Annotated in this window: 54 protein-coding genes, 1 tRNA gene, 1 pseudogene and 1 riboswitch (1 of these 57 only partly in view); of the genes and pseudogenes, 31 read left to right on the forward strand and 25 right to left on the reverse strand. The window is 68.9% G+C overall.

From position 1 onward, the window contains the following. The 5 genes from HWY45_RS06295 to HWY45_RS06315 form a co-directional block, all read left to right on the forward strand. Positions 1-81, forward strand: partial view of a zinc-finger domain-containing protein gene (locus tag HWY45_RS06295; protein ID WP_017334071.1) — the 3' end only. Its footprint begins 114 nt before the window's first position; 81 of the gene's 195 nt are visible here — the last part of the coding sequence; the start codon falls outside the window, past its left edge; it ends in the stop codon at positions 79-81. 150 nt (positions 82-231) lie between these two features. Beyond that, a complete protein-coding gene (gene waaF, locus HWY45_RS06300) occupies positions 232-1,272 on the forward strand; it encodes a lipopolysaccharide heptosyltransferase II (protein ID WP_059557159.1) in 1,041 nt (346 codons plus the stop codon). A gap of 114 nt (positions 1,273-1,386) precedes the next feature. Further along, positions 1,387-1,833: a nuclear transport factor 2 family protein gene (locus HWY45_RS06305; RefSeq protein ID WP_059557157.1), complete on the forward strand. Its 447-nt coding sequence runs from the start codon at positions 1,387-1,389 to the stop codon at positions 1,831-1,833. A 27-nt stretch (positions 1,834-1,860) separates the two neighbouring features. After that, the gene (locus HWY45_RS06310) at positions 1,861-2,895 is read left to right on the forward strand and encodes a hydrolase (RefSeq protein ID WP_059557154.1); all 1,035 of its coding nucleotides are present in this window, start codon (positions 1,861-1,863) and stop codon (positions 2,893-2,895) included. Further along, a complete protein-coding gene (locus tag HWY45_RS06315) occupies positions 2,888-3,469 on the forward strand; it encodes a DUF2946 family protein (protein WP_059879772.1) in 582 nt (193 codons plus the stop codon). The genes HWY45_RS06310 and HWY45_RS06315 overlap by 8 nt, the downstream gene beginning before the upstream one ends. Here HWY45_RS06315 and HWY45_RS06320 read toward each other — a convergent pair. After that, positions 3,466-5,160, reverse strand: a complete 1,695-nt coding sequence (locus HWY45_RS06320; protein ID WP_059802147.1) for a M48 family metalloprotease — start codon at positions 5,158-5,160, stop codon at positions 3,466-3,468. The two genes, HWY45_RS06315 and HWY45_RS06320, sit on opposite strands and share 4 nt — an antisense overlap. A gap of 175 nt (positions 5,161-5,335) precedes the next feature. Between HWY45_RS06320 and moaC the strand changes: the two genes are divergently transcribed. Further along, positions 5,336-5,815 carry a cyclic pyranopterin monophosphate synthase MoaC gene (gene moaC, locus HWY45_RS06325; protein WP_059557143.1) on the forward strand — a complete coding sequence of 160 codons (480 nt, stop codon included), beginning with the start codon at positions 5,336-5,338 and terminating at the stop codon, positions 5,813-5,815. A gap of 36 nt (positions 5,816-5,851) precedes the next feature. On the opposite strand, the gene HWY45_RS06330 is transcribed toward moaC, so the two are convergent. Next, the gene (locus HWY45_RS06330) at positions 5,852-6,418 is read right to left on the reverse strand and encodes a DUF2939 domain-containing protein (RefSeq protein WP_059879775.1); all 567 of its coding nucleotides are present in this window, start codon (positions 6,416-6,418) and stop codon (positions 5,852-5,854) included. A 276-nt stretch (positions 6,419-6,694) separates the two neighbouring features. Here HWY45_RS06330 and HWY45_RS06335 point away from each other — a divergent pair, with 276 nt between their 5' ends. Then, positions 6,695-7,894, forward strand: coding sequence for a hypothetical protein (locus HWY45_RS06335; protein WP_059879778.1), 1,200 nt, complete (start codon positions 6,695-6,697; stop codon positions 7,892-7,894). Positions 7,895-7,896: 2 nt separating this feature from the next. On the opposite strand, the gene HWY45_RS06340 is transcribed toward HWY45_RS06335, so the two are convergent. The 9 genes from HWY45_RS06340 to recA form a co-directional block, all read right to left on the reverse strand. Further along, positions 7,897-8,244: a TonB family protein gene (locus HWY45_RS06340; protein WP_059879779.1), complete on the reverse strand. Its 348-nt coding sequence runs from the start codon at positions 8,242-8,244 to the stop codon at positions 7,897-7,899. Between the two features lie 266 nt (positions 8,245-8,510). Then, positions 8,511-10,304, reverse strand: coding sequence for a PglL family O-oligosaccharyltransferase (locus HWY45_RS06345; protein WP_059879971.1), 1,794 nt, complete (start codon positions 10,302-10,304; stop codon positions 8,511-8,513). Positions 10,305-10,383: 79 nt separating this feature from the next. After that, positions 10,384-10,965, reverse strand: coding sequence for a pilin (locus tag HWY45_RS06350; RefSeq protein ID WP_059557127.1), 582 nt, complete (start codon positions 10,963-10,965; stop codon positions 10,384-10,386). A 99-nt stretch (positions 10,966-11,064) separates the two neighbouring features. Next, positions 11,065-11,775, reverse strand: a complete 711-nt coding sequence (locus HWY45_RS06355) for a TerC family protein (RefSeq protein WP_059879782.1) — start codon at positions 11,773-11,775, stop codon at positions 11,065-11,067. A gap of 125 nt (positions 11,776-11,900) precedes the next feature. Further along, positions 11,901-12,782, reverse strand: a complete 882-nt coding sequence (sucD, locus tag HWY45_RS06360) for a succinate--CoA ligase subunit alpha (RefSeq protein ID WP_042586225.1) — start codon at positions 12,780-12,782, stop codon at positions 11,901-11,903. Positions 12,783-12,849: 67 nt separating this feature from the next. Continuing rightward, entirely contained in the window at positions 12,850-14,016 is a 1,167-nt protein-coding gene (gene sucC, locus HWY45_RS06365) for an ADP-forming succinate--CoA ligase subunit beta (protein ID WP_017334083.1), read from the reverse strand. A 69-nt stretch (positions 14,017-14,085) separates the two neighbouring features. Further along, positions 14,086-14,703, reverse strand: a complete 618-nt coding sequence (locus HWY45_RS06370) for a DUF2889 domain-containing protein (RefSeq protein WP_081059660.1) — start codon at positions 14,701-14,703, stop codon at positions 14,086-14,088. A 144-nt stretch (positions 14,704-14,847) separates the two neighbouring features. Continuing rightward, complete coding sequence (gene recX, locus HWY45_RS06375; RefSeq protein ID WP_059879785.1) at positions 14,848-15,717, reverse strand: recombination regulator RecX; 870 nt, start codon at positions 15,715-15,717, stop codon at positions 14,848-14,850. Beyond that, positions 15,717-16,787 carry a recombinase RecA gene (gene recA, locus HWY45_RS06380; protein WP_059879788.1) on the reverse strand — a complete coding sequence of 357 codons (1,071 nt, stop codon included), beginning with the start codon at positions 16,785-16,787 and terminating at the stop codon, positions 15,717-15,719. Before recA ends, recX begins: the two co-directional genes overlap by 1 nt. Positions 16,788-16,978: 191 nt before the next feature. Here recA and HWY45_RS06385 point away from each other — a divergent pair, with 191 nt between their 5' ends. From HWY45_RS06385 to HWY45_RS06420, 8 genes are all read left to right on the forward strand, one after another. Continuing rightward, positions 16,979-17,704 carry a response regulator transcription factor gene (locus tag HWY45_RS06385; RefSeq protein WP_059566050.1) on the forward strand — a complete coding sequence of 242 codons (726 nt, stop codon included), beginning with the start codon at positions 16,979-16,981 and terminating at the stop codon, positions 17,702-17,704. 18 nt (positions 17,705-17,722) lie between these two features. Next, entirely contained in the window at positions 17,723-19,279 is a 1,557-nt protein-coding gene (locus tag HWY45_RS06390) for a sensor histidine kinase (RefSeq protein ID WP_059879791.1), read from the forward strand. A gap of 225 nt (positions 19,280-19,504) precedes the next feature. Continuing rightward, the gene (locus HWY45_RS06395; RefSeq protein ID WP_059879793.1) at positions 19,505-21,163 is read left to right on the forward strand and encodes an MFS transporter; all 1,659 of its coding nucleotides are present in this window, start codon (positions 19,505-19,507) and stop codon (positions 21,161-21,163) included. Between the two features lie 93 nt (positions 21,164-21,256). After that, positions 21,257-21,333: transfer RNA gene (locus HWY45_RS06400), tRNA-Met, on the forward strand. A gap of 328 nt (positions 21,334-21,661) precedes the next feature. After that, entirely contained in the window at positions 21,662-22,150 is a 489-nt protein-coding gene (locus HWY45_RS06405) for a winged helix-turn-helix transcriptional regulator (RefSeq protein ID WP_059879797.1), read from the forward strand. Positions 22,151-22,390: 240 nt separating this feature from the next. After that, positions 22,391-23,788: a pyridoxal phosphate-dependent decarboxylase family protein gene (locus HWY45_RS06410; RefSeq protein WP_059879800.1), complete on the forward strand. Its 1,398-nt coding sequence runs from the start codon at positions 22,391-22,393 to the stop codon at positions 23,786-23,788. Positions 23,789-23,991: 203 nt separating this feature from the next. Then, complete coding sequence (locus HWY45_RS06415; RefSeq protein ID WP_060149663.1) at positions 23,992-24,567, forward strand: MFS transporter; 576 nt, start codon at positions 23,992-23,994, stop codon at positions 24,565-24,567. 53 nt (positions 24,568-24,620) lie between these two features. Next, on the forward strand, positions 24,621-25,361 hold the full coding sequence (locus HWY45_RS06420; protein ID WP_059879806.1) for an SDR family NAD(P)-dependent oxidoreductase: 741 nt from the start codon (positions 24,621-24,623) through the stop codon (positions 25,359-25,361). Positions 25,362-25,375: 14 nt separating this feature from the next. On the opposite strand, the gene HWY45_RS06425 is transcribed toward HWY45_RS06420, so the two are convergent. Both HWY45_RS06425 and HWY45_RS06430 read right to left on the reverse strand, forming a co-directional pair. Then, on the reverse strand, positions 25,376-26,350 hold the full coding sequence (locus HWY45_RS06425) for a LysR family transcriptional regulator (RefSeq protein WP_059879808.1): 975 nt from the start codon (positions 26,348-26,350) through the stop codon (positions 25,376-25,378). A gap of 145 nt (positions 26,351-26,495) precedes the next feature. Further along, entirely contained in the window at positions 26,496-27,515 is a 1,020-nt protein-coding gene (locus HWY45_RS06430; protein WP_059879810.1) for a GlxA family transcriptional regulator, read from the reverse strand. 126 nt (positions 27,516-27,641) lie between these two features. Here HWY45_RS06430 and HWY45_RS06435 point away from each other — a divergent pair, with 126 nt between their 5' ends. The 3 genes from HWY45_RS06435 (at position 27,642) to HWY45_RS06445 (ending at position 29,075) form a co-directional block, all read left to right on the forward strand. Continuing rightward, on the forward strand, positions 27,642-28,325 hold the full coding sequence (locus tag HWY45_RS06435) for a DJ-1/PfpI family protein (protein ID WP_059879813.1): 684 nt from the start codon (positions 27,642-27,644) through the stop codon (positions 28,323-28,325). A 72-nt stretch (positions 28,326-28,397) separates the two neighbouring features. Beyond that, positions 28,398-28,709 (forward strand): cupin domain-containing protein, encoded by a 312-nt coding sequence (locus HWY45_RS06440; protein ID WP_059566060.1) that lies wholly within the window; start codon positions 28,398-28,400, stop codon positions 28,707-28,709. A 90-nt stretch (positions 28,710-28,799) separates the two neighbouring features. Further along, positions 28,800-29,075, forward strand: coding sequence for a hypothetical protein (locus HWY45_RS06445; protein ID WP_059879816.1), 276 nt, complete (start codon positions 28,800-28,802; stop codon positions 29,073-29,075). Between the two features lie 81 nt (positions 29,076-29,156). Here HWY45_RS06445 and HWY45_RS06450 read toward each other — a convergent pair whose 3' ends face one another. From HWY45_RS06450 to HWY45_RS06460, 3 genes are all read right to left on the reverse strand, one after another. Continuing rightward, positions 29,157-29,441 carry a PAAR domain-containing protein gene (locus HWY45_RS06450; protein WP_059879820.1) on the reverse strand — a complete coding sequence of 95 codons (285 nt, stop codon included), beginning with the start codon at positions 29,439-29,441 and terminating at the stop codon, positions 29,157-29,159. Positions 29,442-29,578: 137 nt separating this feature from the next. Then, complete coding sequence (locus HWY45_RS06455; protein ID WP_059566160.1) at positions 29,579-29,965, reverse strand: MAPEG family protein; 387 nt, start codon at positions 29,963-29,965, stop codon at positions 29,579-29,581. A gap of 201 nt (positions 29,966-30,166) precedes the next feature. Next, positions 30,167-31,486, reverse strand: a complete 1,320-nt coding sequence (locus tag HWY45_RS06460; RefSeq protein WP_059879823.1) for a dicarboxylate/amino acid:cation symporter — start codon at positions 31,484-31,486, stop codon at positions 30,167-30,169. 423 nt (positions 31,487-31,909) lie between these two features. On the opposite strand from HWY45_RS06460, the gene HWY45_RS06465 reads away from it, so the two are divergent. Then, positions 31,910-34,996 carry a transglycosylase domain-containing protein gene (locus tag HWY45_RS06465; RefSeq protein WP_059879826.1) on the forward strand — a complete coding sequence of 1,029 codons (3,087 nt, stop codon included), beginning with the start codon at positions 31,910-31,912 and terminating at the stop codon, positions 34,994-34,996. A 12-nt stretch (positions 34,997-35,008) separates the two neighbouring features. On the opposite strand, the gene HWY45_RS06470 is transcribed toward HWY45_RS06465, so the two are convergent. Next, entirely contained in the window at positions 35,009-35,356 is a 348-nt protein-coding gene (locus tag HWY45_RS06470; RefSeq protein WP_059879830.1) for a GFA family protein, read from the reverse strand. A gap of 125 nt (positions 35,357-35,481) precedes the next feature. On the opposite strand from HWY45_RS06470, the gene HWY45_RS06475 reads away from it, so the two are divergent. Further along, positions 35,482-35,727, forward strand: coding sequence for a DUF1272 domain-containing protein (locus tag HWY45_RS06475; RefSeq protein WP_059879832.1), 246 nt, complete (start codon positions 35,482-35,484; stop codon positions 35,725-35,727). Between the two features lie 124 nt (positions 35,728-35,851). On the opposite strand, the gene HWY45_RS06480 is transcribed toward HWY45_RS06475, so the two are convergent. Continuing rightward, positions 35,852-36,568, reverse strand: coding sequence for a FadR/GntR family transcriptional regulator (locus tag HWY45_RS06480; RefSeq protein ID WP_059879836.1), 717 nt, complete (start codon positions 36,566-36,568; stop codon positions 35,852-35,854). A gap of 99 nt (positions 36,569-36,667) precedes the next feature. Between HWY45_RS06480 and dgoD the strand changes: the two genes are divergently transcribed. Beyond that, a complete protein-coding gene (dgoD, locus tag HWY45_RS06485; protein ID WP_059566068.1) occupies positions 36,668-37,816 on the forward strand; it encodes a galactonate dehydratase in 1,149 nt (382 codons plus the stop codon). 49 nt (positions 37,817-37,865) lie between these two features. Here dgoD and HWY45_RS06490 read toward each other — a convergent pair whose 3' ends face one another. Beyond that, entirely contained in the window at positions 37,866-38,798 is a 933-nt protein-coding gene (locus HWY45_RS06490) for a CopD family protein (RefSeq protein WP_059879839.1), read from the reverse strand. 385 nt (positions 38,799-39,183) lie between these two features. Between HWY45_RS06490 and HWY45_RS06495 the strand changes: the two genes are divergently transcribed. The 3 genes from HWY45_RS06495 to HWY45_RS06505 all read left to right on the forward strand — a co-directional run bounded on the left by HWY45_RS06495 (position 39,184) and on the right by HWY45_RS06505 (position 42,854). After that, entirely contained in the window at positions 39,184-39,948 is a 765-nt protein-coding gene (locus tag HWY45_RS06495) for a c-type cytochrome (protein ID WP_059802179.1), read from the forward strand. Positions 39,949-39,967: 19 nt separating this feature from the next. Continuing rightward, the gene (locus tag HWY45_RS06500; protein ID WP_059566071.1) at positions 39,968-41,266 is read left to right on the forward strand and encodes a c-type cytochrome; all 1,299 of its coding nucleotides are present in this window, start codon (positions 39,968-39,970) and stop codon (positions 41,264-41,266) included. A 130-nt stretch (positions 41,267-41,396) separates the two neighbouring features. Beyond that, positions 41,397-42,854, forward strand: coding sequence for a DEAD/DEAH box helicase (locus HWY45_RS06505; protein ID WP_059879842.1), 1,458 nt, complete (start codon positions 41,397-41,399; stop codon positions 42,852-42,854). On the opposite strand, the gene HWY45_RS06510 is transcribed toward HWY45_RS06505, so the two are convergent. From HWY45_RS06510 to HWY45_RS06520, 3 genes are all read right to left on the reverse strand, one after another. Further along, the gene (locus HWY45_RS06510; RefSeq protein WP_059879845.1) at positions 42,848-43,354 is read right to left on the reverse strand and encodes a hypothetical protein; all 507 of its coding nucleotides are present in this window, start codon (positions 43,352-43,354) and stop codon (positions 42,848-42,850) included. The two genes, HWY45_RS06505 and HWY45_RS06510, sit on opposite strands and share 7 nt — an antisense overlap. Positions 43,355-43,423: 69 nt before the next feature. Then, positions 43,424-44,251: a ferritin-like domain-containing protein gene (locus tag HWY45_RS06515; RefSeq protein ID WP_059566074.1), complete on the reverse strand. Its 828-nt coding sequence runs from the start codon at positions 44,249-44,251 to the stop codon at positions 43,424-43,426. Between the two features lie 304 nt (positions 44,252-44,555). Beyond that, positions 44,556-46,196, reverse strand: a complete 1,641-nt coding sequence (locus HWY45_RS06520; protein WP_059879848.1) for a gamma-glutamyltransferase family protein — start codon at positions 46,194-46,196, stop codon at positions 44,556-44,558. 216 nt (positions 46,197-46,412) lie between these two features. Between HWY45_RS06520 and HWY45_RS06525 the strand changes: the two genes are divergently transcribed. Next, a complete protein-coding gene (locus HWY45_RS06525) occupies positions 46,413-47,192 on the forward strand; it encodes a DeoR/GlpR family DNA-binding transcription regulator (protein WP_017334115.1) in 780 nt (259 codons plus the stop codon). A gap of 304 nt (positions 47,193-47,496) precedes the next feature. Further along, positions 47,497-47,694 (forward strand): phage tail assembly chaperone, encoded by a 198-nt coding sequence (locus HWY45_RS06530; protein WP_026045169.1) that lies wholly within the window; start codon positions 47,497-47,499, stop codon positions 47,692-47,694. Between the two features lie 65 nt (positions 47,695-47,759). On the opposite strand, the gene HWY45_RS06535 is transcribed toward HWY45_RS06530, so the two are convergent. Then, complete coding sequence (locus tag HWY45_RS06535; RefSeq protein WP_059566076.1) at positions 47,760-48,113, reverse strand: hypothetical protein; 354 nt, start codon at positions 48,111-48,113, stop codon at positions 47,760-47,762. A gap of 375 nt (positions 48,114-48,488) precedes the next feature. On the opposite strand from HWY45_RS06535, the gene glpD reads away from it, so the two are divergent. The 5 genes and pseudogenes from glpD to HWY45_RS06560 all read left to right on the forward strand — a co-directional run bounded on the left by glpD (position 48,489) and on the right by HWY45_RS06560 (position 53,818). Beyond that, positions 48,489-50,012, forward strand: a complete 1,524-nt coding sequence (glpD, locus tag HWY45_RS06540; protein ID WP_059879851.1) for a glycerol-3-phosphate dehydrogenase — start codon at positions 48,489-48,491, stop codon at positions 50,010-50,012. A gap of 81 nt (positions 50,013-50,093) precedes the next feature. Next, positions 50,094-51,596 (forward strand): glycerol kinase GlpK, encoded by a 1,503-nt coding sequence (gene glpK, locus HWY45_RS06545; RefSeq protein WP_059566078.1) that lies wholly within the window; start codon positions 50,094-50,096, stop codon positions 51,594-51,596. A gap of 80 nt (positions 51,597-51,676) precedes the next feature. Continuing rightward, on the forward strand, positions 51,677-52,393 hold the full coding sequence (locus HWY45_RS06550; protein ID WP_059802193.1) for an MIP/aquaporin family protein: 717 nt from the start codon (positions 51,677-51,679) through the stop codon (positions 52,391-52,393). A 153-nt stretch (positions 52,394-52,546) separates the two neighbouring features. Beyond that, positions 52,547-53,035, forward strand: a pseudogene (locus HWY45_RS06555) (EamA family transporter); the annotation flags it as partial. A 96-nt stretch (positions 53,036-53,131) separates the two neighbouring features. Then, positions 53,132-53,818 (forward strand): HAD family hydrolase, encoded by a 687-nt coding sequence (locus tag HWY45_RS06560; RefSeq protein WP_059802195.1) that lies wholly within the window; start codon positions 53,132-53,134, stop codon positions 53,816-53,818. Between the two features lie 165 nt (positions 53,819-53,983). Here HWY45_RS06560 and ribB read toward each other — a convergent pair whose 3' ends face one another. Beyond that, positions 53,984-54,706, reverse strand: coding sequence for a 3,4-dihydroxy-2-butanone-4-phosphate synthase (gene ribB, locus HWY45_RS06565; protein WP_059566080.1), 723 nt, complete (start codon positions 54,704-54,706; stop codon positions 53,984-53,986). A 117-nt stretch (positions 54,707-54,823) separates the two neighbouring features. Continuing rightward, positions 54,824-54,973: riboswitch (FMN riboswitch) on the reverse strand. Positions 54,974-55,149: 176 nt separating this feature from the next. Next, positions 55,150-55,833 (reverse strand): helix-turn-helix domain-containing protein, encoded by a 684-nt coding sequence (locus HWY45_RS06570; RefSeq protein ID WP_059566081.1) that lies wholly within the window; start codon positions 55,831-55,833, stop codon positions 55,150-55,152. Positions 55,834-55,875: the final 42 nt, after the last annotated feature.

Here is a 55,875-nt window from a genome sequence, read left to right on the forward strand (position 1 = left end):
GTGTCGCACGGCGAAACGCGCTGCCCGTACTGCGGCACGCGCTACAAGCTGCGCGACGGCGAGGTCGTCAAGGGCCATTGAGCCCGGCCGCCCGGCCTGCGCGCCCCGCGCGCGGCCCGGCGTCCCGCGCGGCGGCGCGGCCGGAGCACGGCGCGCCGCCCTTTCCCATTCTGGCAACCCGAACGCGGCGCCCGAGCGCCGTGTTTCATTACGACATCGGAAATCGACCTGATGCGTCGAGCGCTGGTTATCGCACCGAATTGGATCGGTGACGCATTGATGGCGCAGCCGCTCTTTGCGCTGCTGAAGAAACTCCATCCCCGCATCGCGATCGATGCCGTCGCGCCCTCGTGGGTCGCGCCGGTGCTGGAGCGGATGCCCGAGATCCACGATGTCTACGCGACCGACCTCGCGCACGGCAAGCTGCAGCTGCTGCGCCGCTGGCAGCTCGCGAGCGACCTGCGCGACAACGGCTACGACGCGGCCTACGTGCTGCCGAATTCGCTGAAGTCGGCGGTGATCCCGTGGCTCGCGAACATCCCGCTGCGGATCGGCTATACGGGCGAGCACCGGTACGGGCTGTTGAACGTCCGGCATGCGAACCCCGACAAGGCGCACGGCGAGCGGCCGCCGATGACCGGCCACTACGCGGCGCTCGCGTACGCGCCGGGCGCGAAGCTGCCCGAGTCGATGAAAACCCTGCCCGCGCCGCGCCTCGAGGCCGACCTGAATGAAACGGCGCGCGTGTCGGCACGTTTCAATCTCGATACACGGATGCCGCTCGTCGTGTTCTGCCCCGGCGCGGAATACGGCCCGGCCAAGCGCTGGCCGCCCGAGCACTTCGCGTCGCTCGCGAAGATCGTCCACCAGTCGTTCCCGTATACGCAGATCGTCGCGCTCGGCTCGCAGAAGGACGCGGCGGCCGCGCAGGCGATCGCCGAGCAGGCACCGAACGTGCGCAACCTGTGCGGGCAGACGTCGCTGTCCGAGGCGTGCGCGCTGATCGCGCGCGCGAACGCGGTGGTCACCAACGATTCCGGGCTGATGCACGTCGCGGCGGCGCTGCGCCGGCCGCTGGTCGCGCTGTACGGGTCGACGGATCCGCGTCATACCCCACCGCTGTCGGAGCTGGCGAAGGTACAATGGCTGCATCTCGAATGCAGTCCCTGCTTCGAGCGCGAGTGTCCGCTCGGCCACCTGAAGTGCCTGCGCGAACTCGGCCCGGAGCAGGTATTCGGCGATCTGCGCGGCATGCTCGTCGGGCAGCGCTGACCTTCACCGGCAGCGTCGCCAGGCGCGCGCCGGGCAATCCGATTCACCGGTGTGCGGCGGCCGCAGGGCCGCCGTGCTGAATACGGCGCGCGAAGCGCGCGAGAGATAACCCCGATGCCACGTTTTGCCCGCCTCTTCGAAGCCGCCGCCGATACGCTCAACGCCTACTACCAGGCCGTCGCCGATGCCAATCTCGACGCCCTGATGGCCTTGTGGATCGACGAGGATTTCGCCAGCTGCATCTGGGCGGACGGCGCGCATCTGCATGGCCTCGAGCAGATCCGCAGCGGGTTCGGCGCACGACTGTCCACCCAGCCCGTGACGATCGAGCCGCTCGACATCCGCGTATACGACAGCCTCGGCACCGTCGTCTACACGATTGCCGAAGCGCATCAGCAGGCCGACCTCACTGCCGAGCCCGACATGGTGTTCGCGACGTACGTGATGATCCACGAACGCGGCGAGTGGCGCATCGCGCACATCCATGCGAGCCCGATCCCCGAACAGGCGGCCGGGCAGTTCGCCGCCAAGATCCGCCACGGGCAAGGCCCGCTGCATTGAATGACTTGACGAACACGCGGGGCGATCATGAGTACGGCTTCTCCGCCCACACCGCTTGACGGGGCCCACGGCCCCGACGACGACACACTGCGCTATCGCGCACCGCGCTGGCTGCCCAACAGCCACGCGCAAACCATCGTGCCGGCGCTGTTCGCGCGACGACCGGTCGTCGCGTACCGGCGCGAGCGATGGGAAACGCCCGATCACGACTTCATCGATCTCGACTGGGTCGCGCATCTCGACAGCGCGGCGCCGCGCCCCGACGCGCCGCTGTTCGTGCTGTTCCACGGCCTCGAGGGCAGCTCCGGCTCGCACTACGCGCTCGCGCTGATGGCCACCGCGCGCGCGAAGGGCTGGCACGGCGTGGTCCCCCACTTCCGCAGCTGCAGCGGCGAAATGAACCGCCAGCCGCGCTTCTACCACCTCGCGGACAGCGCCGAGGTCGACTGGATCCTGCGCCGCCTCGCCGCGCAGCATCGCGGGCCGATCGTCGCCGCCGGCGTGTCGCTCGGCGGCAACGTGCTGCTGCGCTGGCTCGGCGAGCACCGCAGCGACACGTCGATCGTGCGCGCCGCCGCCGCGATCTCGACGCCGCTCGACGTGCACGCGGGCGGCCGTGCGCTGTCGCAGGGTTTCGCGATGGTCTACACGCGCAGCTTCCTGAAGACGCTGAAGCGCAAGGCGCTCGTCAAGCTCGAGCAGTTCCCCGGCCTGTTCGACCGCGACGCGATGCTGAAGGCCGTGACGATGCACGACTTCGACGACATCGTCACCGCGCCGCTGCACGGCTTCAGCGACGCGAACGACTACTGGACGAAGGCGACCACCCGCCCGCTGCTGCCCGCGATCGACGTGCCGACGCTGATCCTCAACGCCCGCAACGATCCGTTCCTGCCCGCATCGGCGCTGCCCGGCCCGGCGGACGTGTCGCCCGCCGTCGAGCTCGACCAGCCCGAGGACGGCGGCCATGCGGGTTTCATGACCGGGCCGTTCCCGGGCCGGCTCGACTGGCTGTCGGTGCGGGTGTTCGGCTATTGCGCCCGGTTCGTCGATCATGGATGACATCGTCAGGCAGGCGCTCGCCAAGTGGCCGGACGTGCCGCACTGCACCGGCTGGCTGCTGCTCGACCGGCGCGGCGACTGGCGCCTGCGCGACGATGCGGCGCAGGCGGCCGGCGCGCTCGGCTCGCCGATCCGCCACGCCGCGCTGATCGCGTTCATCGCCCGCAACTACGAAGCCGACGAACACGGCCAGTGGTTCTTCCAGAACGGGCCGCAGCGCGTGTACGTCGAACTCGCGTATACCCCATGGATCGTGCGGCTCGCCGAGCGGGACGGGCAGCTGGCGCTGGCCGACCAGGCCGGCCTGCCATTCGAGCCGCGCGAAGCGTGGCTCGACGATGCGGGCGGCGTGCTGTTCCGCGACGCCGGCACGCCGCCGCGCGTGGCCGCGCTGCACGATCACGACCTCGGGCTGTTCGCCGATCACGCGGATCTCGACGCGACGCCGCCCGTGCTGCGCTGGCGCGACGGCCATGCGCTGCCGCTCGGCGAGATCGCGCGCGACGACGTGCCCGCGCGCTTCGGGTTCGTCGCGAGCCCGGCCGAACGCGCCGGCAGCGCGAACGGGCCCTAGCTCCGGCCGTTCTTCTCGTCCTCGCGCTCTTCCTTGTAGCGCGCCTCGAACTCCAGCAGGCGCGCGTTGATCATCGACTGGTCGTAGAACGACACGTCCTTCGCGTCCCGCGCGTCCTTCAGCTGGCGAATCGCCGACGGCCACGCGCCGTCGAGCGCAAGCTTCTCCGCGAGCGCGCGGCGCCGCGCGAGCACGTCGCCGTGGCCGTCGCTCGCCTTCGCGAGATAGTCCCACCAGTCCGGCTGCTGCGGATCGGCCTGCGCCTGCGTGCGGGCGAGCGCCTGCGCTTCTGCGTAGCGGCGCGCGGCCAGCAGCGCCTGCAGATGCGCGACGATCGCCGCGTGCGACGCCGGCCAGCGCCGCTGCGCGAGCGCCGCGAGCCGAACCGCGTCGTCGGTGCGCCCCGCGCGGCGCGCGAGGTCCGCCGCCAGCACGTCGAGGCTCGGCGAGCTCGCGGCGGGATCGTCGTCGCGGCGCGCGCGCGCGTCGAACGCGGCGCGCGACGCGGCCAGCGCCTGGCCGGCCGCGTCGTACTGGTCGAGCAGCGTGTTCGCGAGCGCCACGCCGTACCAGTTCGCAGCGACGTTCGACGCCGTGTGGTCGTCGATCTCGAGCTGCATCCGGCGCGCCTCGGCCGCGATGTCGGTCGGCGCGCGGTTCTGCAGGATGCGCAGCCGCGCACGCACGAATCCGTACTCGGCCGACTGGTGCGGCTGGCGGTATGGCGCGCGGCGCGCGCGATCCTCCATGTCGGCGATCCGCTCGCCGGTCAGCGGGTGGGTGCGCGCATAGGCCGGCACGCCTGCGTCGCCCATCGACGCGCGGTCGAGCCGCTCGAAGAAGCCCGGCATGCCGTACGGGTCGTAGCCCGCGCCCGCGAGCAGCTGGAAGCCGACGCGGTCGGCCTCGCGTTCCGCCGAGCGCGAGAAGCGCAGCTGGTTGTCGACCGCGTACGCCTGCCCGCCCATCGCGATCGCACTGCCGAGGTCGCCGCTGCGCGCGAGCACGCCGGCCAGCACGCCGAGCAGCATCGACGCGAGCGCCGTGTAGCCGGTCTTCTCGCTCGCGCTGATCATCCGTGCGATATGCCGCTGCAGCACGTGGCCCATCTCGTGGCCGACCACCGACGCGAGCTCCGATTCCGTCTGCGTCGTGACGAACAGCCCGCTGTTGATGCCGATGAAGCCGCCCGGCATCGAGAACGCGTTGATCTGCGGGTCGCGCACCGCGAACAGGTCGAAGTCGGGCGCATAGCCGCCGATGAAGCGGGCGGCCGCCGCGGCCGCGAGCCGCGCCGCCATCGCGTTCAGGTAATCGCGGGCGAGCCAGTCGTCGAGATAGTCAGGGTCGCGCCGCACCTCGCGCATCACGCGCTCGCCGAGCCGGCGCTCGGCCTGCGGGGTCATCGCGCCGCCGGAGCCGTCGCCGAGGTCGGGCAGCTGCAGCGCGCGCAGCGGCCCGCGCAGGCTCGCGGCCGGGCCCGCGGCACGGTCGGTGCCCGAGAACCGGCTTTCGGCGCCGCCGTAGGTGCCGAACACGTCCGGCGCGATGCCGGACGGCACGGTCGAGATCGACGGCACACCGGCAGGCGCCGACTCGAGCGGCAACGCGCCCGTGCGCTGCGCGAAGCCGTCGGGCGGCAGCGTCAGGGCCGCCGACAGCAACACGACGAGCAACTGTTTGACACGCATGGCAGGATGATGGCGACGCCGTCCCGCGCGCAGCGCGCGCTTCGCGGCGATTGGTATGAATATCGTGGCCATTGTACCGGCGGCGCGGCAGCTGTCCCGCTCGGCCGGCGCGCCAACTGCGCGCCGGCGCCGCGCACGCCGCTGCTATGATAGGCGCCCGTTGAAGGAGCACGACATGTCTGGACTCACCCACTTCGATGCCGCCGGCCACGCACATATGGTCGACGTCGGCGACAAGCAGGAAACGCGGCGCATCGCCGTCGCACGCGGCACGATCCGGATGCTGCCGGCCACGTTCGAACTGATCCGCGACGGCAAGGCGAAGAAAGGCGACGTGCTCGGCGTCGCGCGCATCGCGGCGATCCAGGGCGCGAAGCGCACCGCCGACCTGATTCCGCTGTGCCATCCGCTCGCGCTGACCCGCGTGGCCGTCGATTTCGAACTCGACGACGCGCTGCCGGGCGTGCATTGCGTCGCGCAGGTCGAGACGCTCGGGCGCACCGGGGTCGAGATGGAGGCGCTCACCGCGGTACAGGTCGGCCTGCTGACCGTGTACGACATGTGCAAGGCCGTCGATCGCGGAATGGTGATCACCGAGGTGAGCGTGCGCGAGAAGCGCGGCGGGAAGTCGGGGGACTGGAAGGCGCAGGCGTAAGGCCCCCGACCTCGAAGCCGGGCCTTCCCCGGCTGGTCAATTGCCCCCTGTCACGCTGGGCGGAAGCGTGACGCCCGACAGCTTCCACGACCATAACCCCTGGCGTTTGAAGATAAAGTCGATCGGTTCGTCCTGGTCACGCTGCGCCGTCACGGCAACCGTCGACCAGTTTCGATACCTGACCGAATAAGCGACGCGGCTCGCATCCGGCGTCGGCGCCGCAGCGGACGCCGGCGCGGCGGCAGGCCCGCCCGGCTGCCTGGAGCTCGCATCGGCCATCATGTGCATCACGCCGGCCGGCGTCACCATCGTATCGATAAACTGGTTGACGACACTCACGCCGAGCATCAAGCCGATATCGGCGAATGGATTTTGCTTGAGTTGCGGGTCGCTGGACAGCTTGTTTTGCATCACCATCGTGAACTGCGTCCGCAAGCTTTCGCGAAATGCCGGAAAATCGACGTTGGAAGAAAATGCGTCGTAATCCTTTTCGATAATGTCCGATCGCATCGAGTGAAGCGTCATGTATGGGCTGGCATAGCTGGCGACCGCGCCCAGCACCACGATAGCCCCCGCAACCGCCATCAGCGATTTTTTCTTCATGGTCTCTCTCGTCTCTATTGGAGTTTCGGCAGTTTATCGAAATCCGCCGGGCGGCATACGGACGCCCGAACGCCTGTGAACCGGCGGCTTGTCTTCCATTCGCGCGTGTGTAGAATTCGGAAAAAATTGAATTCATGACAACGCTGCGGCGTTTCATGGCTCATTCGAACAATCTGGTGAACCCGGTCGAAGGCCGCTTCGCAAATACCGAAGCGGCCTTTGTTTTGATTTAAACGAACGCAAGCGGCGCCCCTGCCCGAAAGATCCGATCCCGCCATGAACAACACGCTGAAACGCGCCACGCTGACGCTTGGCCTGCTCGCCGCTTCGTCCGTCGCCTTCGCGGCAGGCACCTGCCCCGCCGCCGACACGGCCGCCCGCGCGGCACTCGACGCACAGCGCCGCCTGCAGCAGATCCCCAGCCCGCAGAGCGCCGACGGCGACGCCGGCGTGTTGCCCGCGCAGCGCGACGCGATCCGCGCGTACAAGCAGGCGCTGGTCGGCGCGCTCGACGCACGGCTCGCATGCAGCGACGAGCGCATCGAACCGGCGGCGCTGCAGCGTACGCTCGCCGCCGCGCTCACCGCGCCCGCCGCCAAGCCGCAATCGAAGGGCAACGATTCCCCGTTCGGCGCGGACCTCGCCGTGCATGTCGAACGCGCCGCCGCGCCGCGTCCGGTCATGTTCGTGCGCGCCAGCTTCGGCATCACGTGCGGCGACGACAACCTGCTTGCCGGATACGCGTGGGAAGGCGGCGGCTGGCGGCGCGTGCTGCGCTGGCAGGCCGACGACTACCCGGACATCTCCGGCGCGTACGGCGGCGGCTACCAGTTCGCGCCGCTGCCGGGCGGGCAGATCCTGATCGTGCACGGAACGCCGTGGTGCTCGTCGCGCTGGAGCGTGTTCGGCGCCGACGTCGTCATGCCGGCCGGCGGCACGGCCGCGCAACGCACGCTGTTTCACCTCCGTCAGGGCTACGCGATCGACGACGACGGCGTGCGGGTGAAAGCGCGCCCCGACGGCTTCGAGCTGCGGATGACGGTCGGCTCGCTCGACAGCGACGTGATGACGCGCGCCGGCATCTACCGCTACCGCATCGATGGCGACACCGTGCGCCGCGTCCAGCCCGCCGCCGCGAACGGCCGGGACTTCGTCGACGAATGGCTGAAAGTGGACGACGCGCTCGCGCGCGAATGGAGCGACCCGGCGGCGGCCGCCGCCGCGCTGAAGGCGCGGCAGGCGCTCAACGAACGACGCAAGGCGCCCGATACGTCGTTCGCGTACGGGCCGGTGCGCGGGTGCTCGGCCGCGAAGGACCGCTACCAGGTCGAGATCGCGCTGACCGGCAAGTCAGACAAGCCCGTTGCAGCGCGTTACGCGCTGATCCGGCAGGAAGCCAACGGCTTCACGCTGCTCGGCCTGCAGGACGCGCCGGAGCCGAGTTGCCGCGGCGCGAACCTGATGCCGCGCCGCTGACGTCAATTGCCGCGCCGCGGCTCGAACACGAACGGCTGCGTCAGCGTGAACGGGTTCGCCGCGGGCCCGGTCTGCGTGCAGGTGGCGCGCGACATCGCGTCGGCCGCGGCCCGGTCTGCCGCGGCATTGCGGCTGCTGGTCGTGACCGTCACGTTTTCCGCCACCCCGGAGGTCGTCATCAGCGCCCGCACCAGCACCGTCGCGGGACGCGCGAGCGGCTTCGCCGTGTCCGGATAGACGGCGCGCGGGATAGTGCAGGTCAGCTTGCTGTCTTGCAGCGACGACGCCGCGCAGCCGGCGAGCAGCGCGGCGACGACGGGCAGCGCAAGGTAGGTCGGGCAGTTAGCCATGTTCGAGTTGGAGTCTGTTGTATTGCTTCGGGACGAGCCGCCGCGCGCCTGTGTTCCCCGAGGCTGCGACGACCGGATGCTGCCGCCGGCGATACCCGTCCGGATCGACGGGCATCGCGACGCTTGCGCGCATTGTGCGCGCGCTGCCCGGCCGGCGGCGGCGATTTGACGATACTTGACGCCAATCCGTGCAGACCGCCCGGAATGCGCGATCTGCACGGTAATCGATGCGGCGCCGACCGCGCCGGGCCGATCGGCGGGCGGGCTTAGTCGGCGTCCTCGTCGTCCGAGTCGTCGAGCGCGTCGGCCGGCACTTCGCCGTACTTCGCGACCAGCGTCGCCTTGAACGCCTTCAGCGACGGCTGCTCGTCGCACAGCTTGTACAGCGCCGCGAGCTGCTGCGGCCAGTCCTTCAGCTCCTTCGCGAATACGTGCAGGCGCACGACCGTATCGAGCGCGTCGGCCTCGCGGCCGTCCAGCGCCTGCAGCACCGCATAGCGGCGCAGCACGGTCTCGCCGGGCAGCAGCGCGATTGCGCGTTCATGCGCCGCGAGCTTCGCCGGCAGCGCGTCGCGCGAGATCGTGAGCAGCGTCGCCGCGCCATAGTCGCCCCACGCGCCGAACAGCAGCGACGGCGCATCGCGATACTGCGCGGCCGGGTCGCTGCCGTAATACAGCACTTCCGCGCGCTGGTAGTCGCGCAGCACCGGCACCACCGCCAGCAGGCCGCCGAACGTCAGCACCGCAAACAGCCCGAACGCCGCGCCGCTCGGCACGATGCGCAGCGGCTTCACCTCGAGCAGGCCGATCACGAACATCACCGGCAGCAGGAAAAACATGTACTGCTGCGGATACTCGACGAGCGCATGCATCAGCACGATGCCGACCAGCGCGAAACCGAACACGCGCGCGCTCGACTGCGGCGCGCGGGCCGCACGCACGAACCACAGCACGAGCGTGACGAGCAGCACGCCGAGGCCGATCGCGCCGGACTTCGCGAGCAGGTCGATGAAGATGTCGTGCGAGTTGTTCGCGATCTCGACGCCGCCGAGCGCGCGCGCGAGCGCGAACTGGTGCGACGGGAATTCGCCCCAGCCGACGCCGAGCAGCGGATGCTCGCGGAACATCGTGAGCCCGTACTTCCACAGCGCGAGGCGCGGCGCGATCTGCCCGGCATCGCGCATCCGTTCGGCCGCCGACTCCGCGAGATTCAGGTGGTAGTGCACGTTGGCCCAGCGCACGGCGCCGTTCACCGCGACGAACACGGCAAGCAGCAGCACGGGCATCAGCCATGCGCGTGCGCGCACGTTGGCCGGCACGCCCGGCTTGCCGCGCGATTCGGCCCAGGCCATCCAGAAGCCGGCCACCGCCATCACCGCGACCTGCAGCCACGGCCCGCGCGACACCGTCAGCGCGAGCCCGCCCGACAGCACGACGGACAGCAGGAGCCACGCCCACGCGGCGAGCCGGCGCGTCTGCACGAGATACAGCGCGCCGGCGAGCGCGAACGCGATGTAGGTGGCCAGGTGGTTCGCCTGCGCCATGTTGCCGTACGGCCGGCGGTCGACCGCGATGTTGTACACCACGACGAAGGGCGTCAGCGCCGACTCGAAGCGGAACAACTGCACGACCTGGCAGAACACGGCGAACACGCCGCCGATCAGCAGCGCGCCCGCCATCATCCGCGCGGCCGATTCGGCAAGCTGCTCGCGCGCCAGCACGTAACCGGCCTGCATCGCGACCAGCGCCGCGCCGAGATAGCCGACCGCGAGCCAGTTCATCGACGGCACCCGCAACGGCATCAGCGCGACCTGCGCGACGAGCACGGCCGCGAAGGCGAGCGGCGCGGCGAACGCGGCCGGCGCCGCGAACGGCGCGGCCGGACGGCTCGCGCGCACCAGCAGGATCGCGGTCGCGCCCAGCAGCAGGTACAGCACCAGCGCGGAAAACTCGGAATAGAACGTCGGAATCGGATACGTGTGATTCGTGATCGCGTAAGGCACGATCATGGCAACCGCCAGCGCGACGAGCGGCAACGAGCGGGAAAAAGAAGTGGGCATGAGCAAACCGGAGATCAGCAACCGGCGCACTATACAAAACTTTCCCCGCTCTGTGCGGCGCGGTGGCGCGGAACGCACGCTACGCGCGACACTCCGCCGGCGCGTACCTGGCCGGCAGCGTCGCGCCGTCGGCCGGCAGCGGCCCCGCGCCCGGCGCCGGCAGCGACGACGCCTGCTTGCCGGCGGCGAAGCACTCCCACGTGATCGCGCCGGCCTGCATCGCGCCCTTCTTGAGCGCGACCCGGGCCGTCGGCGCATCGGCCTTGTCGGGCGCCGACGGCACCAGCACGAGCGTGTTCGTGCCGGCGGCCGCCACGCGAGCGGTAAAGACGACCGAAATCTGGCCCGTGTCGTCGTCGATCTGCACCGACTCGACGTTGCGGGTGGCGGCCGGCGGGCTGTAGCCGCCGCCGAGGCCCGCGCCGCTCGCCGCGTTGTCCGCGACCGCGAGCCGCGCGGACGATGCGAGCGCGAGCCCCTCGCCGACGCGCGAGCGCGCAAGGTAATCCTGGTAGGCGGGAATCGCATAGGCGGCAATGACGCCGACGATCGCCAGCACGATCATCAGCTCGATCAGCGTGAAACCGGCGGGACGCCGGCGCGCGCGCTGCAGATCGACGGCGAAACGGCGGAACAGGGAAACGGAAAAGGCTTCGAACATGACAGGCTCCGGAAACGAAAAACGCCTGCCGATCCAGGCAGGCGTTTCGATCGTAGCCAGCGGGCCGTGCGGCCGGCAGTCGGCCGGACGGCCAACGCGTCAGTGCGAACCGGATGCCCCCGACGCGCGGCGCTTCCTCAGCGCGTAGCCGGCCGCGACGACGAGCAGCGCGCCGGCGATGCTCGCGCCATGGATCGCCGCCGGCGTGTCGAGCAGCGGCCAGCGGTCGCCGGCCGGGTCGTTCACCATCAGCCCGCCGGCGATCCAGCCGAGCAGCCCCGCGCCGAGCGTGACGACTACGGGGAAGCGGTCGAGCATCTTCAGCACCAGCGTGCTGCCCCACACGATGATCGGCACGCTGACGACGAGCCCGAAGATCACGAGCGCGAGCCGGTGCTCGGGGTCGGCCCGCTCCGCCGCGCCGGCGATCGCGATCACGTTGTCGAGGCTCATCACCGCGTCGGCGATCACGATCGTCTTCACGGCCGCCCACAGCTTGTCGGCCGGCTTGATGCCGTCGTGCGCGTCGGCGGCCGGCGCCATCAGCTTGATGCCGATCCACAGCAGCAGCACGCCGCCCGCGAATTTCAGGAACGGCACGTCGAGCAGCACGACCGCAAACGCGATCAGCACGACCCGCAGCGCGATCGCGCCGGCAGTGCCCCAGATCACGCCGCGCAACCGCTGGCTCGCCGGCAGGTTGCGGCACGCGAGCGCGATCACGACCGCGTTGTCGCCGCCGAGCAGGATGTCGATGACGACGATCTGGAGCACGGCGCCCCAATGAAGCGTGGACAGGAATTCGAGCATGGGCAAAAGCGGGAAGAAAAGTCGGCCTGGCGGATGCGGCCCGGCCTCAGGACGGCATGCCGCGAGCGTAACAAAAAAAACGCCGGCAAAGCCGGCGTTTTCTGCAGGACGAACCCACGCGGAATTTACAGCGCCTTCTTCAGCAGGCGGCCCATTTCCGACGGGTTGCGCGTGACGGTGATGCCGCACGCTTCCATGATTTCCAGCTTCGCTTCGGCCGTATCCGCACCGCCCGAGATCAGCGCGCCGGCGTGGCCCATGCGCTTGCCCGGAGGCGCCGTGACGCCCGCGATGAAGCCGACGACCGGCTTCTTCATGTTGTCCTTGATCCACTGCGCGGCGTTCGCTTCGTCCGGACCGCCGATTTCGCCGATCATCACGACCGCATCCGTATCCGGATCGTCGTTGAACATCTTCATCACGTCGATGTGCTTCAGACCGTTGATCGGGTCGCCGCCGATGCCGACTGCCGACGACTGGCCGAGGCCCAGTGCCGTCAGCTGCGCAACCGCTTCATACGTCAGCGTGCCCGAACGCGACACGACGCCGATGCGGCCCTTGCGGTGGATGTGGCCCGGCATGATGCCGATCTTCAGTTCGTCCGGCGTGATCGTGCCCGGGCAGTTCGGCCCGAGCAGCAGCGTCTTGCGGCCTTCGCGGCGCATGCGGTCCTTCACTTCGATCATGTCGCGCACGGGAATGCCTTCCGTGATGCAGATCGCGAGATCCAGGTCGGCTTCGACCGCTTCCCAGATCGCAGCCGCTGCGCCTGCCGGCGGAACGTAGATGACCGACACGGTCGCGCCGGTTTCTTCCTTCGCTTCCTTGACGCTTGCGTAGATCGGAATGCCTTCGAAATCCTCGCCGGCCTTCTTCGGGTTCACGCCCGCGACGAATGCTTCGCGGCCGTTTGCATATTCACGGCAGGCGCGCGTGTGGAATTGACCGGTTTTGCCGGTAATGCCCTGCGTGATGACCTTCGTGTCCTTGTTGATCAGAATCGACATGTATTTTGACCTCTGTTCGATTGGCGTCGCGTGTCAGCCGCGCCGCCATGCGTATTCGACGATAGCGTTACTTGCCTTCGGCAGCCGCGACGACCTTCTGCGCAGCCTCTTCCATGCTGTCCGCCGAGATGATCGGCAGGCCCGAATCGGCCAGCATCTTCTTGCCGAGGTCCTCGTTCGTGCCCTTCATGCGCACGACGAGCGGCACGTTCAGGTTCACGGCCTTCGAACCGGCGATCACGCCTTCCGCGATCACGTCGCAGCGCATGATGCCGCCGAAGATGTTCACGAGGATCGCCTTCAGGTCCGGGTTCTTCAGCATCAGCTTGAACGCTTCCGTGACCTTCTCGGTCGTCGCGCCACCGCCGACGTCGAGGAAGTTCGCCGGCTCGCCGCCGAACAGCTTGATCGTGTCCATCGTCGCCATCGCGAGGCCCGCGCCGTTCACGAGGCAGCCGATGTTGCCGTCGAGCGAGATGTACGCGAGGTCGAACTTCGACGCTTCGATTTCAGCCGGATCTTCTTCGTCCAGGTCGCGGTACGCGACGATTTCCGGGTGGCGGAACAGCGCGTTCGAGTCGAAGTTGAACTTCGCGTCGAGTGCGATGACCTTGCCGTCGCCGGAGACGTTCAGCGGGTTGATTTCAGCCAGCGACGCGTCGGTTTCCCAGAATGCCTTGTACAGGCCTTGCAGGATGGCACGCGCTTGCGGAATCGAAGCAGCCGGCACGCCGATCTTCGCGGCGAGGTCGTCGGCCTGGGCGTCGAGCAGGCCGGTCGACGGCTCGACGATGACCTTGTGGATCAGTTCCGGGTGCTTTTCGGCAACTTCCTCGATGTCCATGCCGCCTTCGCTCGAACCCATCAGAACGATCTTTTGCGACACGCGATCGACGACGAGGCTGACATACAGTTCCTGCTTGATGTCGGCGCCTTCTTCGATCATCAGACGGTTGACCTTCTGGCCTTCCGGACCGGTCTGGTGCGTGACGAGCTGCATGCCGAGGATCTGGTTCGCGTATTCGCGGACCTGCTCGATCGACTTCGCCACCTTCACGCCGCCGCCCTTGCCACGGCCACCCGCGTGAATCTGAGCCTTCACGACCCATACCGGGCCGCCGAGCTCTTCCGCCACCTTGACGGCTTCGTCAACCGAGAACGCCGGCTTGCCGCGCGGTACCGCGACTCCGAATTTCCGCAGGATTTCCTTACCCTGGTACTCGTGAATCTTCATGCGTGATTCCCTTCAGTCTGAGAGTTGGATGAAAAGTCGCTTAAGGACGCTTCTTCGAATGATTTCCGTTCATTCCTTCGTGCCGTCCCCAACGGGCATGTCCGATTCCGGCCGGCTCGCGCCATACCAGCGCGGGTAGAACTGCTGCACCACCTCGCCGTCGAACCGGAGCGCGCGGCAGCGGCCCAGCTGGAACGGCGGCTCGGCGGGCGCGCCGTCGTCATGATCCGGCCGCTCGCCGCCGCCTTCCTGCACGCTCCACACGTCGCCGGCGAACGCCTGGATCGCCGCCGTCGGCAGCACGGCGCACAGCTCGGTGAGATGGGAGCAGCCCGCGACGCCGGACAGGAGCCGGTTCGCATCGCGGCGGAAGTGACGGAAGAGATTGAGCCCGACGAGGGCCCGATAGGCGGGATTGGCGGACTGGCAGTGGCCCGGATATGGCACCCATTCCGACGACGCTTCGGCGTCGACGATATTGAGGTCACGATCGATGGTCACGCGCAGCCAGAGTTCATGAATCGGCAGGCCGTTCGGCCGGATGCCCGATGCAAGCGCGACGTCGCGCGGCTTGTGATCGGTCAGGCAGGCTTCGATGTCCCACAAGCCGTCTTCGCGCTCGTAGGCTTCCGCTCGGATTGCGCGTCGATGTCGCAACTGACGGGGCACGGGCTCGGATAGCGGCATGCTGGAGGTTGAGGCCGAAGAGGAAAACCCGAGGATTTTAGCATATCGGGTATTTGAGACAGTTTGCCGCAACGGGGGGTATTCCCGTGTGTCGGGAAGCCGTTGCAATGCAGCAAAATCGCGCGCCGCGCGCGAGCGGAATGCTCAGTCGACGCCGAACAATTCGTCGCCGCACTTGAGCAACTTCACGATGGTCGCGCTCGAGAAGCCGCGCGCGGCCAGGAAGCGTGCCTGCTTCGCGCGCTCGGCGGGCGTTTGCGGCAGTGCACCGAATTTCTTGCGCCAGACGGCCTGCGCACGCGCCCATTCGGTCTCGCGAAGCTGCGCATTCACCTCCTCGACGAGCGCATCGCCAACTGCATGGCGCTTCAGCTCGTTGACGATCCGCGCGGCCCCGACACGCGACGCGCGGCGATGCACGAGACTCTCGGCGAAACGCGCGTCGGACAGCCAGCCGTCCTGCTCCAGCGCATCCAGCACCGGCTCGACGGACTCGTCCTCGCCGGCATAGGGCGCGAGCTTGCGCGCGAGTTCGGCGCGGCTGTACTCGCGCCGGGACAGGTAGCCGAGCGCGCGGCCCTTCAGCGAGCGGGCCGGTTTCGATGACGATGCCCGGGTGGACGCGCCGGCCCCTGCTTCGGCTTCGGCGCCGGAGCGCGCGCCGGATGGCCGGCGCGTGCGGCGCGGATTCTGGCTCGTGCGGGTATAGACGTCTTCCGTCGCCGCCCCGGAGGCGGCGGACGCGCGATCGCGCGGGAAGGCGACACCGGACCCGCGGCGGCGCGCCCGGTCGTGCGCGTCGAACGACTCGTCGTGTTCGAACGGATCGTCCGGTGCGCTGATCTCAAACGAAACGAGGGCATCGTCGGATGCCCTCGTCGCGGTGCGGTTCGCGGCTTGCGCCGCGGACCGCCGGCCGGTGCCGGGGGAGGCAGCGCGCCGGCCGGAGCCGCCCGGCGCATCGCGCCCGTCGTGCTCCTTCGGCTCGCCCGCATCATCCCGGCGCCTGACCATCACTCTTCTTCGTCCATCGCCTCGGCTTCGTTGCCTGCGCCATCGGGCATCGCGGCGACGCCGAGCGATTCGCGAATGCGGTTCTCGATCTCGCGTGCGATTTCCGGATTCTCGCGCAGGAATTCACGCGCGTTGTCCTTGCCCTGGCCGATCTTCTCGCCGTTGTAGCTGTACCAGGCGCCCGCCTTGTCGACGATCTTCGCCTGCACGCCGAGGTCGATGATCTCGCCCTGACGCGAGATGCCCTCGCCGTACAGGATGTCGAAGATCGCTTCGCGGAACGGCGGCGACACCTTGTTCTTGACGACCTTCACGCGGGTTTCGTTGCCGATCACCTCGTCGTTCTTCTTGATCGAGCCGATCCGGCGGATGTCGAGACGCACCGACGCATAAAACTTGAGCGCGTTGCCGCCCGTCGTGGTTTCCGGGTTGCCGAACATCACGCCGATCTTCATACGAATCTGGTTGATGAAGATCACGAGGCAGTTCGTGCGCTTGATCGTGCCGGTCAGCTTGCGCAGCGCCTGCGACATCAGGCGGGCCTGCAGGCCCGGCAGCGAATCGCCCATCTCGCCTTCGATTTCGGCCTTCGGCACGAGCGCCGCGACCGAGTCGATGACGATCATGTCGATCGAGCCCGAGCGCACCAGCGCGTCGGTGATTTCCAGCGCCTGCTCGCCGGTGTCCGGCTGCGAGATCAGCAGCTCCGGCACGTTCACGCCAAGCTTCGACGCATATTGAACGTCGAGCGCGTGCTCGGCGTCGATGAACGCGGCCGTGCCGCCCAGCTTCTGCAGCTCGGCGATCACCTGCAGCGTCAGCGTGGTCTTGCCCGACGATTCCGGACCGTAGATCTCGACCACGCGGCCGCGCGGCAGGCCGCCGACGCCGAGCGCGATATCGAGACCCAGCGAGCCCGTGGACACGACCTGGATGTCCTCGGCCGCCTCGCCGTCGCCCATGCGCATGATCGACCCTTTGCCGAACTGCTTCTCGATCTGCGCGAGCGCGGCGGCCAGCGCCTTGCTCTTCTCGGCAGTCAGCCCGGAGCCTTTCTTGCTATCTTCCATGAATCGTCCTTTGCTATGATGAGCAGCGTCTGATATAGGTGCGCCGGTTTCGATCCGCAGCGCGCGAATGCAGACACTGTATAAAAAAACAGTGTTTTGTGCAAGCCCGCAATGCGGGGCGTGCAACACACGAACCACTTCGGAGACAGCCGCGCCGGCGCGTGTCGCCCCGCCGGCCACCGGTCACGCACATGCGAATTCTCATCGCCGAAGATGACAGCATACTCGCGGACGGCCTCACCCGGTCACTCCGCCAATCGGGCTATGCGGTCGACCACGTGAAGAACGGCGTCGAGGCCGACACGGCCCTGTCGATGCAGTCGTTCGACCTGTTGATCCTCGATCTCGGCCTGCCGAAGATGCCCGGCCTCGACGTGCTGAAGCGCCTGCGCGCGCGCAATTCCAACCTCCCCGTGCTGATCCTGACCGCCGCCGACAGCGTCGACGAGCGCGTGAAGGGCCTCGACCTCGGCGCCGACGACTACATGGCCAAGCCGTTCGCGCTCAACGAGCTCGAGGCGCGCGTGCGTGCGCTGACCCGGCGCGGCGCGGGCGGCGGCCCGACCGTCGTGCGGCACGGTTCGCTCGCGTTCGACCAGGTCGGCCGCATCGCATACGCGAACGACCGCGTGCTCGACCTTTCCGCGCGCGAGCTCGGCCTGCTCGAGGTGCTGCTGCAGCGGATCGGCCGCCTCGTGTCGAAGGAGCAGCTCGTCGACCATCTCTGCGAATGGGGCGAGGAAGTCAGCAACAACGCGATCGAAGTCTACGTGCACCGGCTGCGCAAGAAGATCGAGCCGAGCGGCGTGCGGATCGCCACCGTGCGCGGCCTCGGCTACTGCCTCGAGAAAGCCGCCCCCGCGAGCCCCGCCGACGCGGCGGCGCCGCAGCCCGCGCCGGCCGGCACGCCGCGCTGACGGCCGGCCGTCGCCGCCATGGCCACGCCGGCCCAGCCCCGCCACCCGAGCGGCGAACCCGCTTCCGCCGCCGACGCCGCGCGCGACGCGCACTACGAGAACCCGTTCGCGCCGCCCGACGAGACCGACCCGCCCGACCCCGCGCGGCCGCGCTCGCTGTTCGGCGAGATCCTCGACTGGATGCTCGCGCCGCTCCTGCTGCTGTGGCCGATGAGCATCGCCGTCACCTATCTGGTGGCGAAGACGATCGCGAACGGGCCGTTCGACCGCGCGCTCGAGACCAACGCGTACGTGCTCGCGCGACAGATCCATCCCGTCAACGGCGTCGCCGAGCTGACGCTGCCGCAGGCGACGCGCGACTTCCTGCGCGCAGACAACGTCGACAGCGTTTACTTCCAGGTGCTCGGCGCGCGCGGCGAGCTGGTCGCCGGCGAAGCCGACCTGCCGCTGCCACGCGACGAGGATCGCCCGCCGCCGGGCGTCGTCGTATTCCGCGACGACCTGCTGCGCGGCAACGACGTGCGCGTCGCGTATACAACCGTCGCGCTGCCGCAGGCGAGCGGCACGCAGCCGGTGCTCGTGCAGGTCGGCGAGACGCTCGACAAGCGCAACGCGCTCGCGAACGACATCATCAAGGGCGTGATCCTGCCGCAGTTCGTGATCCTGCCGCTCGCGATCCTGCTCGTGTGGTTCGGGCTGTCGCGCGGGCTCGCGCCGCTCAACGCGCTGCAGGCGCACATCCGCGCGCGGCGGCCGGACGACCTGTCGCCGGTCGAGGCGCAGCGCGCGCCGCCGGAGATCGAGCCGCTCGTCACGTCGTTCAACGACCTGCTCGCGCGCCTCGAGCAGAACATGGCGCTGCAGAAGCGCTTCATCGCCGACGCCGCGCACCAGATGAAGACGCCGCTCGCCGGGCTGCGCACACAGGCGGAATTTGCGCTGCGCCACCCCGTGCCGGCCGACGTGCAGCGCTCGCTCGAACAGATCGCGACGAGCTCCGAGCAGGCCGCGCGGCTCGTCACGCAGCTGCTCGCGCTCGCGCGCGCCGAGAACCGCGCGAGCGGGCTGACGTTCGCGCCCGTCGAGATCGGCGCGCTCGCGCGGCGCGCGGTGCGCGACTGGGTGCAGGCCGCGCTCGCGAAACGCATGGACCTCGGCTACGAGGGCCCGGACGCCGGCGACGACGGCGCGCCGCTCGACGTCGCCGGCAACCCGCTGATGCTGCGCGAGATGCTCGGCAACCTGATCGACAACGCGATCCGCTATACGCCGGAAGGCGGCCGCATCACCGTGCGCGTGCGCGCCGAGCGCGCCGCGGGGTGCGTGCACCTCGAAGTCGAGGACACCGGCCCCGGCATTCCGGCCGCCGAACGCGAGCGCGTGCTCGAGCGCTTCTACCGGATTCTCGGCCGCGAAGGCGACGGCAGCGGCCTCGGGCTCGCGATCGTACGCGAGATCGTCGCGCAGCACGGCGGCACGCTGACGCTCGACGACCATGTCTACCAGGCGACGCCGCGCCTCGCCGGCACGCTCGTGCGCGTGACCCTGCCATTGGATGCGCCGGCCCCGGAGTAACCCTGACGTGCGCCGCAGCATCTTGCCGCGATAACGCGACTTGCGCGAACTTGCAGGCCGTTCGCAGAACGATCGAAGAAAAAGGATGCCCCTCCACCACGGGTTAACGTGCACGCGCCGGGCGCCCGCGAGTCAGTGCGCCGTAAGTTTGCCCGCCAATAATCGTCGACAGGCTCGCTCCACGAGGCGGCCGCACACCTATATCAAGAGACTTGGAGACGATTCATGGCTACGTTAGGCGGGCACATTGCGCACTCGCCGATGACGGGCGAAGAGAAGAAGGTGATCTTCGCGTCGTCGCTCGGCACCGTGTTCGAGTGGTACGACTTCTACCTGGCCGGCTCCCTCGCGGCCTACATCAGCAAGAGCTTCTTCTCCGGCGTCAACCCGACGGCCGCCTTCATCTTCACGCTGCTCGGCTTCGCGGCCGGCTTCGCGGTGCGGCCGTTCGGCGCGATCGTGTTCGGCCGCCTCGGCGACCTCGTCGGCCGCAAGCACACGTTCCTCGTGACGATCGTGATCATGGGCGTGTCGACCTTCGTGGTCGGCTTCCTGCCCGGCTACGCGTCGATCGGCTTCGCCGCGCCGGTGATCTTCATCGCGATGCGGCTCCTGCAGGGCCTCGCGCTCGGCGGCGAGTACGGCGGCGCCGCGACCTACGTCGCGGAACACGCGCCGTCGCACCGGCGCGGCTTCTACACCGCGTGGATCCAGACAACCGCGACGCTCGGCCTGTTCCTGTCGCTGCTGGTGATCCTCGGCGTGCGTACGCTGATCGGCGAGCAATCGTTCGGCGCGTGGGGCTGGCGCATCCCGTTCATCGCGTCGATCCTGCTGCTCGCGGTGTCGGTGTGGATCCGGCTGCAGTTGAACGAGTCGCCGGTGTTCCTGCGCATCAAGGCCGAGGGCAAGACGTCGAAGGCGCCGCTCACCGAAGCGTTCGGCCAGTGGAAGAACCTGAAGATCGTGATCCTCGCGCTCGTCGGCCTGACGGCCGGCCAGGCGGTCGTGTGGTACACGGGCCAGTTCTACGCGCTGTTCTTCCTCACGCAGACACTGAAGGTCGACGGCGCGAGCGCGAACATCCTGATCGCGATCTCGCTCCTGATCGGCACGCCGTTCTTCGTGTTCTTCGGCTCGCTGTCGGACCGGATCGGCCGCAAGCCGATCATCCTCGCGGGCTGCCTGATCGCGGCGCTGACCTACTTCCCGCTGTTCAAGGCGCTCACGCACTACGCGAACCCGCAGCTCGAACTCGCGACGATGAAGGCGCCGATCACCGTCGTCGCCGATCCGGCCGCCTGCTCGTTCCAGTTCAACCCGGTCGGCACGTCGAAGTTCACGAACTCGTGCGACATCGCGAAGAGCGCGCTCGCGAAGGCCGGGCTGAACTACGAGAACGTCGCGGCGCCGGCGGGCGCCACCGCGCAGATCAAGGTCGGCGACACCGTGATCGACGCGTATGACGGCAAGGCGGCCGACGCGAAGGCGAAGGGCGCGGCGTTCGACAAGACGCTCGCCACGACGCTGAAGTCGGCCGGCTATCCGGCGAAGGCCGACCCGGCGCAGCTCAACTGGCCGATGACGATCGTGGTGCTGACGATCCTCGTGATCTACGTGACGATGGTCTACGGCCCGATCGCCGCGATGCTGGTCGAGATGTTCCCGACGCGGATCCGCTACACGTCGATGTCGCTGCCGTATCACATCGGCAACGGCTGGTTCGGCGGCTTCCTGCCGGCGACCGCGTTCGCGATCGTCGCGGCGCAGGGCAACATCTACTCGGGGCTGTGGTATCCGATCGTGATCGCGCTGATCACGTGCGTGATCGGGCTGCTGTTCGTCAAGGAGACCAAGGACTCGAATATCTACGCGCAGGATTGACGGGTGCGGCCATGACCGGGGCGGCAACTTTTTTCAAGGATATGAAAAAAGGTGTTGACACCCCGGTTAGGCTTCAGCATAATTCAGTTCTTCGGCGAATTAGCTCAGTCGGTTAGAGCGACGGAATCATAATCCGCAGGTCCGGGGTTCGAGTCCCTGATTCGCCACCAAATGCAGCAAGAAAAGGGCTTAGCTACGGCTAAGCCCTTTTTGTTTTTGTCGATGCGAACGCATACGTTGCGTTTCATTTCGCAAGCAGCCGCTTGCAGCGCACTCCCCCGCAACACATCCCCCTCGATACGTCACGCCTGCCCGCGCAGCCGAGGCCCGGCCGCATGCGCCCACGAGCGCCGCCCTCGGGTTCAACCGGAGTTCACCGCCCGGCACGCGTTTTATAATGCAACCAATTCCCCGGGCAAATCCCGTGCTTCGTCTTCGCATGCAGTCGGACCGCCCCACCCATCGCACTCGTTCCGGCTCATTTCCGTGGAGGACACCATGGCCAAGCGCATCAGCCACAACAGCAGCGCGTGCGGAGTCGCCCGCCCGCTCGACGTGATCGGCGACGGATGGTCGCTGCTGATCGTGAGAGACGCGTTCGGCGGCCTGCGGCGCTTCGGCGAATTCCAGGAAAGCCTCGGGCTCGCACGCAACATCCTCGCGTCGCGCCTGCGCCATCTCGTCGAGCACGGCGTGTTCGAAACCGCGCCGGCGTCGGACGGCAGCGCGTATCACGAATACCTGCTGACCAGGAAGGGCCGCGCGCTGTTTCCGTTGCTCGTCGCGCTGCGGCACTGGGGCGAGGATTACTGCTTCAAGCCCAACGAAGCGCACGTCAGGCTCGTCGACCGCGAATCGGGCCGCCTCGTCCCGCACGTCGAAGTGCGCGCGCACGACGGGCGCACGCTCGCGCCCGAAGACACGATCGTCAAGTTTCCGCCTGCGCGCGCATCGTCCGCCGCGTCGAAGAAGAAGCCCGCGCGCTGAGCGCGCGGGCGCAACCGCCCGCATGACGCCGCGGCAGCACATATGGCGCTGCCGCGCCCGCACGCTTCGGACACGCGCCATCTCAAGTTGCATTTTGCAACTCATTGACCTACATTGGTCACTCGTCCGACTTCTCGCGCGATGCGCGGCCGATGCATGAACCGGCCTCATGGGCCGCACTCGCATCGGCATGCGCGCCCGGGCCGAGCCGCACATCGCCAATCACCTTTCCATTCCGCCATGCATCCGACACTCGCCGCCGATCTCGCCAACCTCGACGCCCTCCTCGACGACACGCGCCGCCATGCGGTCGCGGCCCTGTCATCGCTCGACGCGCGCCCCGCCGCCGTCGCCCCGCCGCCGGCCAGCCCGACGCCGCTGCCGGAGCATGGCGCAGGGCTCGACGGCGCGCTGGCGGAATTTACCGCGCGCTGGGCGCCCGGTTTCTCCGGCAGCGCGGGGCCGCGCTACCTCGGCTTCGTCACGGGCGGCGCGACGCCCGCGTCGCTTGCCGGCGACTGGCTGACCGGGATCTACGACCAGAACCCGACCGCGGGCATCGACAGCGCGGCGCCGGACCTGGAGCGCGAGACGATCGCTCGGCTGCGGCAACTGTTCGGCCTGTCCGACGCGCAGCAGGGCGTGTTCGTCACCGGCGCGACGATGTCGAATCTCGTCGGCCTCGCGCTCGGCCGGGAATGGCTTGGCGAACGCAGGGGCGTGCGCGTGTCCGAACAGGGCGTCGCCGCGCTCGGCGACGTGCGCGTGCTGTCGGCGACGGCGCATTCGAGCGTCTACAAGGCACTGTCGGTGCTCGGCATTGGCCGCCAGGCCGTGCGCAAGGTCGCGACGCTGCCCGGGCGCGAAGCGATCGACATCGCCGCGCTCGAGGCCGCGCTGGCCCAGCAGAACGGCGAGCCGGCGATCGTCGTCGCGAACGCCGGCACCGTCAACACGGTCGACTTCGACGATCTCGCCGCGATTCACGCATTGAAGGCGCGCTATCCGTTCTGGCTGCACGTCGACGCGGCGTTCGGCGCGTTCGCCGCGCTGTCGCCGGAACACGCGCCGCTCGTCGCGGCGCTCGATGCGGCCGACTCGATCTGCATCGACCTGCACAAGTGGCTGAACGTGCCGTACGACGCCGCCGTGCAGTTCACGCGCCGCCGCGACCTGCAGGTGCGCGTGTTCCAGAACAGCGCCGCCTACCTCGGCGTGCCGACCGACAACCCCGACTTCGTCCACCTGACGCCGGAAAACTCGCGTCGGCTGCGCGCGCTTGCGACCTGGTTCTCGCTCGCCGCGTACGGCCGCGCGGGCCATGCGGAAATCGTCACGCGCAACATCCGGCTCGCGCAGTCGCTCGGCGAGCGGATCGGCGCGCAGCCCGGCTTCCGGCTGCTCGCCCCCACGCGGCTGAACGTCGTGTGCTTCACGCTGGCCGATGCGCCCGACGAAGCGCGCATCGGCGCGTACGTGCGCGCGGTGCGCGATCTCGGCGACGCGTTCATCACCAGCACGGTCTATGACGGCGTATGGGGGCTGCGCGTCGCGTTCTCCAACTGGCGGACCGGCGAAGCGGACGTTCCGCGCATCTTCGATTCGCTGAAACAGGCGCTCGCCACACTGCAGCACTGACGCGGCCGGCGCGTTCCGGCCGGGCATCCGGACGCGCCCGCGCACAAGACCGCACTGCCATCCACGGTATAGGTTGCATAACGCAACTCGATGGATTACGCTCCGCGCAGTTTCATTTTAAAACTCCAAGACGGAAGCAGGCCGTGCGTTGCGCACAGTACCGTCAATCCATTCGAATCGCCCCACCCGCCAGCGAGGTGTCGATGTCCACGCAGAGTGTCCTGTCCGCCGAATCGACGCCCTCGGCCCTGCGCAGCTGGCTCGCCATCGTCGTGCTCGGCATCGCCACGTTCACCATCGTCGTCACCGAATTCGCGCCGGTCGGCCTGCTGACGCTGATCTCGGACGACCTGCACCAGAGCCCGTCGACCGTCGGCCTGCTGGTGACGGTCTACGCGGCGATCGGCGCCGTCAGCGCGCTCGGCTCGGCGGTGATGCCGAGCCGCTTGCCGCGCAAGCCGCTGCTGCTCGTGCTGATGCTGATCCTCGTCGCGTCGAATGCCGCGGCGATGTTCGCGCACAGCTTCTCGTCGCTGATGGTCGCGCGGATCATCGGCTCGGCCGGGCACGGCCTGTTCTGGGCGATGGTCGCGGCGCTCGCGACGCAGATCGCGCCGCCCAACCGGATGGGGCTCGCGACGTCGATCGTGTTCGGCGGCGTGTCGATCGCGAACGTGATCGGCATTCCGCTCGTCAACCTGATCGGCCAGCAGCACGGCTGGCGGTTCGCGTTCGGCGCGCTCGCGCAGCATCCCGCGTTCGCCGGCACGCGCCCCTGATCGCACGTCGTCACCCGTCACGTTCACGTTCCAAGTTCGACAGGAGCCTGCATATGAGCAATCGAGTCTGCCTGATCACCGGCGTCGGCAGCGCCACGGGCGCATCGATCGCGCGACGCTTCGCCCGCGACGGCTATCGCGTCGCGATGCTGGCGCGCAACCTCACGCGCCTGCAGGATTTCGAGCGGGAGATTCCCGGCAGCCGCGCGTTCGCGTGCGACGTCGCGGATCTCGACGCGCTGGCGACGACGATCGACGCGGTACGCGCCGAACTCGGCAAGCCGTCGGTCGTCGTGCACAACGCGGTGTCCGCAACCTTCGCGACGTTTCTCGACGCCGATCCGGCGCGGCTCGAGCGCAATTTCCGCGTGAATACGACCGCGCTGCTGCACCTCGCGCGCGCATGCGCGCCCGACATGATCGCGGCCGGCCACGGCGCGATCGTCGTGACCGGCAACACCGCGTCGTTGCGCGGCAAGCCGAACTACGCGCTGTTCGCGCCGACCAAGGCCGCGCAGCGCATCCTCGCCGAAGCGCTCGCGCGCGATCTCGGCCCGAAGCGCGTGCACGTCGGCTACGTGATGATCGACGCGGCGATCGACACGCCGTGGCTCGGCGAGGACGGCCGCGACCGGCCGACCTGGGTCGAACCGCCGGCCGACTGGCCGTTCGCGCGCGACGCGTATTTCGCGCACCCCGACGCGATCGCCGACGAAGTGTTCCACGTCGCGCACCAGCATCCGTCCGCGTGGTCTTTCGACTACCTGATACGCCCGTTCGCCGAGAAGTGGTAGCGCGCCCCGCGCCGCTACGCCGCCACCGGCCCGCGCGCCGGCTCGCCCGCGCGGGCCCCCAGCCGCCCGCGCCAATCCTCCCCGCCCTCCAGCGCCGGCGTCGACTCGAACAGCTCCGCGATCCAGTCGGCGAACACGCGCACCTTCGCGGACAGGTGCCGGTTGTGCGGGTAGACGATCGAGATCGGCTTCGGTTTCGGGTTGCAGCCGGGCAGCACCTCCAGCAGCGACCCGTCGAGCAGGTTCGGCAGCACCATGAACAGCGTCGGCTGGATCATCCCGAAGCCTTCGACGCCGCAGGTCACGTAGGCATCCGAATCGTTGACCGTGACGCTCGCGCTCATCCTGACCTCGACCGGCTTGCCGTCGATCACGAACACCCACGGGATCGGCCGCGCGCCGTGGCTCGCGCGGAAATTCACCGCGACGTGCTCGGCGAGATCGGCGATCTCGTGCGGATCGCCGTGGCGCTTCAGGTAATCGGGCGAAGCGCAGGTCACGCGCTTGAGCATCCCGATCCGCCGCGCGACCATCGACGAATCCTCGAGCGGCCCGACGCGGATCATGCAGTCGATGCCCTCCTCGATCGGGTCAACCGGCCGGTCGGACAGCCCGAGATCGAGCGTGATCTCCGGATAGCGCTGCCGGAACGCCGACAGCGCGGGAATCACGATCCGCCGCCCCAGCGAACCCGGCATGTGGACGCGCAGCACGCCGCTCGGCTTGCGGTTGCCCGTCTGGAAACTCGCATCGGTTTCCGCGATCTCGGCAATGATCTTCACGCAATGTTCGTAGTACGCGGCGCCTTCGGGCGTCAGCGACAGCCGGCGCGTGGTCCGGTGCATCAGCCGCACGCCGAGCAGCGCCTCGAGATTCTGGATGATCGTCGTCACCGATGCGCGCGGCATCGACAGCGTATCCGCCGCACGCGTGAAGCTGTTCGCGTCGACCACGCGGGTGAAGACTTCCATTGCCTGGATACGGTCCATGCTGCCCCCTTCGATTCGCCAGCGGAACAGGACAGCATAGAGCCCGTGGAAGGGGCGGCACAAGCCCCGCCCCATTGTTCGCGATTGCAGAATAGTTGAATGTTTCGGACTGGGAATCGGCGCCGATTCGCGCAGGTCGCGCCGCTTACCCGGCGAACCGTTCCCGATATGCCTGCGGCGTGACGCCCAGCACGCGCACGAAGCCGCGCCGCAACGTTTCCTCGGAGCCGAATCCGCAGCGCTCGGCGATCCGCTTGAGCGGCCACGACGTGTCGCCGAGCAGGCGCTGCGCGGTCTCGATGCGGATCTGCTCGACGGCGCGCGCGGGCGTGCGCCCGGTTTCCGCGCGGTAGTGGCGCACGAAGCTGCGCTCGCTCATCCGCGCGCGCTCGGCGAGCACGGGCACGGACAGGTCGCCGCCCAGGTGCTCGGCGATCCATGCGTGCAGTTCGCCGAAGCGGTCCCCGTAGCGGTTCCCGAAGCGGTTCCCGAAGCGATCGCCGACGCGCTCCGCGCTGCGCTGCATCGACAGCGTCGCGCTGAATTGCGCCTGCCCGCCCGGGCGCTTCAGGAACACGACCAGCTCGCGCGCGACATCGAGCGCGATCGCGCGCCCGAGATCCTCCTCGACGAGCGCGAGCGCGAGATCGATGCCGGCCGTGACGCCCGCCGAGGTCCACAGCGCGCCCTCGCGGATGAAGATCGGATCGGCTTCGACGCGGATGCGCGGGTAGCGCGCCGCCAGCTCGTCGCAGCGGGTCCAGTGCGTGACCGCGCGGCGGCCGTCGAGCAGGCCCGCCTCGGCCAGCAGGAAGGCGCCCGTGCAGACCGACGCGACCCGCCGCGCGCGTTCGGCCTGCCGGCGGACCCAGCGGACCAGCCGCGGGTCGCGCGACGCCGCGTGCACGCCCTGGCCGCCGGCGACGATCACCGTGTCGGCGGGCCGACCGCCCGCGCGCAGCGCATCGGCCATCACGACGAGGCCCGCCGACGTGGCAACCGGCCCCGCTTCCGCGGCCACGACGCGCGGCGCATACGGCGCGGGCTGCCCGCGCTCGTTCGCGAGTTCGTTGACGGACGCGAACACCTGCAGCGGCCCGGTCACGTCGAGCAGTTGCGCGCCGGGAAACGCCAGCACGAGGATCGAACGCGGAGCGGTGGACATGGCGATTGGCGGAAAACGTGGGAGAGATGGCAATTTCGCCAAACACTACCCGCCTAGAATCGATCTGTCCAATCTGTCCTTCGCGCACCGCCCGCGGCGCGCCACTCGATCCTTCGGAGGGTTCACATGGCTCTGCAAATCGGCTTTCTCGTGTTTCCGGGCGTTCAGCAGCTCGACCTCACCGGCCCGCACGACGTGCTCGCGTCGCTGCCGGACGCTGTGGTTCACCTGGTGTGGAAGAGCCGCGAGCCGGTCGCGTCGAGCAGCGATCTCGCGCTGACCCCGACCCGCACGTTCGCCGACTGCCCGCCGCTCGACGTGATCTGCATTCCGGGCGGCATCGGCATCAACGCGCTGCTGACCGATGCGGAGACGGTCGCGTTCGTCCGGCAGCGCGCGGCGGCCGCCCGCTACGTCACGTCGGTGTGCACCGGCGCGCTGCTGCTCGGCGCGGCGGGGCTGCTGCGCGGGCGCCGCGCGACCACGCACTGGGCGTTCCATGAACTGCTCGAGCCGCTGGGCGCGGTGCCCGTGCGCGAGCGCGTCGTGCGCGACGGCAACCTGATCACGGGCGGCGGCGTGACGGCCGGCATCGACTTCGCGCTGACGATCGCCGCGGAACTGGCCGGCGACGACGCAGCGCAGGCGATCCAGCTGGAGCTCGAGTACGCGCCGGCGCCGCCGTTCGACGCCGGTTCGCCCGATACCGCGCCGGCCGCGGTCGTGCAGCGGGTGCGCGAGCGCTCGGCGGCCGTGCTCGCCCGGCGCCGGCAGGCGGTCGAGCAGGCCGTCGCCGCGATGCCGCGCTAGCCTGACGCTGCCGCCGCCGGCGCCCGATCGCGCGCCGGCGAACCGCCGCCATCCTTTCATCGAGCCCTGACCATGAACGTTTTCCGCAGCGCCGCATTCACCGCCGAGCGCGCCTGGGGCGCGCTCGACATCGCCAGCCTGAACGGCATCACGGTCCGCCTGCACTGGACCGACCAGCCCTATCGATGGCACGTCAACGACGGCGACGAGGTGTTCGCCGTGCTCGACGGCCGCGTCGAGATGCGTTACCGCGAAGCCGGCGTCGAACGGTCCGTGCTGCTCGCGGCCGGCGACGTGCTGCATGCGCCGGCCGGCACCGAGCACGTCGCGCACCCGCTCGGCGAGGCGCGCATTCTCGTCGTCGAAACCGAGGGGAGCGTCTAGTGCGGCCGCACGGCATCGCCCGAAATCGGGCCGATGCCGATCGCGCGATCTTGATAGACTTGCGCGCACACGCTCATACGGGATCCACGAATGAATCTCTACACCAAGGAAGGCAAACCGCTGCAGGTCGGCGGCCAGATCGTATTCAGCCGGACGGGGCGGGTGGTCGGACGCATCCGCGGCAGCAAGGTGTTCGGCCGCGACGGCCGCTACGTCGGCACGATCGCCGGCGATCGTCTCGTCTACCGCTCGACCGACAGCATCGCGGTGGGCGCGCCGTTCGCCGCGGCCAACCGGGCCAGCGTCGCGAGGCCGCACCGCGTCGCGTCGGTGGTCTGGGGCAGCGAGCCCGCGATCCCGGCCTGACGCGCCGCGCCGGCACGCGACAAATGAAGCGGCCCGCGCCAATGGCGCGGGCCGCTCTTTTTTATGCCGGCGTATGCGCGCCTAGCCGGAAATCGTCCCGGTTGCCTGCGACGGAATCAGCTTCGGCATCGGCTGGCACAGACACTGGCACAGGTCGTGCTCGAGCGCGACGACCTTGCCCATCACGGTCATCGTGCGCTCGCCGCCGTCGGACACGATCACGCCCGGCGTCTTGCACGCGGCGCAGAACACGGGCGCGCCGAGATAGGCCAGCGGCCGGCCGTCGAACGACGATTCGGCGATGCCGTCGAGCACCACGCCGCCATGATCGGTGGTGTCGCCTTTCAGAATGAATTTGCGGGTCATGTTGTCGGATCTTCCCTCGGGGATGCCGCGATCCGCGGCCGCGCGGCCGCCGTCGGGCGTTCTCGGTATCCGCCCGTCGGTCGCGGGCGTGGCGTGAGCATATCACCGCCGCGGCGCCCGGCACCGGCGCCCCGCCGTCACACGAACAACGCGATGCTGAGCGCCGCGCCGCACAGGTACGTGCCGAGCGCGCCGACGAAGCGCGCGGGATTCGGCTTCGACATCGTCCGCCACGCGAGCAGGCCGGCCACGAGCAGGCACCGGCAGGCGGTCGCGGCGACGATCAGCGACAACACCGCGCCCGACGGCTCGTGCGCGCCGTGGTAGAGAAACAGCACCGCAAGGAACGGCGCATATTCGGCGGTGTTGCCGTGCGCGCGCACCAGCTTGCGGAGCGGATTCGTCGGATCCTCCGCGCAGCCCGAGCCGATGGTGGTGCGAAAGCGGCCGACGGAGACGGCCAGCCCGAGCCCGAACAGCAGGAGACCGAGAACCGCGGTGCAGGCGAGCGCGATGGAATTCATGTGCATGGGGACACCGGACAGGAGTGGAAACGGATTGCGATTGTCGCGGATCGTACCCTCGTCCGGCCGCTTCGGCCAGTTGACGCCCCCACCGACAACGCCCGCCCGGGCGGTTTGCGTCCGCCCAAAACGAAACGGCCGGCCGGCCGCCCGCGCCGAAGCGGACGTGCCGGCCGTGGCCCGGCGCGCCGGGCATGCGCGTTACACGCGCTCGACCACCGCGCCCGGTTTGACCTGAGCGCCTTCCGCGGTCGCGCCTTGCGCGCCCGCTGCGTCGACGCCGTCGTTCTCCGCGCCGAGCTGCCCTTCCCACTTCGCGATCACGGCGGCGGCGATCGAGTTGCCGACCGCGTTGGTCGCCGAGCGGCCCATGTCGAGGAACGTGTCGACGCCCATGATCAGCAGCAGCCCTGCTTCCGGCAGGTTGAACTGGTTGAGCGTCGCGGCGATCACGACGAGCGACGCGCGCGGCACGCCGGCCATCCCCTTCGAGGTCAGCATCAGCAGCAGCAGCATCGTCAGCTGCGTGCCGAGCGGCAGGTGGATGCCGTACGCCTGCGTGATGAACAGCACGGCGAACGTGCAGTACATCATCGAGCCGTCGAGGTTGAACGAATAGCCCATCGGCAGCACGAAGCTCGAGATCTTGCGGTTCACGCCGAACCGGTCGAGCGCGTCGAGCAGCTTCGGATACGCGGCTTCCGAGCTGGCGGTGGCGAACGACAGCAGGAACGGCTCGCGGATCAGGCGGATCAGCGAGAACGTGCGCTTGCCGAGGAACACGAGGCCCGCGAGCGTCAGCATGCCCCACAGCAGCGCGAGCGCGAGGTAGAAGCTGCCCATGAACTTCGCGAACGTCAGCAGGATGCCGAGGCCCTGCGTGGTGATCGTCGACGCGAGCGCCGCGAACACCGCGATCGGCGCGAACCACATCACCGCGCCGGTGACCTTCAGCATCACCTGCGCGAGATCCTCGATCACGCCGGTCAGGCGCCGGCCCTTCTCGCCGAGCGCGGACAGCGCGGTGCCGAAGAAGATCGAGAACACGACGATCTGCAGGATCTCGTTGTTCGACATCGCCTCGCCGATCGACTTCGGCACCAGGTGCGTGACGAAGTCCTTCAGCGTGAACGCGCCCGTCTTCAGGTTGGTGGCCGCGTCCGAGGCCGGCAGCGGCAGGCTCAGGTGGCTGCCCGGCTGCAGCAGCGTCGCGGTCACCAGGCCGAACAGCAGCGACACGAACGACGCGATGACGAACCAGCCGAGCGCCTTCACGCCGACCCGGCCGACCGCGTTGGTGTCGCCCATGTGGGCGATGCCGACGGTCAGCGTCGCGAACACGAGCGGCGCGATGATCATCTTGATCAGGCGCAGGAAAATATCGGACAGCAGCGACACGTAGCCGGCAATCTCCTTCGTGACCTTGGGGTCGGGAAACGCGCTGTGACAGCCGTAGCCGACCGCGATGCCGAGGATCATCGCGATCACGATGTAGGAGGTGATGTTGCGTTTCTTTTGCATAACGAATCCCGTTGCCCGGGCAAGCTTTAAGGATGTCTGAAAGGCGGGCGCGCGATGGCGTCCTGGGCGGGTCCGGGCGCCCCGCGGCGCGCATCATAACAGACCCTATCAGGCCCCATTTTGACGCGGCGCGAACCGGACAAATACGGGCGCAGGGTAGTCAACCAAATTCGCCGCCCCAACACCCATGCGCATTTCGAATACCGCCGGCCGAAAACGCGCATGGCGGGTACGGAACCTGCCTGACGTGTGCCACGGCGGTGCGGCGCCGCACCGATCCGGCCCACTCACTCCCCGCCCGCGGGAATGCGCGTTGCGAGCACGCATCTCTGTGTGGAACCGTCCTTGGCAGCAGGCCGTGGACGACTAAACTGGTTCTTAATGGGGTGCGGCCGGAGCCTGCCCCCACAGGGAGACGCCGCTATGAATCGGCCGCTGAATCGAATCCTGCCGCGGGTGACCGGCATTGCGTCGGTCTGGACGTGGATCAAATGGTCGCTGCTGGCCACGGTGCTGATCGCGGTCGCGATCGTCGCCCGGCTGGTGCAGGTCGAAATCGAGACCTCGCGGCTGCAGGCCCGCTACCTGTCCGACCTGACCCGCGACGTCGGCTATGCGGTCGAAGCCGGCGCGAGCGACCACGTGCGGTTCCCGGCCAACGGCCCGTACGACGAACGGCTCGGCTACGCGATGATCCCGGGGTTCCAGGCGCGGCTGCTCGCGCGCGGCTTCGTCGTCAGCAAGCAGGCGCGCGATTCCGAGCGGATGCTCGCGCTCGCCGATCGCGGCCTGTTTCTTCCGTACGACGAAAAGGACCAGACCGGGCTGATGCTGTTCGATTCGACGGGCGCCCCGCTGTTCGCGACCACCTTCCCGCAGCGCGTCTATCGCGACTTCGACGCGGTGCCGCGCGTGGTCGTCGATGCGCTGCTGTTCATCGAGGATCGCTACCTGCTCGACCCGAGCCAGCCGAACCGCAACCCGGCGATCGACTGGGGGCGCTTCGGCCGCGCGATCGTCGACCAGGGCCTGCACGTCGTCAACCGTCATCAGGCGCGGCCGGGCGGCAGCACGCTCGCGACGCAGATCGAGAAATTCCGCCACTCGCCCGGCGGCCGCACCGCGACGCCGCCTGAGAAGCTGCGGCAGATCGCGTCGGCGTCGGTGCGCGCATACCTGAACGGCCCGCAGACGATGGCCGCGCGCCGCACGATCGTCGTGCACTACCTGAACTCGGTGCCGCTCGCGGCGCGGCCGCACATCGGCGAGATCACCGGCATCGGCGACGGGCTCGCCGCGTGGTACGGGCGCGACTTCAACGACGTGAACCGGATCCTCGCCGCGCCCGCCACGGCCGAGAACCTCGATGCGCAGGGCGAGGCGTTCCGCCAAGTGCTGTCGCTGATGATCGCGCAGCGCGCGCCGTCGTATTTCCTGAACGGCGGCTACCCGACGCTACAGCGGCTGACCGACAGCTACCTGCGGCTGCTCGCCGCCGGCGGCGTGATCACGCCCGCGCTGCGCGACGCCGCGCTCGCCGCGCAGATCGACCGCGCAAAGCCGCCCGCTGCGGCGCACGTGCAGTCGTTCATTTCGCGCAAGGCGATCACGTCGGCGCGCGCGTCGCTGCTCTCGGCGCTCGGCCTCGACGATCTTTACCAGCTCGACCAGCTCGACCTGCAGGCGACCAGCACGCTCGACAACGGCGTGCAGCAGGCGGTTGCGGAGCGGCTCGCGAAGGCGGCCACCCGCGACGGCGCGCAGGCCGCGGGCCTGTACGGCTACGAGATGCTCGCGCCGAAGGACGATCCGTCGCACCTCACGTACAGCTTCACGCTGTACGAGCGGCGCAACGGCGCGAACGTGCTGCGCGTGCAGACCGACAGCGTGAACCAGCCGTTCGACGTCAACCGCGGCGGGCGCATCAACCTCGGCTCGACCGCGAAGCTGCGCACGCTGATCACGTACCTGCAGATCGTCTCCGACCTGCACGCGCGCTACGGCGCGCTGTCGAACGCAGCGCTCGCGCGCGTGCGGCCCGACCCGCTCGACAACCTGTCGCGCTGGGCGCTCGACTATCTGTCGCACACGCGCGACCGCTCGCTGCAGGCGATGCTCGACGCGGCCGTCGAGCGCAAGTATTCGGCGAGCCCCGACGTGTTCTACACGGGCGGCGGCGCGCAGGTGTTCAGCAACTTCGAGAAATCGGACAACCACCGGATCCTGACGCTGCACCAGGCGTTCGAGCATTCGGTGAACCTCGTGTTCGTGCGGCTGATGCGCGACATCGTCCACTACGAGATGATCCGCACGTCCGGGCCGTCGACGTCGTGGCTCGGCGATCCGGAACAGCGCCGGCAATACCTACAGCAGTTCGTCGACGGCGAGAGCCAGGTCTACGTGAAGCGCTTCTACACGCGCTACGCGGGCAAGCCCGCGGACAGCGCGCTCGCGCTGATGCTGAAGGACGTGCGCAAGTCGCCGCCGAAGCTCGCGACCGTGCTGCGCAGCGTCGCGCCGAACGAATCGCTCGCGTGGTTCAGCGCGCAGATGCGCGCGCAGCTGAAGGGCACGCCGGCCGCGACGATCGACGACGACGATCTCGCCGCGCTCTACGCGAAATACGCGATCGACCGCTTCAACCTGAACGATCGCGGCTATATCGCGAGCGTGCATCCGCTCGCGCTGTGGACGCTCAACTACCTGCGCGCGCATCCGGACGCGAAGCTCGCCGACGTGCAGCGCGACAGCCGCGACGCGCGCTTCTACACGTACTCGTGGCTGTACAAGACGCGCTACCACGGCACGCAAGACCGGCGCATCCGCCGCATGGTCGAGGTGCGCGCGTACGCGGCGATCAGCAAGTCGTGGCGCGAGCTCGGCTATCCGTTCGCCGAAGTCACGCCGTCGTACGCGGCGGCGATCGGCGCGTCGGGCGACCAGCCGGACGCGCTCGCGAAGCTGATCGGGCTGATCGCGAACGGCGGCGCGAAGGCGCCGACCGAGACGATCTCGCGGCTCGACTTCGCGAAGGGCACGCCGTACGAGACGCATTTCGTGCGCGCGGCGGCGCAGCCGCAGCCGACGCTGTCGCCGGAAATCGTCGACGTCGTGCACGAACTGCTGCGCGACGTCGTGCAGAGCGGCACCGCGCGGCGCCTCGCGGGCGGCATGACGCTGCCGAGCGGCAAGACGCTCGAGGTGATCGGCAAGACCGGCACCGGCGACCAGCGCTTCAACGTCTATGCGCGCGGCGCGCGGCTGATCGAGTCGCGCAAGGTGAACCGCAGCGGCACGTTCGTGTTCATGCTCGGCGACCGCTTCTTCGGCGTGCTGACGGCGACCGCGCACGAACCGTACGCGGCGCGCTACGACTTCACGAGCGCGATGGCGGTGCAGTTGCTGAAATCGATGGCGCCGGCGCTTGCGCCGCTGATCGAGCGGCCGGCCGCGAGCGGCCCGCAGGCCGAGGCGCCCGCGCCGCCGCAGGGGCGCGCGCAGGCGTCGTGAGCGCGCCGCCGCTCAGTGCGAGCGGCCGTCGTAATGCGTGACCGGCAAGGTGTCGACGTCGACGTCGTCGAGGCAGCGCACGTTGATCGCCGCCATCCGGTTGCCCTTCGGATCGGTGCCCTCGCCGAACGTGTGGATCCCGCAGCGCTTGCAGAAGCGATGCTGGATCACGTGCTTGTTGAACGTGTAGGTCGCGAGGTTCTCTTCCGGCGTCAGCAGGTACAGGTTCGTGCGCGGCACGAACCACATCAGCGCGGCCTTGCGCCGGCAGATCGAGCAATTGCACGCCATCACGCCCGTCAAGTCGCCGTCCACCTCGAACTGCACGTCGCCGCAATGGCAGCTGCCTCGGTAAAGCATGGTCGTCTCCTGTCTGGCCCGCTCGAATCGGCGGCCATTGGTCAACTCGCGGTGATGCGCTTACAGTAGCGTGCCGCCGGCGCCCCCGCAACGTCCGGGGCCCATCCACGATCGAGGAGACCGACATGCTTGAACTTCGCCCCGGCTGCGAATGCTGCGACAGGGACCTGCCGCCCGATTCCGCCGACGCGCGGATCTGCACGTTTGAGTGCACGTTTTGCGCCAGCTGCACCGACACGGTCCTGAAAGGACAATGCCCGAACTGCGGCGGCGAACTGGTCGCGCGGCCGCGCCGCCCGGCGAGCCTGCTCGCGAAATATCCGGCGTCGACGCAGCGGGTTCTCAAGCCCAACGGCTGCGCAGCCGCCTGAGCGGCGCTCTCCCGGTCTGAAATCCGGCGTCGACGCAGCGCGCTCTCAAGCCCAACGGCTACGCAGCCGCCTGAGCGGCGCTCTCCCGGCCTCGACGCGGCCCGCCCCGCCCCGCGTCATCCCATCACGTCGACTCGATGCGCGCGCGGGTGACCGCGAGCAGCGCCGCCATCGCGCGGTGCGCGCCTTGCGCGTCGCGCGCGCGGATCGCATCGCACACGGCCAGATGCTCGGCGAGCGACGCGTTGTACACGTCGGCGCGGCGCGCATTCAGCCGCAGCTGCGCCTCGAGCGTGCGGTCGATCAGTGCGCCGAGCGGCACCAGCAGCTCGTTGCCGCCCGCCTCCAGCACGCTCAGGTGAAACTGCAGGTCGGCGCGCACCCATTCGTCGACGTTGCGCGCGTCGGCCATCGCGCGCGCGGCCGCGTCGATCGCTTCGAACGTGTCGGGCCCGTGCGCGCGCGCGGCGAGCGCGGCCGCATGCGGCTCGACCATCTCGCGCATCTCCTGCAGCTTCAGCGCGAACGCGAGCGGCGGCGCGACGCGCGCGTACCAGTCGAGCAGGTCCGCATCGAGCAGGTTCCATGCTCGGCGCGGCCGCACCCGCGTGCCGACCTTCGGCCGCGATTCGACGAGCCCCTTCGAGGTCAGCGTGCGCAGCGCCTCGCGCAGCACCGTGCGGCTCACGCCGAACATCTCCATCAGCTCGGGCTCCCTCGGCAGCAGCGATTCCGGCGGGTAGTCGCCGCGCAGGATCGCCGTCGCGAGCCGGAATGCCGTCTGTCCATGCAGGTCGTGTTGAATGGTCGTTCTCCCGAAATGCGAACAGCCCGGCCCCAGGCCGGGCTGCCCACTATCTGCGCAATAGTGCTATTAATACTATTTTTCGATCGTATCCGCTAGGATAGCCGCAAAGTCCTTCCCCTGGAGACCCGCGTCATGAAGATCACCCGCCTCGAAACCTTCGTCGTCCCGCCGCGCTGGCTGTTCCTGAAGATCGAGACCGACGAGGGCATCGTCGGCTGGGGCGAGCCGGTGGTCGAAGGCCGCGCGCACACGGTCGAAGCGGCCGTGCACGAACTCGCCGACTACCTGGTCGGCAAGGATCCGCTGCTGATCGAGGATCACTGGCAGGTGATGTACCGCGCGGGCTTCTACCGCGGCGGGCCGATCACGATGAGCGCGATCGCGGGCGTCGACCAGGCGCTGTGGGACATCAAGGGCAAGCATCACGGCGTGCCCGTGCATGCGCTGCTCGGCGGCCAGGTGCGCGACCGCATCAAGGTCTATTCGTGGATCGGCGGCGACCGGCCGAGCGACGTCGCGAACAACGCGCGCGCGGTCGTCGAACGCGGCTTCAAGGCGGTGAAGATGAACGGCTCCGAGGAGCTGCAGATCGTCGACACCTACGACAAGGTCGAGCAGGTGATCGCGAACGTCGCGGCCGTGCGCGACGCGGTCGGGCCGCACGTCGGCATCGGCGTCGACTTCCACGGCCGCGTGCACAAGCCGATGGCGAAGGTGCTCGCGAAGGAGCTCGACCCGTACCGGCTGATGTTCATCGAGGAGCCCGTGCTGTCGGAGAACGCCGAGGCGCTGCGCGACATCGTCAACCAGACCGACACGCCGATCGCGCTCGGCGAGCGGCTCTACTCGCGCTGGGATTTCAAGCACATCCTCGCGGGCGGCTACGTCGACATCATCCAGCCCGACGCGTCGCATGCGGGCGGCATCACCGAGTGCCGCAAGATCGCGACGCTCGCGGAATGCTACGACGTCGCGCTCGCGCTGCACTGCCCGCTCGGCCCGATCGCGCTCGCCGCGTGCCTGCAGCTCGACGCGGTCAGCTACAACGCATTCATCCAGGAACAGAGCCTCGGGATCCATTACAACCAGGGCAACGACCTGCTCGACTACCTGCGCAACCCCGAGGTGTTCCGCTACGACGGCGGCTTCGTGACGATCCCGCAGGGCCCGGGGCTCGGCATCGACGTGAACGAGGAGAAGGTGCGCGAGATGGCGAAGACCGGCCACCGCTGGCGCAACCCGGTGTGGCGCCACGCGGACGGCAGCGTCGCCGAGTGGTGATGGCGGGCGCGGCGCCGCGCGGGCGCCGCGTCGTTCGATAACGCCGGCGTCAGCCGAGCGCCGCGAAGCCCGGCACGCTGGCGGCCAGCACCGCGGCCGCGACGAACACGCCGAGCATCGTCAGCCCTTCGAGATGCAGGACGTTGCGGAACGTGTGCGCGTCCTCGGTCGACGCGGTGCGGCGCAGGCGCGGCAGCGCGGAGAAGCGGTTCAGCCCGCCGAGCATCAGCGCAAGCGCAATCAGCAGCGCCTTCAGCAGCAGCACGCGGCCCCACGCGCTGCCGTCGAGCGGCGCGAGCGAGCCGCCGAGCCCGCGCAGCGCGTTGAGCGCGCCGGTGCCGAGCACGAACACCACCGCGACGATCGACGTGCGCGACAGTTGCTGCCCGATGCGGATCAGCGCGCCGCGCGCGACCGACGAGCCGAGCGCCGGCAGCACCGCGAGCCCACCCGCGAGCACGAGCCCGCCCCACACCGCGGTGACGAGCAGGTGCAGCGTCTGCACGGCGGCAGCCGCCGAGAACAGGCCTGTGTCGGCCACGTGGCCGAGCAGCGCCTTGCCGGCCGCGATCACGATCACCGCGAGCCACAGCACCGCATACGCGAGCGGGCCGTCCGGCCGCAGCAGCGCGGCGACGGCCAGCACGAGCGCGCCGCCGAACGCGACACTCCACGCGAAGCCCGCGTGAGTTTGCGCGAGCACCGTCGGAATCGCGCCGAAGGCGCCGCCGAGCCCCGCGCCGCTCATCGCCGCCGCTTCATAGACGAGCCAGCCGAGATCCGCGAGCACCAGCACCGCGGCCGCCGCCGCGAGCGAATGCTGCGCGCGCAGCCAGGCCGGATGCGACGGCGCGATGACGGGCCGCGCGCCGTCCTTCGCGAGCCAGCCCTTGAGCAGCGCCGAACCCACCGCCATCGCGAAGGCGGCGTCCATCAGCGCGGCGAGCGCGACCTGCCCGATCCACAAGCTGTCGACTCTCATCGCGCACGCCCTCCGTTGCGGCCGCAACGGGACGGCATGCCGGCGGCGCGGCGGCGGGATGGACAACGGGAGGCGGGCAACGGCACGGTAGAAAACGTCATCGATGAATCCGGAAACAGGGGGGAACGACACGATCTGCGGCGGAGGCGGCGCCGCGCGACCCGCGAGTGTACGGTCTTCGATGGCCAAAACGCACGCCGGTTCACACCGGGACCACACGACGCGCGTCAAATTGTCGCAAGTCGCAAACAGACAGGAATCGATGACTATTAGCCAAATAGCCGTCATTACCCATCGATGATAGAATGCCGCGTCGCAGCAGCCCGGCTGCCCCTGCCTTCATGCCGAGCCGGTCGTAGCCCGGACAGGTCCCCGACGAATAATCATGGAGTCTCGTGTGTCTTCAAGACGCCTCTTCCGTCCGCTGCTCGCCGTTCTGTTGATCGGCGGAGCGGGCCTTATGAGCGCTGCCCAAGCGCAGACCAAGCCCACGGAGCAAGCCCAGGCCCATCAGGCGCCGCTCAAGGCGCCCGATACCATGGCCGAGCGCGTGCGCGGCTGCACGGCCTGCCATGGCGTCCATGGCCAGGGCACGGACAACGATTACTTCCCGCGTCTTGCCGGCAAGCCGGCCGAGTACCTGTACAACCAGCTCGTCAACTTCCGTGACGGCCGGCGCAAGTACCCGCCGATGAACTATCTGCTGACGTACCTGAACGACGACTACCTGCGCGAGATCGCCGAGCACTTCTCGGCCGAACGCCCGCCGTACCCGGCGCCGGCGAAGCCGAGCCTGCCGGCCGCGACGCTCGCGCGCGGCAAGCAGCTTGCGACGCAGGGCGATCCGTCGCGCAAGCTGCCGGCCTGCGTGGCCTGCCACGGCGCGACGCTCACCGGCATGCAGCCGGCGATCCCGGGCCTTGTCGGCCTGCACGCCGACTACCTGAGCGCGCAGCTCGGCGCATGGCGCTCGGGCAACCGCCACGCGAAGGCGCCGGATTGCATGCACGACATCGCCGCCAAGCTTTCCGACGAAGACGTGACCGCCGTGACGGCATGGCTCGCCGCCCAACCGGCGCCCGCCAACCCCGTGCCGGCCCCGGCCCGCGCGATGAAGACTCCGCTTGCCTGCGGCAGCGAACCGCAATAAGGCTAGGGAGACAGACACAATGAAACGCAAGTCCCTGTTTGCACTCTCGGCTGTCGCGATCGTCGCGGCAGCGGCCCTCGTGCCGGTCCTGTGGCCCGGCAACGACACGCTGCACGGCGCCGCCGCCGTCGCGGCCACGCCGGCCGACCAGGCCGCGCTGATCAAGAAGGGCGAATACCTCGCGCGCGTCGGCGACTGTATCGCGTGCCACACCGTGCGCGGCGGCAAGTCGTTCGCGGGCGGCCTGCCGATGGCGACGCCGTTCGGCACGATGTACACCCCGAACATCACGCCGGACGACCAGAACGGCATCGGCAAGTGGACGTCGGACGACTTCTACCGCGCGATGCACACGGGCCGCTCGAAGGACGGCAGCCTGCTGTACCCGGGCTTCCCGTTCGCGAGCTACACGAAGGTCACGCGCGCGGATTCCGATGCGATCTACGCGTACCTGCGCTCGGTCGCGCCGGTGTCGGTGCCGAGCCGTCCGCATGAACTGAAGTTCCCGTTCAACAACCGCAACCTGCTGATCGGCTGGCGCACGCTGTTCTTCAAGGAAGGCGAATACAAGCCGGATCCGACCAAGTCGGTCGAATGGAACCGCGGCGCGTATCTCGTCGAAGGCCTCGGCCACTGCTCGATGTGCCACACGTCGATCAACATGATGGGCGGCCCGGTGAACTCGTCGGCATTCGCCGGCGGCCTGATCCCGCTGCAGAACTGGTACGCGCCGTCGCTGACGAACGACAAGGAACTCGGCCTCGGCGACTGGCACGTGCAGGAGCTGTCCGACCTGCTGCAGGCCGGCGTGTCGCAGAAGGGCGCGGTGTTCGGCCCGATGGCGGACGTGGTTCACAACAGCCTGCAGTACATGAGCGACGAAGATACGCGCGCGATGTCGACGTACCTGAAGTCGATCCCGCAGAAGGCTGAAGCGCCGAAGAACATGCAGTACGAGCCGTCGAAGCAGTTCGGCAACGTGCTGCTCGAGCAAGGCAAGAAGATCTACGCGGACAACTGCGCGACCTGCCACGCCGAAAACGGCCAGGGCAAGCCGCCGGCCTATCCGCCGCTCGCGCAGAACCACTCGATCATGATGGAATCGGCCGTGAACCCGATCCGCATGGTGCTGAATGGCGGCTATCCGCCGAGCACGTTCAAGAATCCGCGTCCGTACGGGATGCCGCCGTTCGCACAGTCGCTGTCGAACCAGGAGGTTGCGGCAGTCGTCTCGTACATCCGGATGTCGTGGGGCAACAACGGTTCGCCGATCTCGCCGCAACAGGTGAGCGACCTGCGTTCCGCACCGCTCGACTAAACGACGCGTAACGCAAACGGGGCGCGGCTGCGGGAAACCGCGGCCGCGCCCTTTTGTCTTTTTGCGACGCCATTCCCCGCGCAGGCCGCGCGAGGCGTCGCCGACCATAACACCCAAGAGCCGTATCTATATGTCTTTCGAATCCCTCGGCCTGGCCGAACCGCTCGTCAAGGCGGTCAATGAGCTGGGCTATACGTCCCCCACCCCGATCCAGTCGCAGGCGATCCCCGCCGTGCTCGGCGGCGGCGACCTGCTCGCCGGCGCGCAAACCGGCACCGGCAAGACCGCCGGCTTCACGCTGCCGATCCTGCAGCGCCTGCACACCTTCTACGCGGAACACCACAACGCGAAGCGCGCGGTGCGCGCGCTGATCCTCACGCCGACGCGCGAACTCGCCGCCCAGGTCGAGGAAAGCGTGCGGGCGTACAGCAAGTACCTGAAGCTGCGCTCGACCGTGATGTTCGGCGGCGTCAGCATCAATCCGCAGATCGATGCGCTCCGGCGCGGCGTCGACATCGTCGTCGCGACGCCGGGCCGCCTGCTCGATCACATGCAGCAGAAGACGATCGACCTGTCGAATCTCGACATCCTCGTGCTCGACGAAGCCGACCGGATGCTCGACATGGGCTTCATCCACGACATCAAGCGCGTGCTCGCGAAGCTGCCGCCGCGCCGCCAGAACCTGCTGTTCTCCGCGACCTTCTCCGACGAGATCAAGGCGCTCGCCGACAACCTGCTCGATTCGCCGGCGCTGATCGAGGTCGCGCGCCGCAACACGACCGCCGAATCCGTCGCGCAGAAGATCCACCCGGTCGACCGCGACCGCAAGCGCGAGCTGCTCACGCAGCTGATCCGCGAACACAACTGGTTCCAGGTGCTGGTCTTCACGCGCACCAAGCACGGCGCGAACCGGCTCGCGGAGCAGTTGACCAAGGACGGCATCAGCGCGATGGCGATCCACGGCAACAAGAGCCAGTCGGCGCGCACGCGTGCGCTGTCGGAGTTCAAGAACAACACGCTGCAGGTGCTCGTTGCGACCGACATCGCCGCGCGCGGCATCGACATCGACCAGCTGCCGCACGTCGTCAACTTCGACCTGCCGAACGTGCCGGAAGACTACGTGCACCGGATCGGCCGCACCGGCCGCGCGGGCGCGACGGGCGAAGCGGTGTCGCTGGTGTGCGTCGACGAGAAGCAGTTGCTGCGCGACATCGAGCGGCTGATCAAGCGCGAGATTCCGCAGGAAGTGATCGCGGGCTTCGAGCCCGATCCGAACGCGAAGCCGGAGCCGATCCAGCAGCGCCGCGGCCAGCAGCCGCGCGGCGGTAATGGTGGCAATGGCGGTGGCGGCGGCGGCGGCAATCGCGCGCCGCGCGGCGGCGCGTCAGGCCAGCCGGCCGCGAAGCGCGACGGCGCCGCGCAACCGAAGGCCGCTACGGCGAAGGCCGCGAAGCCGCGCAATTCCGGCAATTCGGGCAACGGCGGCCGCCCGGGCAACGGCGGCGGCAATGCGACCCGCCCTGCCAGCGGCAACGCCGCGCACGCGAACCGCAACCGTTCGTCGCGCAGCGGCCAGCGCGGTCACTGAAGCCGCGCGGCTGCGCGCCGCAGGTGCTCGACCTGGCGCTGCCAGCGCTCGAGCACCGCGGTGCGCGCCCCTTCCAGCGCAAACGTGACGCCCGTCGCGAGACGCGCATAGCCGACCCGCTGCGCATCGCCGTGCGCGATCGTCGCAGCGAATCCGGCCAGCCCGCCGAACGCCCCTTCGAGCGGCGCGACCTTCAATTGCGCCTGCAGGAACGCACCGTCGTCGACCAGCGTCAACGCGGCGGTGCGCCGCTGCGCGAGCGCGCGCGCCGCACGCGAGCTCGGCCACAGCGCGAGCAGCAGCACGCGCGCATCGCGCGCATAGATTTCGCCGACGCTGAGCAGCGTCGTGCGCAGCTGGCCGTCGTCGGTCGCGACGATCAGCTGCGCCGCGACATCGGCCTTGCGGTCGAGCGCGGTGCCGTCGAACAGCGACACGACGGACGGCGGCCACGCGTCGAACGTCCATTGCTCGAGCGCGTGGCGATGCGAATCTGTCATGATGGGGCGGCCTCGTCGAATGGCGGATGATGGCGCAGCATACCCGCGACCGGCCGGCCCGTGGCGGGATCAGCGGAAGAACACGTGCTGCGTGAGCTTCGTGAGCGGATAGTGGATGCCCGGCTGGATCTTCGCGGGCAGGTCGAGCGGCTTGAGCAGCATCTTGATGCACATGTCGGCCGACAGGTTGCGCCGCACGAGCGAACTGATGCGCGCGACCCGCGCACGGCTGTATTCGCTGTCGCCGATGCGGTCCGGATAGCGGATCGCGAACACGTGTCGCAGCGCGATCTCCGAATCCTCGTTCTTGATTTCCATCACGCGGCGCATCAGCGCGCCGAGCACGGCGAGCCGGCCATTGCCTTCGAGCCGGTTGTACTTCTTGAAATATTTGAAGAAGTGCTTGTAGTGGCGCACTTCGTCGGTGCGGATGTTGTCGGTGATTTCCTTCAGCACGGGCTCGTCCGAGCACTCGTTGATCGCGCGATAGAGCGTGGCCGTGCCCGTCTCGACGACGCAGCGCGCGACCATCTCGAGCGCGCGGGTTTTCTCGAACGCGTCGATCGAGCAGGTCTTCGAATACTCGTCGAAGAAGTTCGCGAACGCGGTATCCCAGTCGAACTCGGGCCACACGTGCGCGATATACGCCTTCAGCGCGCGGCCGTGCTGCAATTCTTCGTGCTCCCATGCATTGTTGAGCCACGCGGATACTTCCGGATCGTCGTTGAAGAACTCGCTCAGGTTGCTCGTGTAGAGATCCGAACCGCTCTCGATGAACGACGCCGCGCACAGCAGCAGCAGCAAATCCTCGTTCGCCGCGGCGCGCTGACGATCGATCCGGTTCAGGTCGATGTCCTCGATTCGCCACGGCATGACATGCGTCGTTTCAGTGTGCATGGTGTTGCGCTCCCAGTCGCCCCATCCGGCGACCGACCCACGCCCGCGGCGTGGGCGCCGGCCTTTTCGAATGCGGCGTGATGCTTGACGTTATTAGGAATGGGTCCGGCCGAACCATGCAGGCATCTTAGCCGGACTTCGATGATCGTGCTTCAGAGCACTGACCATGCCCGGACGGCGCAGTTCCGCGCCGTTCATTGCCGTTCGTTAGACAAGTCCTTCGAACACGTCTCGCGCGAACGCAACGGGCGGCCGCCTGGCCGCCCGTTCGTCATGCCCGCTGGAAGCGAACCGTCAGAAACCGTCAGAAGCCGGCCGCCTGCCCGTCGCGCCGGCTGTCGCTCGCGGCCACGTAGCCGCGCTCGGGATCGTCGCGGTCGAGCCGCCACACGAACTGGCCCGAGCCGAAATCCATGTAAGGATCGTCGATCGACTGGATCGTATGGCCGCGCGCGGCGAGCGCGTCGACCGTCGCGCGCGCCATCGTCGATTCGACGTCGAGCGTGAAATCGCGGTTGACCTTCCAGCGCGGCGCGTCGCACGCGGCCTGCGGCTGCTGGCCGTAGCCGAGCATCCGCACGACGGTCTGCAGATGGCCCTGCGGCTGCATGTCGCCGCCCATCACGCCGAAGCTCATCACCGCATGGGTGCGCCCGTCGACCTCCTCGGTCACGAACGCCGGAATGATCGTGTGGAACGGCCGCTTGCCGCCCGCGACGACGTTCGGCGACGCAGGGTCCATCGAGAAACCGTGCCCGCGGTTCTGCAGCGCGATCCCCGCGCCGGGCACGACGAGCCCCGAGCCGAAGCCCATGTAGTTGGACTGAATGAAGCTCACCATCATCCCGCGCTCGTCGGCCGCCGACAGGTAGATCGTGCCGCCCGACGGCGGCCGGCCGTGGCCGAAGTGCGTCGCGCGCGCCGGGTCGATGCGCTTCGCGCGCTCGGCGAGGTAGGCATCGTCGAGCATCTGCGCGGGCGTGACCTCCATCGCGCGCGGGTCGGCGACATAGCGGTAGACGTCGGCGAACGCGAGCTTCATCGCCTCGATCTGCAGGTGCTGCGACTCCGGCGAATCGACCGGCCACTCGGCGGCGCCCGCCTGCTCGGCGATGCCGAGCGCGATCAGCGCGGCGATGCCCTGCCCGTTCGGCGGAATCTCGTGAATCGTGCAGCCGCGATAGCGCTTGCCGATCGGCTCGACCCATTCCGGACGATACGCGCGCAGGTCGGCTTCGGTCAGCGCGCCGCCGCCGTCGCGCGCGAACGCCGCGATGCGCTCGGCGAGCGTGCCCTCGTAGAACGCGCGCGCGCCGTCCTTTGCGAGCGTGCGAAGCGTGCGCGCATGGCCGGGCAGGCACACGCGCTCGCCCACCTCGGGCGCGCGGCCGCGCGGCATGAAGGTGTCGGCGAAGCCCGGCAGCGCGTGCAGCTCGGGCACGGCGGCCGCCCACTTGTGCGCGACGATCGGCGGCACCGCATAGCCGCGCTCGGCGATCTCGATCGCCGGCTCGAGCAGGTCGGCGAACGGCAGCGAGCCGAACTTCGCGTGCAGCGCCTCCCAGCCCGCGACCACGCCCGACACCGTGACCGTGTCCCAGCCGCGCGTCGGCTTGCGTGCGCGGCCGTGCGCGTCCTCGCCGTGGCGGCGGCGGAAGTAGTCGACGTTCCACGCGGCCGGCGCGACGCCCGACGCGTTCAGCCCGTGCAGCGTGCCGCCATCCCATACGAGCGCGAATGCGTCGCCGCCGAGCCCGCACGACACCGGCTCGACCACCGTGATCGCCGCCGCGGCCGCGAGCGCCGCGTCCACCGCGTTGCCGCCCTTCCACAGCATCCGCAGGCCCGCCTGCGCGGCGAGCGGGTGCGACGTCGACACCACGTTGCGGGCGAACACCGGGATGCGCGTGGTCGGATACGGGTTGTGCCAGTTGAAGCCAGTCATCGGTTCCACCTCGTCGGAAGCTGAAGGGGCGCGGGCGAGCGCGCGGGCAATCCGCCATTGCAGCGCGAGCGGCGCGGTCCGGCAAATTCATTTGTCACATGAATCCATGCATGCCGCGCATGAATGCGCCGACGACGCGCCGGCCGGCGGCGTCCGGCATGCCGGCCGAACGCCCTTACAATACCCGCTCCGTCTTCACGACTTCGCCACCGAGCCATGACCCGAGACCCCCGCCTCACCCTCAACGCGCGCCAGCAGGAATTGCTCGAATGGGTGCAGCGCGACGGCTTCGTGACCGTCGACGATCTCGCCGCGCATTTCGCGGTGACGCCGCAGACGATCCGCCGCGACGTCAACTGGCTGGCCGACCTCAACCTGCTGCGCCGCTACCACGGCGGCGCGAGCCTGCCGACGAGCTCGGAGAACGTGTCGTACACCGCGCGCCAGCGGATGTTCCACGACGAGAAGCGGCGCATCGCGGCGCTCGCCGCGTCGCACATCCCCGACCAGGCGTCGCTGTTCATCAACCTCGGCACGACCACCGAGGAGGTCGCGCGCGCGCTGAACCGCCATCACGGGCTGCACGTGATCACCAACAACCTGAACGTCGCGTCGATGATGAGCGGCTACCCCGACTGCGAGGTGCTGATCACGGGCGGCATCGTGCGGCCGTGGGACAAGGGGATCGTCGGCGAGCTCGCGATCGACTTCATCCGCCAGTTCAAGGTCGACTACGCGATCATCGGCACGTCGGCGATCGAAACCGACGGCACGCTGCGCGATTTCGACACCCGCGAGGTGCGGGTCGCCGAGGCGATCATGCAGCATGCGCGCACCGTCTACCTCGTGGCCGACCACTCGAAGGTCGGCCGGCCGGCGCTGGTGCGCCAGGGCCACCTGAGCCAGGTGCATGCGCTGTTCACCGACAAGCCGCTGCCGCCGGAGATGGCGGAGACGGTCGCCGCCGCCGGCACCCAGGTGTACGTCGCCGAATGACGGCGGCGATGCTGCACCGCACCTGAAACTTCAAGTGAAATCAAGAAGTTGGCGCGGCAACCGAACCGCTCGCGGCACATTCTTCTGTCAAACGGAAAATTAACGGGGCGCGATTTGGCGTTGCCGAATCGCTCGACTAGACTCCAGTTCCCCGGCCCGTTCGCTCGTTCCCGCCTGTGCCCAGGCGCGTGCGAATCGCATGGCCGGCGAATGCAGCTTTTCCCCCCAAGCCATACCCCGCCGGGTATCGCGCGTCGGCCGCGGGGCCGGATGCGCGGGCAGTCCGAATGCCATGGAGAGAACGATGCTGAGTCCGCATGAATTCGCCACGCTATTGCTTGTGAAGGATGCTCCCGATCAGGCCAACATGGATCGCGATGAGCTCGACGCCCTGCTCGAGCAGCAACTCGTCCGCCTCGAAGGGCTCGGATCGGGACGCAAATACTGCGTGACCGAGACGGGTGACGCGGCGCTGCGTTCCATCAAAGTCCGCTATTCCTGACCTGACCGCGCGCGCCGGCCCGCCGGCCGCGCTGTTCCCCTCCCGCCTGCCGCCACCCGCGACGCTCAGCCGCCGCGCAGCGTCGGGTCGACCGCCGCGCGCCAGCTGATGGCCTTCGCGCGCGCGTCGTTCAGATACGCGACCCAGCCGGCCCGCGCCGGCGCATCCGGCGCCGCGTAGCGCGCCGAAAGTTCGTTTACGAACGCGCAATAGTTCGCTTCCGACACCCCGCGATACCGCTTCGCCACATACGCGTCGTACAGCGCCGAATAGACCGGCTGCGCATCCGCGCCCCAGTCGCGCGCAGCGCCGCCGCATGAAGTCTGCAGCGTCGCGAACGACGGCCCCCGCCAGCTGCCGTCGAGCGGCGGCGTGCCGACGCAGCCCGCCAGCAGCACGGCGAACGCGCCGGCCCACATCCCCAGGGTCTGTTTGCATATGGAACGCACATGCGATTTCGGGCATTCCCCTGGAATGGCTTTTTTAAAGTTTGGGGTTGCCACGAGAACGGCCGCTCGCCGCGTTGCGCTCCTCGCGAATACGTCCAGTATTCGCGGCGTCGCGCGCCTCGCGAGCGGCCGTTCTCGTGGCAACGCATGTGCTTTCCATATGTAAACAGACCCTGGTCGCATGATTCACCTCGAAAAACGGTCGATTCGCCCAGTATCGTCCCGGATCGCGGAATGCGCCACCCGCCCCTCTTTATCGAACTTTACTTTTTCGAATTCGTTCGTTAAATTTCGAATCCGAACATTTTGTGTTCGTCAATTTCCATCAGACGATAAGGACAGCAGGTGACCCAACCGAATCGCTACGATCTGCTCGTCGTCGGCGGCGGCATCAACGGCGCGGGCATTGCGCGCGATGCGGCCGGCCGCGGCCTGTCGGTCCTGCTCTGCGAGCAGGACGATCTCGCGTCGCACACGTCGTCGGCCAGCACGAAGCTGATTCACGGCGGCCTGCGCTATCTCGAGTACAAGGAATTCGGGCTCGTGCGCAAGGCGCTGCAGGAGCGCGAGACGCTGCTGCGCGCGGCGCCGCACATCATGTGGCCGCTGCGCTTCGTGATGCCGCACATGCCGAACCTGCGCCCGGCCTGGCTGATCCGCATCGGCCTGTTCCTCTACGATCACCTCGCGAAGCGCGAGCTGCTGCCCGGCTCGCGCGGCATCGACATGCGCCGCCATCCGGCCGGCGCGCCGCTGATCGATTCGATCAAGCGCGGCTTCGTGTATTCCGACGGCTGGGTCGACGATGCGCGCCTCGTCGTGCTGAACGCGCTCGACGCGAAGGAGCGCGGCGCCGAGATCCTCACGCGCACCAAGCTGGTGTCCGCCGAGCGGCGCGGCGACGAATGGGAAGCGCGGCTGCAGCACGCGGACGGCTCGATCCATGTCGTGCATGCCCGCGCGATCGCGAACGCGGCCGGCCCGTGGGTCGGCGACGTGCTGCACGGCGCGCTCGGCCGCGGCGCGCAGCACAGCGTGCGCCTCGTGAAGGGCAGCCACATCATCACGCGCCGCCTGTTCGATCATGATCACGCGTACATCTTCCAGAACCCGGACAAGCGGATCATCTTCGCGATTCCGTACGAGCGCGACTTCACGCTGATCGGCACGACCGACGTCGAATACACGAGCGATCCGGCCAAGGTCGCGATCGACGGCAACGAGACGCAGTACCTGTGCGACTCGATCAACCGCTACTTCAAGCGCAAGATCGCGCCGGCCGACGTGCACTGGACCTATTCGGGCGTGCGCCCGCTGCTCGAGGACGAGAACGCGGCGAACGCATCGGCCGTCACGCGCGACTACCGCCTCGAGCTGGACGACGGCGCGGGCGCGCCGCTGCTGTCGGTGTTCGGCGGCAAGATCACGACGTTCCGCAAGCTCGCGGAAGAAGCCGGCGACATGCTGTGCCGCGCGCTCGGCCGCGACGCCGCGCCGTGGACGGCCGGCGCGCCGCTGCCGGGCGGCGACATCGCCGATGCGAAGTTCGACGTGTTCGCCGGGCAGTTCGCGAAGCGTCACCCGTGGCTGCCCGCCGCGCTCGCGCGCCGCCTGGCGCGCGCGTACGGCACGCGCGCCGAGCGCGTGGTCGGCGGCGCGAAGTCGCTCGCCGAGCTCGGCGCCGAAATCGCGCCCGGCATCCACGAAGCCGAACTGCGCTACCTGCGCGACGTCGAATGGGCGACCCGCGCGCAGGACGTGCTGTGGCGCCGCTCGAAGCTCGGCCTGCACGTCGCGCCGGGCACGCTCGACACGGTGACGGCCGCGCTCGACGCGTGGTTCGCCGCCGCGCAAGTGCATCACGCCTGACCGATTCACGACTCACCCAGACGCGCCGCCTTCGTGCGGCGCGCATCACAACTAAGCCAATTACGGATGGAGATGAGAGACATGCAGGATCAGTACATTCTCGCGCTCGACCAGGGCACGACGAGCTCCCGCGCGATGCTGTTCGATCGCCAGGGCAATATCGTGTCGACTGCGCAAAAGGAATTCGAGCAGATCTACCCGCAACCCGGCTGGGTCGAGCACGACCCGCAGGAAATCTGGTCGACGCAGGCCGGCGTCGCCGCCGAGGCCGTCACCCGCACGGGCCTGAACGGCACGTCGATCGCCGCGATCGGCATCACCAACCAGCGCGAAACCACGATCGTCTGGGATCGCGAGACGGGCCAGCCCGTCTACAACGCGATCGTCTGGCAGGACCGCCGCACCGCCGACTTCTGCGACGCGCTGAAGGCGCAGGGCCTCGAGGCGAAGGTGCGCGCGAAGACGGGCCTGCCGATCGACGCGTACTTCTCCGCCACCAAGATCCGCTGGATCCTCGACAACGTGCCCGGCGCGCGCGACAAGGCGCAGCGCGGCGAGCTCGCGTTCGGCACCGTCGACAGCTGGCTCGTGTGGAACTTCACGAAGCACGAGCTGCACGTGACCGACGTGACGAACGCGTCGCGCACGATGCTGTTCAACATCCACACGCGCCAGTGGGACAACGAGCTGCTCGAACTGCTCGACATCCCGCGCAGCATGCTGCCGGAAGTGAAGGCATCGTCGGAGATCTACGGCCACACGAAGACCACCGTCTTCGCGTCGAAGATCCCGCTCGCGGGCATCGCCGGCGACCAGCAGGCCGCCCTCTTCGGCCAGATGTGCACGACGTCGGGCATGGTGAAGAACACCTACGGCACCGGCTGCTTCCTGATGATGAACACCGGCAGCAAGCCGATCGAGTCGAAGAACAACCTCGTCACGACGATCGCCTGGCAGATCGGCGACGACGTGCAGTACGCGCTCGAAGGCAGCATCTTCATCGCGGGCGCGGTCGTGCAGTGGCTGCGCGACGGCCTCGGCATCATCAAGAGCGCGGCGGAAATCGAAGCGCTCGCGGAAAGCGTGCCGCACACCGACGGCGTGTACCTCGTGCCTGCGTTCGCCGGCCTCGGCGCGCCGCACTGGAACGCCCGCGCGCGCGGCTCGCTGTTCGGCGTCACGCGCGGCACGACGTCCGCGCACCTCGCGCGCGCGGCGCTCGATTCGATCGCGTACCAGTCGCTCGACGTGCTCGCGGCGATGGAAGCCGATTCCGGGATCAGCGTCGGCGAACTGCGCGTCGACGGCGGCGCCAGCGCGAATAACCTGCTGATGCAGTTCCAGGCGGACCTGCTCGGCGTCGACGCGGTGCGTCCGCAGATCACCGAGACGACCGCGCTCGGCGCGGCCTATCTCGCGGGCCTCGCGATCGGCTACTGGAAGAACCTCGACGAACTGCGCAGCCAGTGGCAGCTCGACCGCCGCTTCTCGCCGTCGATGCAGAAGGAGCAGGTCGAACGCTGCATGTCGGGCTGGCAGCGTGCGGTGCGCGCCGCGAAGGCGTGGGCCGACGACACCCAGTAACCGTCCGCGGCAATCACGCAATACAACAATGCAGGCGGGCCGCGCGACGCGCGAGTCCGCCGCAACCTACGAGAGACAACATGTCACCTTATTTCGCAGAATTCATCGGCACCGCGATCCTCGTGCTGCTCGGCAACGGCGCGGTCGCCAACGTGCTGCTCGCCAACACCAAGGGCAAGGGCGCCGACCTCATCGTGATCGTGTGGGGCTGGGCGATGGCCGTCTTCGTCGCCGTGTACGTGACCGCGTCGTTCAGCGGCGCGCACCTGAACCCGATCGTCACGGTCAGCCTCGCGCTCGCGCACAAGTTCGCGTGGTCGAAGGTCGGCGGCTACATCCTCGCGCAGATGCTCGGCGGCATGGCGGGTGCGCTGCTCGTGTGGCTCGCGTATCGCCAGCACTTCGCGAAGGAAGCCGATCCGGACCTGAAGCTCGCGGTGTTCTGCACCGCGCCGGCGATCCGCAGCGTGCGCCACAACGTGCTGACCGAAGCGATCTGCACGTTCGTGCTGATCCTCGGCGTGCTGTATCTCGCGTCGCCGCAGGTCGGCCTCGGCGCGCTCGACGCGCTGCCGGTCGGCCTGCTCGTGCTCGGCATCGGCATCTCGCTCGGCGGCCCGACCGGCTACGCGATGAGCCCGGCGCGCGACCTCGCGCCGCGCCTCATGCACGCGCTGCTGCCGATTCCCGGCAAGCGCGACAGCGACTGGCGCTACGCGTGGATTCCGGTGATCGGCCCGCTGCTCGGCGGGTCGCTCGCGGCGGGGCTGTACCTGTCGCTGCACGTGCCGCACTGACGCACCCGCTACGCAGACGCTGCGCGCGTCGACACCCGACAGCCCGCGCGCCGCAAGGCCGCGGGCTGTTTTTCATCCGCCCGGCGCCGACCGCAGCGTCTTCAGCTTTGCGCCCGCATCGGCGAGCGCCGCGGGCGCCACCGGCGCACCGCGCTCGTCGGCGCCTGCCTCGCGAGCATCTCGCAATCCTCGGACGGGCACCCCGAATCGGCGACGTCGATCGGCTTTGCGCTGCTGTCCGCGCTGATGTTCGGGCTCGGGTTCTGGCTGCAGGGCGCCTTCGCGGTCAAGAGCCTCGGCGTCGTCAGCGCGCTGTGGATCTACTGCCTGACCGCCGTCGTGATCCTGTTCACGACGCTCGCGCAGCGGCGCAAGCTGGCCGCGCTGCCGCGCTCGATCGTCGCGCCGATCATGTCGATCAGCCTGTTCAGCCTGCTCGGCTTCTGCACGCTCGCCTACGGCGCGACCACCGGGCACGTGGCGATCGTCACCGTCCTCAGTTCGCTCGCGAGCGGCGTCAGCGCGCTGCTCGGCTTCTTCGTGCGCGGCGAGCGGCCGAGCGCGCTGCAGTGGCTCGGCATCGCGACGATCATCGCGGGCGTGGTGATGCTCAAGCCGACGCCGCAGGCGCTGATGGGCTGAGTGGCGGATCGCGCACTGCGGCGTTGTCAGCACGCGCGTGAAAGCACGTATCATGGCGGCTGAAGGGCGTCGCCGACGCCCTGCTTCTTCACCGCCATGCTCGATCACCTCATCTGCGACTGCGACGGCGTGCTCGTCGACAGCGAAGTCATCGCCGACCGCGTACTCCTCGAAACGCTGTCCGCCACATTCCCGCACATCGATTTCGAGGCCGCCGCGAAAACCGCGTTCGGCCAGCAGACGTCGCGCTTCCTCGCCGGCCTCGAAACGCGCTACGGCATCACGATGCCCGGCAACTTCATCGAGACCATCGAGCACAACATCGAAGCGGGGCTCGCGCAATCGCTCGCGCCGATCACCGGCGTGCGCGACGCGCTGCTGCAAGTGGGCCTGCCTGCGGCGGTCGTGTCGAACAGCCGCCTCGCGCGCGTGCGCAGCTCGCTGAAGCGCGCGGCGCTCACCGAGATCTTCGGCGAGCGCGTATTCAGCGCCGAGCAGGTCGCGCGGCCGAAGCCCTACCCCGACGTCTACCTGCATGCGGCAAGCACGCTCGGCGTTGCGCCGGCGCGCTGCATCGTCGTCGAGGACAGCGTGTCGGGCCTGAATGCCGCGCGCGCGGCCGGCATGAAGACGATCGCGTTCGTCGGCGCGAGCCACATCCCCGACAATTACGCGGACGCGCTGCGCGCGATGGGCATCACGCGGATCATGCGCCACATGGACGAGCTGCCGTCGCTCGTCGCCGCCGGCATGCGCGGCGAGTTCGGCGACGTGCAGTCGTAATTCCGGCGACGCCTCCTGCGGGCGCGGGCGCGTCGCTTGTCATGCGTCGCGATGCGAGCGCGGCGCGCGATGCGCCGCGCGGGACGCAGTGGTCAGTCAGGCCACCGGGGCGCCCCTTCAACCGGCTGGGGATTCGTCGGGAACGGATGAGCCCCGGCCGTTCGATCAGGCTTCGCTGAGGCAGCCTTCGCGCGCGGCCGCCAGCGCCTCGCGAAACTCGACCAGCTCCGCGATCGTCAGCATCGGCAGGCCGTGCTGTTGCGCGAAACGCGCGACGTCGTCGCCGCGCGTCATCGTGCCGTCCGGGTTCATCAGCTCGCACAGCACGCCGGCCGGCTTCAGCCCCGCGAGAATCGCGAGGTCGACCGTGCCTTCGGTGTGGCCGCGGCGCGCGAGCACGCCGCCCGGCTGCGCGCGCAGCGGGAACACGTGGCCCGGGCGGACGATGTCGTGCGGCACCGCGTCGTCGGCGATCGCCGCGCGGATCGTCGTCACGCGGTCGGCCGCCGACACGCCCGTATGCACGCCTTCGCGCGCCTCGATCGACACCGTGAACGCCGTGCCGTTGCGGCTCTCGTTGGTCTGCACCATCGGCGGCAGCTCGAGCGCGCGCACCTTGTCGTCGGTCAGGCACAGGCAGACGATGCCGCTGCACTCGCGGATCAGCAGCGCCATCGTCTCGGGCGTGATGCGCTCGGCGGCGACGATCAGGTCGGCTTCGTTCTCGCGGTCGTGATCGTCCTGCAGCACGACCGCGCGGCCCGCGCGCAACGCGTCGAGCGCGGCGGCAATGCGCGGCGGCACCGGTTCGGCGTCGAGCAGAGGAAGGTCGGCGAAGGCGTCGGCGGGCGCCGACGAACGGGGCAAAGCGGCAGAGGTAAAGGACATGTGAAACGCTCCTCGCAATTCGATGTGGGCGAAAAACGTTTCAGGGCATTGCAAACAGACAGAACGACGATCCGCCTCGCGCGCGGCGCAAAGCGGCCCTGACGGACATGACTATCTGCACATCTTCTCTCATCCGGACTGTGACCGTCGGCTCTGGCATTCGACCAGATCTGCTGACCCCGCGCAGGCTGCGCGGGCGCTCGCGGGCTCGCCGGCTTACGCCAGCCTACCGCCGGTGGGGAATTCCGCCCCGCCCTGAAGACGCACTGATTGCCGGAAAAACCGGCCGGCAAAGCATACAACAGCTGCACGCGCGGCGCAGCGAACTTCATGCAAGACCTTACTGACGACGCCGTCTAACGACATCGTCCGAATGGACTGGCGCGGCCAGCTAGGCGGGGCCGCCCAGGCGCGGCCGGCAAGGTATCGCCGGCCAGGTGCGCCTAGCCCGCCGCCCGCGCCGCATCCGGCACGAGCCAGCGCGGCGGCACCTCCGGGCTCACCGTCACGCGAAACGCACGCGCCTCGCTGTCGCCCGGGTTGCGCAGGCTGTACGGCTGGTCGGCGTCGAACACGATCGCATCGCCGGTCGCGAGCAACTGGCGGCGCTCGTGCACGCTCACCTCGAGCGTGCCCTCGCTGACCACGAGGTTGACCGTCGTACCCGGCGCGCGGCGCGCGCCCGGCTCGGTGTGCAGCGGCGCGATCCGCAGCTCGTGGAACTCGGCCGCGGCCGGCTCGCCTTCCGGATAGAGCGCGCGCGCCGAGAAGCGCCCGTTCGAGCTGACGACGCGCGATGCGCGCTCGGCCGCGAGATGCTCGAAGCCGTTCACCGCATGGCGGCGCAGGAACGCCGCGACGGACACCTTCAGCGCCGCGGCGATCTTGCACAGCACCTTGATCGACGGCACGCTGCGCGCCGACTCGATCTGCGCGAGCATCGCACGCGACACGCCGGACAGCCGCGCGAGCGCATCGAGCGACAGTTGCCGCTCGGCGCGCAGCCGCGCGAGATTGACGCCGACGACCTGCTCGAGCACGTCGAGCGACGCCTGCGTCCGGACATCGACGGCATTGCCGGACTCCACGGAAGACACATCGCGCACCAGCGCCAGGGGTGAATACATTGCATTGCCTCCGGGCCGCGGCGCGGCCCTGCGAATGATGGG

The sequence above is a fragment of the Burkholderia stagnalis genome (genome assembly GCF_902830275.1).
GTDB classification, from domain to species: domain Bacteria; phylum Pseudomonadota; class Gammaproteobacteria; order Burkholderiales; family Burkholderiaceae; genus Burkholderia; species Burkholderia stagnalis.

Coding starts and splice junctions, on each gene's coding strand:
- waaF (WP_059557159.1), top strand. CDS start 232: ATGCGTCGAGCGCTGGTTATCGCACCGAATTGGATCGGTGACGCATTG.
- HWY45_RS06305 (WP_059557157.1), top strand. CDS start 1,387: ATGCCACGTTTTGCCCGCCTCTTCGAAGCCGCCGCCGATACGCTCAAC.
- HWY45_RS06310 (WP_059557154.1), top strand. CDS start 1,861: ATGAGTACGGCTTCTCCGCCCACACCGCTTGACGGGGCCCACGGCCCC.
- HWY45_RS06315 (WP_059879772.1), top strand. CDS start 2,888: ATGGATGACATCGTCAGGCAGGCGCTCGCCAAGTGGCCGGACGTGCCG.
- HWY45_RS06320 (WP_059802147.1), bottom strand. CDS start 5,160: ATGCGTGTCAAACAGTTGCTCGTCGTGTTGCTGTCGGCGGCCCTGACG.
- moaC (WP_059557143.1), top strand. CDS start 5,336: ATGTCTGGACTCACCCACTTCGATGCCGCCGGCCACGCACATATGGTC.
- HWY45_RS06330 (WP_059879775.1), bottom strand. CDS start 6,418: ATGAAGAAAAAATCGCTGATGGCGGTTGCGGGGGCTATCGTGGTGCTG.
- HWY45_RS06335 (WP_059879778.1), top strand. CDS start 6,695: ATGAACAACACGCTGAAACGCGCCACGCTGACGCTTGGCCTGCTCGCC.
- HWY45_RS06340 (WP_059879779.1), bottom strand. CDS start 8,244: ATGGCTAACTGCCCGACCTACCTTGCGCTGCCCGTCGTCGCCGCGCTG.
- HWY45_RS06345 (WP_059879971.1), bottom strand. CDS start 10,304: ATGCCCACTTCTTTTTCCCGCTCGTTGCCGCTCGTCGCGCTGGCGGTT.
- HWY45_RS06350 (WP_059557127.1), bottom strand. CDS start 10,965: ATGTTCGAAGCCTTTTCCGTTTCCCTGTTCCGCCGTTTCGCCGTCGAT.
- HWY45_RS06355 (WP_059879782.1), bottom strand. CDS start 11,775: ATGCTCGAATTCCTGTCCACGCTTCATTGGGGCGCCGTGCTCCAGATC.
- sucD (WP_042586225.1), bottom strand. CDS start 12,782: ATGTCGATTCTGATCAACAAGGACACGAAGGTCATCACGCAGGGCATT.
- sucC (WP_017334083.1), bottom strand. CDS start 14,016: ATGAAGATTCACGAGTACCAGGGTAAGGAAATCCTGCGGAAATTCGGA.
- HWY45_RS06370 (WP_081059660.1), bottom strand. CDS start 14,703: ATGCCGCTATCCGAGCCCGTGCCCCGTCAGTTGCGACATCGACGCGCA.
- recX (WP_059879785.1), bottom strand. CDS start 15,717: ATGGTCAGGCGCCGGGATGATGCGGGCGAGCCGAAGGAGCACGACGGG.
- recA (WP_059879788.1), bottom strand. CDS start 16,787: ATGGAAGATAGCAAGAAAGGCTCCGGGCTGACTGCCGAGAAGAGCAAG.
- HWY45_RS06385 (WP_059566050.1), top strand. CDS start 16,979: ATGCGAATTCTCATCGCCGAAGATGACAGCATACTCGCGGACGGCCTC.
- HWY45_RS06390 (WP_059879791.1), top strand. CDS start 17,723: ATGGCCACGCCGGCCCAGCCCCGCCACCCGAGCGGCGAACCCGCTTCC.
- HWY45_RS06395 (WP_059879793.1), top strand. CDS start 19,505: ATGGCTACGTTAGGCGGGCACATTGCGCACTCGCCGATGACGGGCGAA.
- HWY45_RS06405 (WP_059879797.1), top strand. CDS start 21,662: ATGGCCAAGCGCATCAGCCACAACAGCAGCGCGTGCGGAGTCGCCCGC.
- HWY45_RS06410 (WP_059879800.1), top strand. CDS start 22,391: ATGCATCCGACACTCGCCGCCGATCTCGCCAACCTCGACGCCCTCCTC.
- HWY45_RS06415 (WP_060149663.1), top strand. CDS start 23,992: ATGTCCACGCAGAGTGTCCTGTCCGCCGAATCGACGCCCTCGGCCCTG.
- HWY45_RS06420 (WP_059879806.1), top strand. CDS start 24,621: ATGAGCAATCGAGTCTGCCTGATCACCGGCGTCGGCAGCGCCACGGGC.
- HWY45_RS06425 (WP_059879808.1), bottom strand. CDS start 26,350: ATGGACCGTATCCAGGCAATGGAAGTCTTCACCCGCGTGGTCGACGCG.
- HWY45_RS06430 (WP_059879810.1), bottom strand. CDS start 27,515: ATGTCCACCGCTCCGCGTTCGATCCTCGTGCTGGCGTTTCCCGGCGCG.
- HWY45_RS06435 (WP_059879813.1), top strand. CDS start 27,642: ATGGCTCTGCAAATCGGCTTTCTCGTGTTTCCGGGCGTTCAGCAGCTC.
- HWY45_RS06440 (WP_059566060.1), top strand. CDS start 28,398: ATGAACGTTTTCCGCAGCGCCGCATTCACCGCCGAGCGCGCCTGGGGC.
- HWY45_RS06445 (WP_059879816.1), top strand. CDS start 28,800: ATGAATCTCTACACCAAGGAAGGCAAACCGCTGCAGGTCGGCGGCCAG.
- HWY45_RS06450 (WP_059879820.1), bottom strand. CDS start 29,441: ATGACCCGCAAATTCATTCTGAAAGGCGACACCACCGATCATGGCGGC.
- HWY45_RS06455 (WP_059566160.1), bottom strand. CDS start 29,965: ATGAATTCCATCGCGCTCGCCTGCACCGCGGTTCTCGGTCTCCTGCTG.
- HWY45_RS06460 (WP_059879823.1), bottom strand. CDS start 31,486: ATGCAAAAGAAACGCAACATCACCTCCTACATCGTGATCGCGATGATC.
- HWY45_RS06465 (WP_059879826.1), top strand. CDS start 31,910: ATGAATCGGCCGCTGAATCGAATCCTGCCGCGGGTGACCGGCATTGCG.
- HWY45_RS06470 (WP_059879830.1), bottom strand. CDS start 35,356: ATGCTTTACCGAGGCAGCTGCCATTGCGGCGACGTGCAGTTCGAGGTG.
- HWY45_RS06475 (WP_059879832.1), top strand. CDS start 35,482: ATGCTTGAACTTCGCCCCGGCTGCGAATGCTGCGACAGGGACCTGCCG.
- dgoD (WP_059566068.1), top strand. CDS start 36,668: ATGAAGATCACCCGCCTCGAAACCTTCGTCGTCCCGCCGCGCTGGCTG.
- HWY45_RS06490 (WP_059879839.1), bottom strand. CDS start 38,798: ATGAGAGTCGACAGCTTGTGGATCGGGCAGGTCGCGCTCGCCGCGCTG.
- HWY45_RS06495 (WP_059802179.1), top strand. CDS start 39,184: ATGGAGTCTCGTGTGTCTTCAAGACGCCTCTTCCGTCCGCTGCTCGCC.
- HWY45_RS06500 (WP_059566071.1), top strand. CDS start 39,968: ATGAAACGCAAGTCCCTGTTTGCACTCTCGGCTGTCGCGATCGTCGCG.
- HWY45_RS06505 (WP_059879842.1), top strand. CDS start 41,397: ATGTCTTTCGAATCCCTCGGCCTGGCCGAACCGCTCGTCAAGGCGGTC.
- HWY45_RS06510 (WP_059879845.1), bottom strand. CDS start 43,354: ATGACAGATTCGCATCGCCACGCGCTCGAGCAATGGACGTTCGACGCG.
- HWY45_RS06515 (WP_059566074.1), bottom strand. CDS start 44,251: ATGCACACTGAAACGACGCATGTCATGCCGTGGCGAATCGAGGACATC.
- HWY45_RS06520 (WP_059879848.1), bottom strand. CDS start 46,196: ATGACTGGCTTCAACTGGCACAACCCGTATCCGACCACGCGCATCCCG.
- HWY45_RS06525 (WP_017334115.1), top strand. CDS start 46,413: ATGACCCGAGACCCCCGCCTCACCCTCAACGCGCGCCAGCAGGAATTG.
- HWY45_RS06530 (WP_026045169.1), top strand. CDS start 47,497: ATGCTGAGTCCGCATGAATTCGCCACGCTATTGCTTGTGAAGGATGCT.
- HWY45_RS06535 (WP_059566076.1), bottom strand. CDS start 48,113: ATGTGGGCCGGCGCGTTCGCCGTGCTGCTGGCGGGCTGCGTCGGCACG.
- glpK (WP_059566078.1), top strand. CDS start 50,094: ATGCAGGATCAGTACATTCTCGCGCTCGACCAGGGCACGACGAGCTCC.
- HWY45_RS06550 (WP_059802193.1), top strand. CDS start 51,677: ATGTCACCTTATTTCGCAGAATTCATCGGCACCGCGATCCTCGTGCTG.
- HWY45_RS06560 (WP_059802195.1), top strand. CDS start 53,132: ATGCTCGATCACCTCATCTGCGACTGCGACGGCGTGCTCGTCGACAGC.
- ribB (WP_059566080.1), bottom strand. CDS start 54,706: ATGTCCTTTACCTCTGCCGCTTTGCCCCGTTCGTCGGCGCCCGCCGAC.
- HWY45_RS06570 (WP_059566081.1), bottom strand. CDS start 55,833: ATGTATTCACCCCTGGCGCTGGTGCGCGATGTGTCTTCCGTGGAGTCC.